Origin of the sequence: Pandoraea sp. CB10b_02 (genome assembly GCF_002216225.1) — a bacterium.
Classification (GTDB): domain Bacteria; phylum Pseudomonadota; class Gammaproteobacteria; order Burkholderiales; family Burkholderiaceae; genus Pandoraea; species Pandoraea nosoerga.
Map to the genome: position 1 here is coordinate 282630 of NZ_NJGW02000004.1, position 56243 is coordinate 338872.

Annotated in this window: 53 protein-coding genes, 1 tRNA gene and 3 pseudogenes (1 of these 57 only partly in view); 35 read left to right on the plus strand and 22 right to left on the minus strand. The window is 67.0% G+C overall.

Annotated features, from left to right (window positions below; genetic code table 11):
- The 4 genes from CDN36_RS06445 to CDN36_RS06460 form a co-directional block, all read right to left on the minus strand.
- A protein-coding gene (locus CDN36_RS06445) for a 3-hydroxybutyryl-CoA dehydrogenase (protein ID WP_150553989.1) crosses the window boundary here: on the minus strand, window positions 1-340 show its 5' portion. The gene continues 509 nt to the left of window position 1, outside the view; 340 of the gene's 849 nt are visible here — the first part of the coding sequence; it begins with the start codon at window positions 338-340; the stop codon falls past the left edge of the window.
- A gap of 259 nt (window positions 341-599) precedes the next feature.
- Window positions 600-1640: a porin gene (locus tag CDN36_RS06450; RefSeq protein WP_150553990.1), complete on the minus strand. Its 1041-nt coding sequence runs from the start codon at window positions 1638-1640 to the stop codon at window positions 600-602.
- Window positions 1641-2164: 524 nt separating this feature from the next.
- Window positions 2165-2431, minus strand: coding sequence for a hypothetical protein (locus CDN36_RS06455; RefSeq protein WP_287496275.1), 267 nt, complete (start codon window positions 2429-2431; stop codon window positions 2165-2167).
- Window positions 2432-2751: 320 nt separating this feature from the next.
- The gene (locus CDN36_RS06460; RefSeq protein ID WP_150553992.1) at window positions 2752-3267 is read right to left on the minus strand and encodes a hypothetical protein; all 516 of its coding nucleotides are present in this window, start codon (window positions 3265-3267) and stop codon (window positions 2752-2754) included.
- Between the two features lie 641 nt (window positions 3268-3908).
- Here CDN36_RS06460 and CDN36_RS06465 point away from each other — a divergent pair.
- From CDN36_RS06465 to CDN36_RS06495, 7 genes are all read left to right on the plus strand, one after another.
- Complete coding sequence (locus CDN36_RS06465; protein WP_287496276.1) at window positions 3909-4397, plus strand: hypothetical protein; 489 nt, start codon at window positions 3909-3911, stop codon at window positions 4395-4397.
- Window positions 4398-4565: 168 nt separating this feature from the next.
- On the plus strand, window positions 4566-4967 hold the full coding sequence (locus CDN36_RS06470; protein ID WP_287496277.1) for a hypothetical protein: 402 nt from the start codon (window positions 4566-4568) through the stop codon (window positions 4965-4967).
- Between the two features lie 97 nt (window positions 4968-5064).
- The gene (locus CDN36_RS06475) at window positions 5065-5532 is read left to right on the plus strand and encodes a hypothetical protein (RefSeq protein ID WP_287496278.1); all 468 of its coding nucleotides are present in this window, start codon (window positions 5065-5067) and stop codon (window positions 5530-5532) included.
- A gap of 228 nt (window positions 5533-5760) precedes the next feature.
- The gene (locus CDN36_RS06480; protein ID WP_287496279.1) at window positions 5761-6291 is read left to right on the plus strand and encodes a hypothetical protein; all 531 of its coding nucleotides are present in this window, start codon (window positions 5761-5763) and stop codon (window positions 6289-6291) included.
- Window positions 6288-7952 (plus strand): TolC family protein, encoded by a 1665-nt coding sequence (locus CDN36_RS06485; RefSeq protein ID WP_287496280.1) that lies wholly within the window; start codon window positions 6288-6290, stop codon window positions 7950-7952. Before CDN36_RS06480 ends, CDN36_RS06485 begins: the two co-directional genes overlap by 4 nt.
- Window positions 7949-9295, plus strand: coding sequence for a multicopper oxidase family protein (locus tag CDN36_RS06490; RefSeq protein WP_287496281.1), 1347 nt, complete (start codon window positions 7949-7951; stop codon window positions 9293-9295). The genes CDN36_RS06485 and CDN36_RS06490 overlap by 4 nt, the downstream gene beginning before the upstream one ends.
- Entirely contained in the window at window positions 9292-9831 is a 540-nt protein-coding gene (locus tag CDN36_RS06495) for a cupredoxin domain-containing protein (protein ID WP_241013707.1), read from the plus strand. The genes CDN36_RS06490 and CDN36_RS06495 overlap by 4 nt, the downstream gene beginning before the upstream one ends.
- A gap of 81 nt (window positions 9832-9912) precedes the next feature.
- On the opposite strand, the gene CDN36_RS06500 is transcribed toward CDN36_RS06495, so the two are convergent.
- A complete protein-coding gene (locus CDN36_RS06500; RefSeq protein ID WP_150553997.1) occupies window positions 9913-10494 on the minus strand; it encodes an IMPACT family protein in 582 nt (193 codons plus the stop codon).
- A 24-nt stretch (window positions 10495-10518) separates the two neighbouring features.
- Window positions 10519-11400 carry a PhzF family phenazine biosynthesis protein gene (locus CDN36_RS06505; RefSeq protein ID WP_150553998.1) on the minus strand — a complete coding sequence of 294 codons (882 nt, stop codon included), beginning with the start codon at window positions 11398-11400 and terminating at the stop codon, window positions 10519-10521.
- A gap of 351 nt (window positions 11401-11751) precedes the next feature.
- Between CDN36_RS06505 and CDN36_RS06510 the strand changes: the two genes are divergently transcribed.
- Window positions 11752-12471, plus strand: coding sequence for a pirin family protein (locus CDN36_RS06510; RefSeq protein ID WP_150553999.1), 720 nt, complete (start codon window positions 11752-11754; stop codon window positions 12469-12471).
- Between the two features lie 130 nt (window positions 12472-12601).
- On the opposite strand, the gene CDN36_RS06515 is transcribed toward CDN36_RS06510, so the two are convergent.
- The gene (locus CDN36_RS06515; protein WP_287496282.1) at window positions 12602-13852 is read right to left on the minus strand and encodes a GTP-binding protein; all 1251 of its coding nucleotides are present in this window, start codon (window positions 13850-13852) and stop codon (window positions 12602-12604) included.
- Between the two features lie 350 nt (window positions 13853-14202).
- On the opposite strand from CDN36_RS06515, the gene CDN36_RS06520 reads away from it, so the two are divergent.
- The 5 genes from CDN36_RS06520 (at window position 14203) to alkB (ending at window position 18304) form a co-directional block, all read left to right on the plus strand.
- On the plus strand, window positions 14203-14637 hold the full coding sequence (locus CDN36_RS06520; protein ID WP_287496283.1) for a copper resistance protein CopC: 435 nt from the start codon (window positions 14203-14205) through the stop codon (window positions 14635-14637).
- Window positions 14637-15626 carry a CopD family protein gene (locus tag CDN36_RS06525; RefSeq protein WP_150554002.1) on the plus strand — a complete coding sequence of 330 codons (990 nt, stop codon included), beginning with the start codon at window positions 14637-14639 and terminating at the stop codon, window positions 15624-15626. Before CDN36_RS06520 ends, CDN36_RS06525 begins: the two co-directional genes overlap by 1 nt.
- Before the next feature lie 88 nt (window positions 15627-15714).
- The gene (gene ada, locus CDN36_RS06530) at window positions 15715-16917 is read left to right on the plus strand and encodes a bifunctional DNA-binding transcriptional regulator/O6-methylguanine-DNA methyltransferase Ada (RefSeq protein WP_287496284.1); all 1203 of its coding nucleotides are present in this window, start codon (window positions 15715-15717) and stop codon (window positions 16915-16917) included.
- Window positions 16914-17648 (plus strand): 2OG-Fe(II) oxygenase, encoded by a 735-nt coding sequence (locus CDN36_RS06535; RefSeq protein ID WP_287496285.1) that lies wholly within the window; start codon window positions 16914-16916, stop codon window positions 17646-17648. Before ada ends, CDN36_RS06535 begins: the two co-directional genes overlap by 4 nt.
- Window positions 17645-18304: a DNA oxidative demethylase AlkB gene (gene alkB, locus CDN36_RS06540; protein WP_287496286.1), complete on the plus strand. Its 660-nt coding sequence runs from the start codon at window positions 17645-17647 to the stop codon at window positions 18302-18304. Before CDN36_RS06535 ends, alkB begins: the two co-directional genes overlap by 4 nt.
- A gap of 125 nt (window positions 18305-18429) precedes the next feature.
- On the opposite strand, the gene CDN36_RS06545 is transcribed toward alkB, so the two are convergent.
- Both CDN36_RS06545 and CDN36_RS06550 read right to left on the minus strand, forming a co-directional pair.
- The gene (locus CDN36_RS06545; protein ID WP_150554005.1) at window positions 18430-19050 is read right to left on the minus strand and encodes an NAD(P)-dependent oxidoreductase; all 621 of its coding nucleotides are present in this window, start codon (window positions 19048-19050) and stop codon (window positions 18430-18432) included.
- An 80-nt stretch (window positions 19051-19130) separates the two neighbouring features.
- Window positions 19131-19871: a DsbA family protein gene (locus CDN36_RS06550; protein ID WP_287496287.1), complete on the minus strand. Its 741-nt coding sequence runs from the start codon at window positions 19869-19871 to the stop codon at window positions 19131-19133.
- 124 nt (window positions 19872-19995) lie between these two features.
- On the opposite strand from CDN36_RS06550, the gene CDN36_RS06555 reads away from it, so the two are divergent.
- Window positions 19996-20925: a LysR family transcriptional regulator gene (locus tag CDN36_RS06555; protein WP_287496288.1), complete on the plus strand. Its 930-nt coding sequence runs from the start codon at window positions 19996-19998 to the stop codon at window positions 20923-20925.
- A gap of 275 nt (window positions 20926-21200) precedes the next feature.
- Window positions 21201-22913, plus strand: a complete 1713-nt coding sequence (locus CDN36_RS06560; RefSeq protein ID WP_287496289.1) for an acid phosphatase — start codon at window positions 21201-21203, stop codon at window positions 22911-22913.
- Window positions 22914-22986: 73 nt separating this feature from the next.
- Here CDN36_RS06560 and CDN36_RS06565 read toward each other — a convergent pair whose 3' ends face one another.
- Window positions 22987-23445 carry a MarR family winged helix-turn-helix transcriptional regulator gene (locus CDN36_RS06565; RefSeq protein WP_150554009.1) on the minus strand — a complete coding sequence of 153 codons (459 nt, stop codon included), beginning with the start codon at window positions 23443-23445 and terminating at the stop codon, window positions 22987-22989.
- A 191-nt stretch (window positions 23446-23636) separates the two neighbouring features.
- Between CDN36_RS06565 and CDN36_RS06570 the strand changes: the two genes are divergently transcribed.
- From CDN36_RS06570 to CDN36_RS06600, 7 genes and pseudogenes are all read left to right on the plus strand, one after another.
- Window positions 23637-25331, plus strand: a complete 1695-nt coding sequence (locus tag CDN36_RS06570) for an FAD-dependent monooxygenase (RefSeq protein WP_150554010.1) — start codon at window positions 23637-23639, stop codon at window positions 25329-25331.
- A gap of 29 nt (window positions 25332-25360) precedes the next feature.
- Window positions 25361-25555 (plus strand): DUF2783 domain-containing protein, encoded by a 195-nt coding sequence (locus CDN36_RS06575; protein ID WP_150554011.1) that lies wholly within the window; start codon window positions 25361-25363, stop codon window positions 25553-25555.
- 142 nt (window positions 25556-25697) lie between these two features.
- Window positions 25698-26162 (plus strand): annotated as a pseudogene (locus CDN36_RS06580) (MFS transporter); the annotation flags it as partial.
- 76 nt (window positions 26163-26238) lie between these two features.
- The gene (locus CDN36_RS06585) at window positions 26239-27129 is read left to right on the plus strand and encodes an MFS transporter (RefSeq protein WP_287496290.1); all 891 of its coding nucleotides are present in this window, start codon (window positions 26239-26241) and stop codon (window positions 27127-27129) included.
- A 68-nt stretch (window positions 27130-27197) separates the two neighbouring features.
- Window positions 27198-27983: pseudogene (locus CDN36_RS06590) on the plus strand (NYN domain-containing protein); the annotation flags it as partial.
- An 84-nt stretch (window positions 27984-28067) separates the two neighbouring features.
- A tRNA-Val gene (locus CDN36_RS06595) sits at window positions 28068-28144 on the plus strand.
- A 410-nt stretch (window positions 28145-28554) separates the two neighbouring features.
- Entirely contained in the window at window positions 28555-28851 is a 297-nt protein-coding gene (locus CDN36_RS06600) for a hypothetical protein (protein ID WP_150554014.1), read from the plus strand.
- Between the two features lie 187 nt (window positions 28852-29038).
- Here CDN36_RS06600 and CDN36_RS06605 read toward each other — a convergent pair whose 3' ends face one another.
- The gene (locus tag CDN36_RS06605; protein WP_287496291.1) at window positions 29039-29932 is read right to left on the minus strand and encodes a LysR family transcriptional regulator; all 894 of its coding nucleotides are present in this window, start codon (window positions 29930-29932) and stop codon (window positions 29039-29041) included.
- A 142-nt stretch (window positions 29933-30074) separates the two neighbouring features.
- On the opposite strand from CDN36_RS06605, the gene CDN36_RS06610 reads away from it, so the two are divergent.
- From CDN36_RS06610 to CDN36_RS06640, 7 genes are all read left to right on the plus strand, one after another.
- The gene (locus tag CDN36_RS06610) at window positions 30075-30767 is read left to right on the plus strand and encodes a glutathione S-transferase family protein (RefSeq protein ID WP_287496292.1); all 693 of its coding nucleotides are present in this window, start codon (window positions 30075-30077) and stop codon (window positions 30765-30767) included.
- A 7-nt stretch (window positions 30768-30774) separates the two neighbouring features.
- Entirely contained in the window at window positions 30775-31776 is a 1002-nt protein-coding gene (locus tag CDN36_RS06615) for a pyridoxamine 5'-phosphate oxidase family protein (protein WP_287496293.1), read from the plus strand.
- A 511-nt stretch (window positions 31777-32287) separates the two neighbouring features.
- Window positions 32288-33136 carry a DMT family transporter gene (locus tag CDN36_RS06620; RefSeq protein WP_287496294.1) on the plus strand — a complete coding sequence of 283 codons (849 nt, stop codon included), beginning with the start codon at window positions 32288-32290 and terminating at the stop codon, window positions 33134-33136.
- A gap of 129 nt (window positions 33137-33265) precedes the next feature.
- Window positions 33266-34162, plus strand: coding sequence for a LysR family transcriptional regulator (locus tag CDN36_RS06625; RefSeq protein WP_150554018.1), 897 nt, complete (start codon window positions 33266-33268; stop codon window positions 34160-34162).
- A 150-nt stretch (window positions 34163-34312) separates the two neighbouring features.
- Complete coding sequence (gene argG, locus CDN36_RS06630) at window positions 34313-35647, plus strand: argininosuccinate synthase (RefSeq protein WP_150554019.1); 1335 nt, start codon at window positions 34313-34315, stop codon at window positions 35645-35647.
- 216 nt (window positions 35648-35863) lie between these two features.
- Window positions 35864-37276 (plus strand): HdeD family acid-resistance protein, encoded by a 1413-nt coding sequence (locus tag CDN36_RS06635; protein WP_150554020.1) that lies wholly within the window; start codon window positions 35864-35866, stop codon window positions 37274-37276.
- 157 nt (window positions 37277-37433) lie between these two features.
- The gene (locus CDN36_RS06640) at window positions 37434-38606 is read left to right on the plus strand and encodes an alpha/beta fold hydrolase (RefSeq protein ID WP_150554021.1); all 1173 of its coding nucleotides are present in this window, start codon (window positions 37434-37436) and stop codon (window positions 38604-38606) included.
- Between the two features lie 424 nt (window positions 38607-39030).
- Here CDN36_RS06640 and CDN36_RS22580 read toward each other — a convergent pair whose 3' ends face one another.
- The 5 genes from CDN36_RS22580 to CDN36_RS06665 form a co-directional block, all read right to left on the minus strand.
- Window positions 39031-39225: a DUF6726 family protein gene (locus tag CDN36_RS22580; protein ID WP_306345272.1), complete on the minus strand. Its 195-nt coding sequence runs from the start codon at window positions 39223-39225 to the stop codon at window positions 39031-39033.
- Window positions 39226-39416: 191 nt separating this feature from the next.
- The gene (locus CDN36_RS06650) at window positions 39417-39698 is read right to left on the minus strand and encodes a DUF1653 domain-containing protein (protein ID WP_150554023.1); all 282 of its coding nucleotides are present in this window, start codon (window positions 39696-39698) and stop codon (window positions 39417-39419) included.
- 77 nt (window positions 39699-39775) lie between these two features.
- Entirely contained in the window at window positions 39776-40567 is a 792-nt protein-coding gene (locus CDN36_RS06655; protein WP_287496295.1) for a bestrophin-like domain, read from the minus strand.
- 277 nt (window positions 40568-40844) lie between these two features.
- Window positions 40845-41336 (minus strand): GNAT family N-acetyltransferase, encoded by a 492-nt coding sequence (locus CDN36_RS06660; protein WP_287496296.1) that lies wholly within the window; start codon window positions 41334-41336, stop codon window positions 40845-40847.
- Entirely contained in the window at window positions 41323-43407 is a 2085-nt protein-coding gene (locus tag CDN36_RS06665) for an ATP-dependent helicase (RefSeq protein WP_287496297.1), read from the minus strand. The genes CDN36_RS06660 and CDN36_RS06665 overlap by 14 nt, the downstream gene beginning before the upstream one ends.
- A gap of 250 nt (window positions 43408-43657) precedes the next feature.
- On the opposite strand from CDN36_RS06665, the gene CDN36_RS06670 reads away from it, so the two are divergent.
- Window positions 43658-44590 carry a DUF72 domain-containing protein gene (locus tag CDN36_RS06670; RefSeq protein WP_287496313.1) on the plus strand — a complete coding sequence of 311 codons (933 nt, stop codon included), beginning with the start codon at window positions 43658-43660 and terminating at the stop codon, window positions 44588-44590.
- 259 nt (window positions 44591-44849) lie between these two features.
- On the opposite strand, the gene CDN36_RS06675 is transcribed toward CDN36_RS06670, so the two are convergent.
- From CDN36_RS06675 to CDN36_RS06685, 3 genes and pseudogenes are all read right to left on the minus strand, one after another.
- Window positions 44850-46319 carry a catalase gene (locus tag CDN36_RS06675; protein ID WP_150554027.1) on the minus strand — a complete coding sequence of 490 codons (1470 nt, stop codon included), beginning with the start codon at window positions 46317-46319 and terminating at the stop codon, window positions 44850-44852.
- 236 nt (window positions 46320-46555) lie between these two features.
- A pseudogene (locus CDN36_RS06680) lies at window positions 46556-47713 on the minus strand (cysteine desulfurase family protein); the annotation flags it as partial.
- A 250-nt stretch (window positions 47714-47963) separates the two neighbouring features.
- On the minus strand, window positions 47964-49088 hold the full coding sequence (locus CDN36_RS06685) for a saccharopine dehydrogenase family protein (RefSeq protein WP_287496298.1): 1125 nt from the start codon (window positions 49086-49088) through the stop codon (window positions 47964-47966).
- A gap of 643 nt (window positions 49089-49731) precedes the next feature.
- Between CDN36_RS06685 and CDN36_RS06690 the strand changes: the two genes are divergently transcribed.
- A complete protein-coding gene (locus tag CDN36_RS06690; RefSeq protein WP_287496299.1) occupies window positions 49732-50889 on the plus strand; it encodes a porin in 1158 nt (385 codons plus the stop codon).
- Window positions 50890-50993: 104 nt separating this feature from the next.
- Here the strand turns inward: CDN36_RS06690 and CDN36_RS06695 are convergent, their stop codons facing one another.
- The 3 genes from CDN36_RS06695 to CDN36_RS06705 all read right to left on the minus strand — a co-directional run bounded on the left by CDN36_RS06695 (window position 50994) and on the right by CDN36_RS06705 (window position 52311).
- A complete protein-coding gene (locus tag CDN36_RS06695; protein WP_150554031.1) occupies window positions 50994-51359 on the minus strand; it encodes a hypothetical protein in 366 nt (121 codons plus the stop codon).
- Window positions 51360-51455: 96 nt separating this feature from the next.
- A complete protein-coding gene (locus CDN36_RS06700; RefSeq protein WP_287496300.1) occupies window positions 51456-51863 on the minus strand; it encodes an Hsp20/alpha crystallin family protein in 408 nt (135 codons plus the stop codon).
- A gap of 10 nt (window positions 51864-51873) precedes the next feature.
- Window positions 51874-52311 (minus strand): Hsp20/alpha crystallin family protein, encoded by a 438-nt coding sequence (locus tag CDN36_RS06705; protein ID WP_150554033.1) that lies wholly within the window; start codon window positions 52309-52311, stop codon window positions 51874-51876.
- Between the two features lie 204 nt (window positions 52312-52515).
- Here CDN36_RS06705 and CDN36_RS06710 point away from each other — a divergent pair, with 204 nt between their 5' ends.
- The 4 genes from CDN36_RS06710 (at window position 52516) to CDN36_RS06725 (ending at window position 56206) form a co-directional block, all read left to right on the plus strand.
- Complete coding sequence (locus CDN36_RS06710) at window positions 52516-52899, plus strand: hypothetical protein (RefSeq protein WP_150554034.1); 384 nt, start codon at window positions 52516-52518, stop codon at window positions 52897-52899.
- Between the two features lie 275 nt (window positions 52900-53174).
- The gene (locus CDN36_RS06715; RefSeq protein WP_287496301.1) at window positions 53175-54578 is read left to right on the plus strand and encodes a DUF1214 domain-containing protein; all 1404 of its coding nucleotides are present in this window, start codon (window positions 53175-53177) and stop codon (window positions 54576-54578) included.
- Between the two features lie 45 nt (window positions 54579-54623).
- The gene (locus CDN36_RS06720) at window positions 54624-54935 is read left to right on the plus strand and encodes a hypothetical protein (RefSeq protein WP_287496302.1); all 312 of its coding nucleotides are present in this window, start codon (window positions 54624-54626) and stop codon (window positions 54933-54935) included.
- 72 nt (window positions 54936-55007) lie between these two features.
- A protein-coding gene (locus CDN36_RS06725) for an IS3-like element ISButh1 family transposase (RefSeq protein WP_163013128.1) occupies window positions 55008-56206 on the plus strand; the annotation gives its coding sequence in 2 pieces (ribosomal slippage) (window positions 55008-55323 and window positions 55323-56206; 1200 coding nt in all).
- The last annotated feature ends 37 nt before the right edge of the window (window positions 56207-56243 follow it).

Consider the following 56243-nt stretch of genomic DNA (forward strand, 5'->3'; position numbering starts at 1 on the left):
CGATCGCACCTTCCTTGGCCACGCCCTCGAGCTGCTTGAGAATCCGGATCTTCAGGTCGGGATTCTCGGTGGCCGCTTCGATCACGATATCGGCCTTGCCGAGCGCGGCGTAGTCGGTCGACGTGGCAATGCGCGCGAGCGCCGCTTCCTTGTCGGCCGCCGTGAGCTTGTCCTTCTTGATGAGACGGTCGAGGCTGCCGGCAATCGTGGCCACGCCTTTTTGCACGGCGGCGTCGCTGATGTCCACCATCGTCACCGGCAGTCCGGCCACCGCACAGGCCTGTGCAATGCCGTTACCCATCGTGCCTGCGCCAATGATGCCTACGTGTTGAATCGTCATGTCGTCTCTGCTCCGTTTGTACTGAAGTGGCGGGAATACCGTCTTGCGCGGTGCACAAATCATAGCGCGGACACGTCTGAACGGTGACGCGCAAGACCGCTGTGCGAAACGCCTTCGAACGCGAAGCCCGCAACGGGATGCGACAGGACGCGACAGGAGGCGACGGGAGGCAAAAAAAGGGGGACAGACGCGCCGAGCGGCGTCTGCCCCCTTCTCGTTTGCCGCTGGCGCACGCCCGGCTGGCGCGCGCCGCGCAGCGTCAGAACTTCATGCGAATGCCGCCACCGAACGTGTCGCCGCCAGAGAGCGTGCTCACCTTGTCGTTCATGTAAGCGGCGTAGATGTCGGTGCGCTTCGACAGGTTGTAGTCGTAGCCGAGCGCCCACGTCTTGCGGTTCACGTTGCTCGCCCCCGAGCTCTTCGTGTACGCATACGAGGCGAGCACCTTGCCGTTGCCGAGCGGCACGGACACGCCGAGCTGGCCGCCGTTCTCCGATACGCCGCCGCCGGTAATGTTGTTGCGGATGTACTGGTACTGACCGAAGAGCTTCACGACCTGCAGGTCATACGTGGCGCCCAACTGCACGGCTTGCTGGCTGCGAAAGCCCGCCATGCCGGCCATGTCGTCCGGCTGCGAGTCGAACTTGACCTGCTGATACGCGACGGTCGCGGCAAACGGGCCGTTAAAGTACAGCGCGGACGCACTCCACTTGTTCTGGCCGGCTTCGCCCGCCTTGTTGCCGAACGCATACGAGACGCTGCCCGACAGGCCCTTGAAGTTCGGCGTGGTGTACATCACGGCGTTGCTCCAGCCGGAGTCGCCGACGATGCCCTGGCCCGCCTGGCCGATGAACGTGTGAAACACCATCGGGCTGAAGGTGTACGAATCCACGAACGGGTTGAACAGGATCGTCGAGACGAAGTACGACGTGGTCAGACGGCCCAGCGTGACGGTGCCGGCCGTGTCCGACTGCAGGCCGACGTAGGCATTGCGCGAGAACATCGAGTCACCCTGGAAGCGGCCGTACTGACCGTTCTGCGGACGGAAGAAGTCTTCGAGCACGAACACGGCCTTCAGGCCGCCGCCGAGATCTTCGTTGCCCTTCATGCCCCAGTACGACGTCGACATCCCGCCGCCGCCCTGCGTCCAGGCGCGATCGCTGCCGGGGTTCTTGACCGCACCGACCCAGGCGTCGACCTGACCGTACAGCGTGACGTTCGATTGCGCGAGTGCCGGTGCGCTCATGCACGCGCCCAGCACGAGGGCCCCGCCGATGCCCTTGGCCATACTCCGCTTCATTGACTTCTCCTTGGTTTATGTCTTTTGTGTGCCTGCTCCCGCGTTGCGCGGGGACCCGCCGGCGCCCTGTTCGAGAAGCGCCTCCCTGTTGAACGGCCGTGATTCTCGCACAGCCCCGCCGTGCTCAGAAAGGCTGTCGCACCGCGCAAAAATGCGCCACACGAGATGGCCGGGAAATGGTGGGGAGACAAAAATCGGCCGACCATCCGCGCCACAATTAATCCCGGTATAACGAGATCGATATATGGGTTACATCAGACGGTTAGCAACTACTCACATTCGCCACGATTGGCGCGGATCCGGCGGAGAGAACAGACCATCGGGACGCAGCAGACGTGGTGCGCTGCCGGCTCAAGCGAGGGCGCGCGATGTTGCGCATGTGCAACATTCGGTGCCGCGCGGCATGGAGAGGCACGGGGAGGGGAAAGCAGGCGGGCGGAGAGAGGCAAGGTGCGGCCGCCCGTCGGGAATCGACTGAGGGAATCGACTCAGGGAATCGATTAAGGGAGCCCGTGAAGGGGGCTTCAGCGGCCGCGACGGCCGCCGCCTTCGCCGCGCGGACCCCGCGGCATACCTTGCGGCGTGTACTGGCGCTCGCGCGGTTCTGCCGGCGCGGCCCAGTTCGGGTAAGCGGCCTGAGCGCGCCCGCGGTCGGCATTGAACCGGCTGATGTCTTCGCGCAGCGAAGCCTTGTTCACGTCGAGCATGTCGCGTCCGCGCCCGCCATCGGCCCAGGCAGGGTAGGCGCACACCAGCAGCAACAGGAGGGAACAGCGAATTCGGGCACTCATTTGGGTTCAGCCGTGGATCGGCACGTCGGGCCGACATCGTCCGGTCCTGGGGTGGGACCGGTTGGCACGGGGCGGGACATGGCGCCGCGGATCGCAGGCATGCCATACGCCTCAGGAATGACTGTACCGGGTCGGCCGAACGAGCGTCGACCGAAAAAGTGTTAATGCGTCAAGTGGACTGCAACCGTTTGTAACCGGTGCGCCGCCCTGAAACGACGCCGGCCCCTGAGCGGCGACGGCGCGGGCGCCGGGGCGCGGCAAGCGCGGTGGCAGGAAACCGCCCCGCTTCGCCCGTCGCCGGGCGGGCGTCCCGATGCGGCTTACTTCTCGACCTGCTTCTCGACCGACAGCGAGATCTCGCGAATCCGCTCGCCGCGCGGCGTCACGAGGTCCTGTGCCGTGACCGTGAAGTTCACGGGACGCGCGTACTTGCGACTCGCGCTCTGCCATTCGGCGGGCAGGCCTGCCGCGTTCGTGGTGGTGGTGCGCATGGTCGTCACACCGCGCGTGCAGCGCGAGACCTGCGTGGCGAACGACTGCGCCTGGTTGCGCAGGTCCATCGGCGTGATCTTCTGGTAATCCCAGACGCATTCGTAAGTCGGCGCGAGGCCCGTCGCGCGAAAGACCTTGCAGTCGCCGCCCGGCACCGAATAGGTGGCCTGATAACTCTCGCCGCGCTCGTTTTTCGCGGCCAGCGGGCCGGTGATGTCCTCGAAACCGCCCTGCGCGCTCTTGGCCAGCAGCAGGATACCTTCGCACTGATCGGCGGCAAGGGCGCTCTGCGCCGCACACAGGCAAGTCAGCAGGGCCCAACGTCGTAGAGAATTTGTTGCCATCGTTAGCATGTTTTTCAGGGTACGGCGATGTAGGGTGCGATGTATGGCGCGATGTATGGCGCGATGTGCTGCCGGGATGCGCGACGCGCGATGCCGCCACGAATGTTGCCATTAAATCGCAAAGTCGGCGCGGACGAAACCACGGTCACAGGGGGATTCTCGCGCCAATTCGAGTGTGCGCCCGCGTGTAAGTTCGCGCGCGACGGCCTCTCATCCAAAAAGCCGATTCACGCGCGCGTCGCGCGACCTATACTCGTACTGCAGTCGAACTGCATGGGCACGGCCGGGAACCGATGGCGGTTCAGCGCATGACGGTAATGCCCCCTGGCGCCAAGTCTTCTTGGCCCTTACCATGCCGCGCCGGTACACGCGGCTGGCGATGCCCCGACGGGGCCTCAACCGGCGGCTTGGTCCGCCGGTTTCCGTTTGCAGGGCCACACGCCGCCGCCTCATGACGACGGACTAAGCGAAAGTGCGGATTCCATCCGTGCTCGCCGTCTGCAACTATCGAATCACAAGATCAATACTTACCGGGCACTCACCTTCGGAAGTTTGCGGAGGTTTTTGTGAACACCTGTACCTCATCGCCGGCGTGCCGCCCACAGTGCGCCTTCGCCCGTGCCGGGCGTGCGGGGTGACGCATGGGACACCCTACCCAGGCTCGCGAACTGCGGCCCGATGAGGCCGGCATCGAGCGCCCGGACGTCGTCGTCGCTGCCGATGATTCGTCCGCTGCCGGGCTGCGCGGCGGCGCGCCTCCGATCGATCACCTGCGCGGGCACGGCGGTACGTTGGCGCACGTGCTCGGCGCGCTCGGGGCCTTTCGGTCGCGCCACGGACACTGGCCTCGTCACCTGTTTCTTTACCCCGAGACGCTCGCGGCGCTGGTGCAGGACCTCACGCCGCTGGGCTTCTATCTGCTCCAGCAACGGCTCGACGTCGTGGCCGATCTCGAGCGCGACCTGTTCTGCGTGGACGACCACGGCAACGTGTCGATCTACCGCGTGCAGGCGCCGTCGGGACCGGCAGGCACCGAAGCCGCCGCAGCGTGGCTGGGCCTCTCCCGCCCGACGGCATCATCGCGCGGCGCCCGGCCGCCGCACGCGGGCCTTGCGCAGCCGCCTCGCTGACGGCGACACTCGCGCGGCTCGAGTGCCCCTGGCGGAGCCATGCCACCTCCGCTCCATGGCCGGCGAGATGGGCAAATGGACGGGCGAATGGACGGGCGAATGGACGGGCGAATGGACGGGCGTATGGATGGCTGAAGAGACAGGCGAAGAGATGGCCGGAGAGATGTCATGACCCGACTCGCAATCGTTCTGGATGGTCTTATGCTGCTTTACCTGGCTGCCGCCACGGTCGTCGGCGTGCAATCGAGCGCGTCCGGCGGCGAGCGCCTGGCCAGCGTGCTCGGCATCGTGCTCGCGTTATGCGTGCTCGCCTTGATCGCTGCGCCGTTCTATGTCTCCCTCGTCGTGCTGGTTGCGCAATCGGAGCGCCATCTGCGTCTCGCGGCGTGGCTGCACCGGCTTCTGCTCGCGATCATGCTCGCGTTGACGCTCGTCTCGCTGCTCGCACGCGATACGCTTGAAGTCTCGGCGCCGCTGTTCGTGCTGGTGGCCGCCGTGTGCATCGTCAATCTCGTCGCGCTCTCGCGGCGACGCACCCACTTCGAGGCATTCCACCTGTTCGAGCAGTGAGCCCGCGTAGCACCGTGTTGCCGGCGCGCCGCGCTGACGCGGATACAGGAACAGGCCAATTTGCGAGCGGCGCACGGGCGGTGCTAGACTGCGCGGCATGAATCGTTGGCGCAAACTCCTCGTGCTGTGGCTGTTGTGCGTGACCATGCCGTTGCAGGCAATGGCCGCGCTGCGCACGCATTGCGCGCCAGGTGCACCGGGTGCCGCGACTGCCGAAACCCCGACGAGCCACGCCGCGCTCACGGGCATGCCTCACGCAATGGTGAGCGACGGCAACGCGGCCACGCTGCCGTCTTCTCATCACGACGACGCGCTTTCTGCGACAACGTCCGCCTCTGCCGGCGACCCCAGCGCGACACCCGGCATGCTGGCCGCGCACGATGCGGCGGGCCACACGAGTTGTTCCGCGTGTGCTGCATGCGTGGCATGCACGGCACTTCCGCCCAGCATGGCCATTCGTCTTCCCGACACCGGCCCCTCGGCTGCCATTCCCTTCCTGCGCACGACGGCCGCCAGCGCCATCGTCGCCGTTCCCGAACGTCCTCCCAAATCGCTCGCCGCGTGACGGTTGCGCACCGCGCCGATCTTCGCTTCCTGTCGTGTTGAAGCGGGCGGCCCTCTGAGCGCGCATGCCGTCTGTTCCCCGCTGGACGGATTTCGTTTGCCTGCGCGTCAGTGGCATTGCATGCCCGCCGCGCGCACGCCGCGTCCGTCCCTCAGATAAACGTGCGATGCCGCGCGGCCCGCGTCGACGACGCGCGGCCGCCGGTCTCGCTATCTGGACGAGTCTTCGATGACATTGCATCTCTTCCGGCGGCGCGCGTGGATCGTGCCCGTCGCGCTATCGCTGTGGAGCACGGGGCCAGCGCCCGCCTTCAGCGCGAACGGCGTCCGCGGGGCCGATGTGGCCAGCGGCGCGCCATCTCCCGAACCGACGCTCGCACAGGGCGCCGAGCCGTCGACTACCCGCGACGCCGCCTCGCCGGACGCCCCCGCCGGCCCTCCGGCGGCGACCGTGCTGCAGGACTTTGCAAGGCCGCCGTTGTCGGTTCCCGCCACCGATTGGCGAAAGATCAACGCCGACGTTTCCCCATCGACGGCAACGCATGGGTCGCGCGGCGCACACGCGGGCGCCCACAGCGCCCATAGCGCCCACAGCGCCCATAGCGCTCATAGCGCCAACAACGCCAGCGCCGGCGCTCTCGACCATGCCGCGATGGGTCACGCAACGCCAATGCCGCCGCCCGCGGAAGCCACCGCGAACGCTCATGCGGGGCACCGCGGCGCGCACGCCGGCCATGGCGCCGCAGGAGGTTCGCAATGAACGCCTCGCTGCCTTACCCTGACGTCGCGCGTCTCGCCCATGCGCGCGGCGCTCGCGCCACGGCGTCCGGTCCTGTGGGTACGTCGGCGCAAGCGCATCGCTGCGCGCCGACCGCCCCCGCAGCCCCCGCAGCCCCCGCTGCTCCCGTTGCCCCCGCTGCTTCCGCCACGCTGACTGCCACGCTTGCCGCAGCCCTTACCGCCGCGCTCGTCCTGTCCGGCTGCGCGACATTCAGCGACGACGGCGGCTTTGCCGCGGTCGCCGATGCCGCGCACCAACGCCTCGGCAAGTCCGCCGTCTGGGCCCGCGACGACGCGGCGGCCCAGGCGCTCGCGCAGGCACGCGACGCCTTGCTCGCCAAACCGCTCGACGTCGACGACGCCGTGCAACTCACGCTGCTCAACCACCGCGGCCTGCAGGCGACCTACGCGGAACTCGGCATCGCCGAAGCTTCACTTGTGCAAGCCGGACGCCTGCCCAATCCCCGCTTCTCGTTCCAGCGCGTGCAGGGCGGCGGCGACGTCGGCGTCGAGCGCACGTGGGGACTCGACGTCGTGCGCATGCTTACCCTGCCGCTCGCCTCGCGCGTCGAGGCGCGGCGCTTCGCGCAGGTGCAGGCGCAGGTAACGCAGGCCATCGTCGCGCAGGCCACGCTCACGCGGCGCGCGTGGATCGAAGCCGTCGCGGCGCACGAGCGCGTCCGCATCCTCGAGCAGACGCGCCTCGCCACGCAAGCTGCCAGCGAGCTGGCTGACGGCATGGCCCGCGCCGGCAACTTCAGCGCGATGCGACGCCTGCAGGCAAACCTCGTGTACGCCGATACCGCGGCGCGGCTCGCCCGAGCACGCGAGCAGGCCGGCAGCGCGCGCGAACACCTTGCGCGTCAAATGGGCCTGTGGGGCCGGCAACTGGACTTCACGCTGCCGGACCGGCTGCCCGCGCTCCCGACCACGCGGCCCGGCTGGCCCCACGCCGAGGCGCAAGCCATGCGCGAGCGAGCGGACATTCACGCCGCACGCGCCGCGCTGGCGGCCACGGCGAGCGACCTCGGCCTCACGCGCACCACGCGCTTCGTCAACGTACTGGACACGGCGTATCGCGACAACAGCGCCACCGGCTCGCCCAACGAACGCGGCTACGAGATTTCGCTGGAGGTGCCGCTCTTCGACTGGGGCGGCGCGCGCGTGGCCGGCGCCGAAGCCCGCTACCGGCAAAGCCTGGACCAGCTGGCCGATGCGGCCGTGGCCGCGCGGGCCGACGTGCGCACGCGGCGCGCCCAGGCGCTCGCCGCCTGGGAGATCGCCGAGCACTATCGCAGCACGGTGCTCCCGCTGCGCCGGCGGGTCTCGGACGAAATGCTGCTGCGCTACAACGGCATGCTCGCGAGCGTGTTCGATCTGCTCGACGACGCGCGCGAACAGCGCGACACGGTGCTCGCCTACGTCGACGCGAGCGCCGACTACTGGCTCGCAGAGGCCGCATTGCGCGAAAGCGTCGGCGGCGGCGACCCTGGCGCGGCGCACGCAGCCGGCGCTACGTCGGACACCGCGCGTGCCCCAGCATCGCAGCCCGCTCTCGCGCCGACGCCCGGCAACGCCGTGCCGACGTCGCCGCAACCGTTGCCCACGCATCAGAGTCATCGACATGGAGGTGGCGCATGACCTCGCGCCGACGATTCCTGCGCGATGCGAGCCTCGCCGTCATGGGCGCGGCCGCCGTCGAGCGCACCAGCCTCGCAGCCCTGCCCGACGCCCCTTCGCGCGCCGACGCCAGCACCGCCAAACCGCACGCGCCGCCGAACGGCCGCCCGTACCGCCCCGTCGTCACGCTCAACGGCTGGACGCTGCCGTGGCGCATGCGCGGCGGCGTCAAGGAGTTCCACCTCATCGCCGAGCCAGTGGTGCGGGAAATCGCGCCGGGCATGCAGGCCAATCTGTGGGGATACAACGGCCAGAGCCCCGGGCCGACCATCGAAGTCGTCGAAGGCGATCGCGTGCGGCTTTACGTGACCAATCGCCTGCCCGAAGCGACAAGCGTGCATTGGCACGGTCAGCGTCTGCCCAACGGCATGGACGGCGTGGCTGGGTTGAACCAGCGCGCCATCGCGCCGGGGCAGACCTACGTCTACGAGTTCGAAGCCAAGCGCGCCGGCACTTTCATGTATCACCCGCACGCCGACGAGATGATGCAAATGGCGATGGGCCTGATGGGTTTCTGGGTCACGCATCCGAAAGACCCGTCGTTCCAGCCGGTCGATCGCGACTACGTCTTCCTCATCAACGCATACGCCATCGACCCCGGCACACGTACACCACGCGTGAACGAGATGACCGACTTCAACCTCTGGACGTGGAACAGCCGCGCGTTTCCCGGCATCGACCCGCTGCTCGCACGTCAGGGCGACCGTGTCCGCATTCGCATGGGAAATCTCACGATGACCAATCACCCGATCCATCTGCACGGCCACGAGTTCAGGGTGACCGGCACCGATGGCGGCTGGGTGCCGCCATCGGCGCAATGGCCCGAGGTCACGACCGACGTGGCCGTCGGCCAGATGCGCGCCATCGAGTTCGACGCCACCGAGCCGGGCGACTGGGCGTTCCACTGCCACAAGTCTCATCACACGATGAATCCGATGGGCCACGAGGTTCCCACCATGCTCGGCGTGAACCAGCGCGAGATCGCCGCCAGGATCGCGCGCATCATTCCCGACTACATGGCAATGGGCGAGACCGGTGGATCGATGAACGGCATGGAGATGCCGTTGCCGGAAAACACCCTGCCGATGATGACCGGCACGGGCCCCTACGGCCCCATCGAAATGGGCGGCATGTTCACCACACTGAAGGTCCGGCCGGACCTGCCGCGCGAGAGCTACCGCGATCCCGGCTGGTATCGCGCGCCGCGCGGCTCGGTCGCCCGCCCGTGGCAAGGCAGCCACTCCGCGCTACCCTCTTCCCATCGTCCGCCTGCCGGCGCAGGCAAAACAGGAGGCAAGTCATGATTCGTTCTCACCTCGCGCGCGCCATCCCGGCGCAACTGGCCCTGTGCGCGGCCAGCCTGATGTTCGCCGCACCGGCGTTTGCGGACGATCCGCACGCCATGCACATGCAGCAGGCGCAACACGCCCAACAGGCCCGGCACGCGTCGCACGGCAGCGGCGGCGCAACCGCCATCGGTGAAGCCGGCGACGAGGCGCGGGCCACGCGCACCGTCGACGTCGACATGCGCGACACGATGCGCTTCTCGCCAGCCACCCTCACGGTGCGACGCGGCGATACGGTGCGCTTCGTCGTCACCAACAGCGGCAAGCTCCGGCACGAAATGATGCTCGGCACCTCGGCCTCGCTCGCCGAGCACGCGAAGATGATGCAGACGACGCCCGGCATGTCGCATGAGGAACCGAACGCGGTAACGCTCGAGCCCGGCGAGCGCAAGACGCTCGTGTGGCACTTCACGCAGCCGGGCACCGTGGACTTCGCGTGCCTCGAGCCCGGTCACTTCGAGGCCGGCATGCGCGGCGTCATCAACGTGCGATAGCGCCAGGCGCCGGCAGCAGACCGACGCCCGCCGTCAATCGCGCCCTCAATCGCGCCCTCAATCGCGCCCTCAATCGCGCCCTCAATCGCGCCGTTCGAGTCCGCCGCTCAGCGCCTGCGTGGCGTCGGTCTCGAACGCCTGCACGTCGCGCGCCTTCAGGCGCAGGCGCAGGATCACGGCGTCGTCATATACGGCGTCGAGCACTTCGGCGCCGAAGCGCTCGGCCAGGCGGCGCAGCGTCGCTTCGTGCGCGAACGCCACCCGATAGCGGATCTGCGTCACCGGTTCCACGGCCGTGAGCGTGGCAAGCTTGAGCGCCTCGCTCACGGCTTGTCCGTAGGCGCGCGTCAGTCCGCCCGCGCCCAGCTTGATGCCGCCGTAGTAGCGCACGACCACGGCGAACACGTTGGCGAGCCCCTTGTGCATGAGCACGTTGTACATCGGCTTGGCGGCCGTGCCGCCCGGCTCGCCATCGTCGTCGAAGCCCGACGCGCCCTCGCACAGCAGCACCCAGCAGTAATGCGTGGCGTTGGGATAGCGCACGCGCAGCGCGTCGAGTTCGCGCATGGCGGCCTCGCGCGACGCCACGGGCATGACGATGCCGATGAACCGGCTCTTCCTGATCTCCAGTTCGGTCTCGACGGGTGCGGCCAGAGCAAACATACGACTGTCGTCTCCCGGCACGGCTTACAGGCTCGCTTCGAGGTTCACCTCGCCGCGAGCGAGCTCGATCACGTTGCCGCCGACGCGAATCTGGCGATCCGCCGTCACTTCAAGCGTGAGACGGCACGGGCGCTCGATGGCATCGCCCTGCGACACGCGCGCGCGCACGGGCAACGGATAGCCCTGGCCGATCAGCCAGCCGCCGAGGTTGGCGCATGCCGAGCCCGTGCCCGGGTCCTCGCTGACGCCGCCGCCCTGCGTGGTGAAAAAATAGCGAGCCGTGACCTGCAACTCGCCGTCCTTCTCGCCGTCGAGCGAGAACACATAGCCGGTCTTGCGCTCGAGGCTCGAAAGCGGCCAGCGATCCATGCGCGCGCTGTCCGGCTGCGCGCGCGCCACCGCATCGGCGGTGCGCAGCGGAATGAGCAACTGATCCGCCCCGGTGTCGACCCACTGCGGCGACTGCGCGAGATCGTCGCGGCCGAGGCGCACGAGTGCTGCGATATCCGCATCCGCTTCCGACGCCTTCGCGATCTTCGGCTCGCCCGACGAGGGCGCCGTGAGCGTCCAGTGGTCGCCGCGCGCCTCGACCGGCACCAGCCCGGCGGCGAATTGCAGCGTTACCTGGTCGCCGAGCCCGCGCATGGCGCGCAGCACATGGGCGGTGCCGAGCGTGGGATGTCCCGCGAACCGCATTTCGTAACCCGGGGTGAAGATCCGCACATGCGCGTCGGCAATTTCCGAGGCGAAGATGAACGTCGTCTCGGAAAGATTGAACTGCCTGGCGAGCAGTCGCATCTCCTCGTCGCTCAGTCCCTCCCCGTCTTCGAAGACGCACAGCGGATTGCCCCCGAAGGTGCTCTCGGCGAAGACGTTGACGATACGAAAGGCATAGGTGCGGCTCATGACGACTCTCCTGTGGGGGCATTCGGACGGCTTTGCGGCGCGTGGTGCGATGCCGGCGGCCTCGTTGGGCGACCGGACCGGTCCACCCGGCGAAAGAAGGCTCGTAGTCTCGCACATCGCGCGCCACCACGCGCATTGCCCTCCCCGCTTTCGGAAATTCGAAGCCCGAGCCGCGGAATCGTCCGCCCCCCGCCTAGGAAGACGGGCTTTTGCCCCCGACGATTGTCACATTTCAGATGACAATAATTCGCATTTCAGACGGATTGTTGTTATCCGTCAGGACCCTACAATCCTATTCATCGAGGCCGCTCACGGCCTCCCGACAAATCGATGAAGACACAGGAGCCCATCATGCTGGACATCAGAAAAGCTGCGGACCGAGGCGTTGCCGACCATGGCTGGCTCAAGTCGCGCCACACGTTCTCGTTCGCGAACTACTACGATCCGACGCAGGTCGGCTTCTCCGATCTGCTCGTGATCAATGACGATCGCGTCGCGCCCGGGCAAGGCTTCGGCAAGCATCCGCACCGCGACATGGAGATCTTCTCCTACGTGCTCGAGGGCGCGCTCGAGCACAAGGACACCATGGGCACGGGGTCGGTGATCGAGCCGGGCGACGTGCAACTGATGAGCGCGGGACGAGGTGTGGCGCACAGCGAGTTCAATCACTCGCACACGTCGCCGGTGCATTTCCTGCAGATCTGGATCGTGCCCGATCGGACCGGCATCGCGCCCGAGTATCAGCAGCAGCGTTTTGCGCCGGAAGAAAAGCGCGGCCGCCTGCGCATGATCCTCTCGCCGGACGGCGCCGGGAATTCCCTGCGCATTCACCAGGACGTGCGCGTGTACGCGGGTCTGTTTGACGCGCACGAGTCGGCCACGCTCGCGCTGGCGCCGGACCGCTACGCCTATGTGCATGTGGCGCGCGGCAGCGTCAGCCTGAACGGGGTGGCGCTCGGTGAAGGCGATGGTGTGCGCGTTCGTGGAGAAACGGCACTCACGCTCGCCAACGGCCGTGATGCCGAAGTGCTCGTGTTCGACCTGCGTGCGGTGGAGACACCCGACTTCTGAGGCATCGGCACGGCGGCGCAATGTCCGCGGCAGGCGCCATGGCGGCCGGTACGGCTTCGTGCCGGCCGCCATGATCTCGCGGGCCGCGGCGCATGGGATGATGCCGTGCGTCAGCGCATGCGCCCACGGCTCATGCCGTGTCTTCCGTCATCGGCAGCGGCAACGCATGCTCGCTGCCGCGCCACGCGGCGTCCCCTTGCGACAGTTCGACGGCGCTCAGCCGGCAGGCCTCGAACGCCTTTTCAATGGCCGCGCGGTTCATGTCGCGGCCGATGAATACGATCTCGTTGATCCGGTCGCCCCACGGCGCTTCCCAGTTCGCTTCGATCGCGGCGCGTTGCGGGTCGCCCTCGGGCGGCCACTGCGCCGGGTCGGCCGCGGCCCACCATTGACCGACGGTCTCCAGCGTGGCCGTGTTGCCGGCGCGCGAATACGCGAGCGCCCACGCCGGGTGGCTCGCCGTCCAGACGTAGCCCTTTGCCCGGATCAGCCCGTCGAACGGCTTCGACATGAATGCCGCGAAGCGCGCCGGATGCAGCGGCTCGCGATGGCGCAGCACGAAGTTCGTCACCCCGTAAGTATCGGTCTCCGGGTCGTGCTCGCCCGCGAGCGCCAGCGCCCAGCCCGCCATCTGCGCGGCGCGCCCGGCATCGAAGCGCCCCGTGCCAAGCACTTCGCCAAGCGGCACCGCGCCGCGCTCGCCCAGCACGATGCGTGCCGAAGGATTGAGTCCCGCGATGAGCGCCTTGACGGCCTCGAGCCGCGCCGGGTCGACGCAATCGACTTTGCTCACGACCACCACGTCGGCGAATTCGATCTGCTCGGTGAGCAACTCGGCAAGACGCCGCTCGTCCTCGTCGCCGGCCACCTCGCCGCGCTGTGCGAGCGTGTCGAGACCATGGAAATCCTCGAGTACGTGCAGCGCGTCGACAACGGTCACCATCGTGTCGAGTCGGGCGACATCCGCGAGCGAGCGCCCCGCGTCGTCGCGAAACTCGAACGTCGCCGCCACCGGCATCGGCTCGGCAATGCCCGTCGACTCGATGAGCAAATAGTCGAACCGGCCATCCTGCGCGAGTTCGCGCACGGCGATAAGCAGATCCTCACGCAGCGTGCAGCAGATGCAGCCGTTGCTCATCTCGACGAGACGCTCTTGCGTGCGCGAGAGGGCGGCGCCCGCGGCGGCGGCCCCACGCTCCACGAACGAGGCGTCGATGTTCACCTCGCTCATGTCGTTGACCAGCACCGCCACGCGCAGACCCTCGCGATTTCGCAACACGTGATTGAGCAGCGTGGTCTTGCCCGCGCCGAGGAAGCCGGACAGCACGGTCACGGGCAGACGACCGTCCGTGCCGCCGGCGTAAGCGAAAGGGGATGTCATGGATGCGCGCCTCATTAATGCAACCAAGTTGCAATACGGCGCGATGATACGGCGCCTCCGCTATTTTTGCAACTTAGTTGCAAAACGACGGACGCATCGCCGCGTCAGGTGCGCTCAGGCGGAACCGTCGGGCGGCTGCATCGGTCTGCAAGGTCTGCGATACTGCGTAAGCGACGCAGATTGCGTACCCCTTCGGAACGGGGCGGGCCGCCATTACGACCTCTGGCACGCCTGGCCAATTCGGGGCGGGGGTTCGTGTCGTCATTTTGCGTCACCATTTTGCGTCACCATTTCGCGTCATCATCTCCGCGTCCCGCTGCCGCTTCCCTGACTCCTTAGCCAGACACGACATGCGTACTATCAAGATCGCCTCCCCGGCCTGCGCCGCCCGCAGCCCCCTGCCGCTGCCATCGCGCCACGCCCTGCGTCGCGCGGCGCAAGGCCTCGCGCTTGCCGCGGCCGTCAGTCTGGCCGCACTCTCGCAAGGCGCGTGGGCGCATGCGCATGCGGTGTCGAGCGAGCCGGCCGCGCAGGCCGTCGTCGAAGCACCGACGTCGGTGCGCGTAACATTCGACTCCGCGCTCGAAGGCGCCTTTTCGAAGCTCACGGTGATCGACGCAAAGGGCAGGTCCGTCACCGACGCCCAAGCCGGACTGGACGCCGCCCGCAAAACCCTCACGCTCTCGCTGCCTGCGCTCGGCGCGGGCAGCTACCAGGTGAGTTGGGTGGCCGTGGCGAGCGATGGCCACCGCACGCAGGGCAACTTCAAGTTCACCGTGAAGTGATGTCGGCAGAGCTTGCCGCCGGCACCTGGCAGCCCGCCACGGCGGGCCTGCTCAACCTCGCGTTGGCGCTCGCATTCGGCGTGCTGCTCCTGCGCAGCCCGCACGCGGTGCGCAGCGGCCTGACCCGGCGTGTGCTGCCCGGCTTCGCCGCCGGCCTCGCGGTGCTCGCCTGGATGGCCTACGTACTCGCGAGCACCGAGGCCATGACCGGCGGCGACTGGGAGAGCACGGACGCGATGCTCGGCGACGTGTGGCGGGTGCTCACGCGCTCGTACTTCGGCCGGATGCAGTGGGTCGCCGGGCTCGGTGCGCTGCTGCTCTGTGCGGGCGCCTGGGCCTGGTACGACGCCCGGCGCAGGCTTCTTGCCTCGCCGCCCATCGCCGACGATCCGCGCGACCGGCACCATCGCCGCGAGCACCGGCAGGAGCGTCACGCGCGCATGGTGTACGCGGCCGGCGCCGTGGTGCTCGCCCTCGCGCGCGCCGGCACGGGCCATGCGGCAGACGCTGCCATGCCGTGGCTGGCCATCGGCATTCACTCGCTGCACGTAGCGGCAGCGGCGTCGTGGACGGGCGCGTTGCTCGTCGCCGGATGCGTGATACCGGGCTGGCGGCATTGGCCGGTCGGCGCGCGGGCGGCCTATGGCGAGCGTCTGTCGTCGATCGCGACGCTCGCCATGTTCGTCGCCCTCGTGACCGGCGGCTTCAACGCATGGCGCACGCTCGGCGAAACGCCGTCACTGTGGTTCGCCACGCCGAACGCGCCGTATGTTTCATGGCTGGGGACAAAGCTGTTGCTGGTCGCGTGCGCCGCCATGCTGGGGGCGTGGAACCGCTGGCGCCTGCTGCCGCGCCTGGCGCTCGATGCCGGCGAGAAGCCCCTCGACACGTCGGCCTTCGCACGCGTGGTGGGCGTCGAGGCGTTGGTACTCGTGATGGTGATGAGCCTGGCCGCCAAGCTCGGCACGACCCTGCCGCCCGGCGTCTGACCGAATTCGACAGCAAGAAACGGAGCGCACCCGCGAGCGCGACTCCCTACACTGAAGGCAAGTGATCAGTCCACGGGAGACCCTCGCAATGCATGCCAATCCAATGACCGCCAAACGCCCGTCCCGCGCCGGCCGCAGCGCCGGCGCCCCGCCCGCGCGCCGCGCGCCGGCCGACGATCGCGCGGCGCACTCGCGCTACGCGAGCGATGACGCCCGCTGGGCGGCCATCGTCGCGCGCGACAAGCAGGCCGACGGCGAATTCTTCTATTCCGTGCGCACGACCGGCGTGTACTGCCGCCCGTCGTGCGGTGCGCGTCTGGCGCGGCGCGAAAACGTCGCGTTCCATGCCGATGCGGCCGCCGCCGAGCGCGCCGGCTTTCGCCCGTGCAAGCGTTGCAGGCCCGATCAGGACACGCTCGACGCGCGCCACGCCGCGCTCGTCACGGCGGCGTGCCGGCGCATCGAGACGGCCGACGAGCCGCCGCGTCTGGAAGCGCTAGCAGCCGAAGCCGGCCTGAGCCCGCACTATTTTCACCGGCTGTTTCGCGCAGTGACCGGCGTCACGCCGCGGGCCTATGCGAACGGGCGCCGCGCGCAACGCGTGCGCGAGACGTTGCCCGCCGCGCAGAGCGTGACGTCGGCGTTCTACGACGCCGGCTTCAATTCCAACGGCCGCTTCTACGCCAGCGCCGACGCCGTGCTCGGCATGAAGCCGGCGGCGTTCCGCGCGGGCGGCAGGGCCGAGTCGATCCGCTTTGCGGTCGCGCAGTGTTCGCTCGGCGCGCTGCTGGTGGCGGCGACCTCGCGCGGGTTGTGCGCCATCGCGCTGGGCGACGATCCCGACGCGCTCGTGCGCGACTTGCAGGATCGCTTTCCGAAGGCCGAGCTCGTCGGCGCGGACGCCGAATTCGAACGCTGGGTGGCGCAGGTGGTGGGCTTCGTCGAGTCGCCGCGCATCGGGTTGTCGCTGCCGCTCGACGTGCGCGGCACCGCGTTCCAGCAACGGGTCTGGGAAGCGCTGCGCGAAGTGCCCGCCGGACAGACGGCAAGCTACGCGCAGATCGCCGGCCGGATCGGCGCACCGCGAGCGGTGCGAGCCGTCGCGCAGGCGTGCGCATCGAACCCGCTGGCGGTGGTGATCCCGTGCCACCGCATCGTTCGCAACGACGGGGCGTTGTCCGGCTATCGCTGGGGCGTCGAGCGCAAGCGTGCGCTGCTCTCGCAGGAGCGCCTCGAGGCGCACGACGGACAACCGGCGCAGCCACGCGCGCACGGCGAGGAGAAGTTGTGAGCGATCGCGTGCACAAGCTCGACTGGGCTGCGCTCGAAGACGCGTTGAACGGCTTCGGCGCGGCGCGCATTCCCGCGTTGCTCGATGCGCACGAGTGCGCATCGCTGCGCGAGATGTACGGCGAGACGGTGCACGGGCGCACCGGCGCGGCGCCGGCCTCGCCGCGATTTCGCAGCCGCATCGTGATGGCGCGCCACGGCTTCGGGCAGGGCGAGTATCAGTATTTCGCGTATCCGCTGCCGCCGCTCGTGGCCGAACTGCGCGAAGCGTTCTATGCGCCGTTGCGCCAGATCGCCCATCGCTGGCACAAGGCGATGGGCATCGACGCGCGCTACCCGCCCACGCATCGCGCCTATCTCGCGCAATGCCACGCCGCGGGGCAACGCCGTCCCACGCCACTGCTGCTGCGCTACGGCCCCGGCGACTACAATTGTCTGCATCAGGACCTCTACGGGGATCACGTCTTCCCGTTGCAGGTGGCCGTCCTGCTCTCGCAGCCCGGCGAGGATTTCACCGGCGGCGAATTCGTTCTCACCGAGCAGCGTCCGCGCATGCAGTCGCGCGCCGAGGTGGTGCCGCTCGCGCGCGGCGACGCCGTGGTGTTCGCCGTGCATCATCGCCCGGTCAACGGCACGCGGGGCGTGTATCGCGTCAACATGCGGCACGGTGTGAGCCGCGTGCGCAGCGGCCATCGGCACACGCTCGGCGTGATCCTGCACGACGCCACATGACGCCGGACCTCTTCAGCCATGCACCCGACGACTCGGCCCGTGGCGGCCCGAACGCCGATACGCTCGGCCCGGGCGCATTCGTGCTGCGCGGCTTCGCGCTCGAACGGCTGGCCGTGTTGCAGGCCGACATCGACGCGGTGATTGCCCAGGCGCCGCTGCGCCACTGGCTGACGCCCGGCGGCAAGCGCATGTCGGTGGCGATGACCAATTGCGGCGACGTGGGCTGGATCAGCGACCGCATGGGCTATCGGTACGGCACGCACGATCCGCTGTCGAAGCAGCGGTGGCCGCGCATGCCGGCGTCTTTCGCGCGTCTGGCGCGCGACGCGGCGCAGGCGGCCGGCTATCCCGACTTTGCGCCGGATGCCTGCCTCATCAACCGCTACACGCTCGACGCCCGCCTCACGCTGCATCAGGATCGCGACGAACGCGAGCTCGGTGCGCCCATCGTGTCCGTCTCGCTGGGATTGCCGGCAATCTTCCTGTGGGGCGGATTGCAGCGTGGCGCACGCACGCGCAAAGTCCGGCTCGAGCCGGGCGACGTGGTGGTGTGGGGCGGCCAATCGCGGCTCGCTTATCACGGCATCGCGAGCGTCGAGGGCAGTTTCGACGCGAACGCCGTGCGCTTTAACCTGACGCTGCGCAAGGCGCGCTGACCGGACGCCGACGGCACCACATCGCACCCCATCGCACCCCATCGGCAACACACTGGCAACACACCGGCAACGCGCGCGCGCAATGCGAGCGCCGGGGGGCGGCTGGCGGAGCGTTGCGCCGTCGCTCAGTACCCGACCGTGAAGCGCGAGCGCGGATGCTGGTTCTTTTCGAGCTCGTCGACAAGCGCGATGGCGTAGTCCTCCATCGAGATCCAGCTCTTGCCGTTGGCGTCCACGAGCAGCCCATCGCCGCCAAGGCGGAACTTGCCCGTGCGCTCGCCCGGCTCGAACAGCGCGGACGGCGAGAGGAACGTCCAGTTCAGCGGCGAATCGGCCGGCTCGGCGCGCAACACCTGCAGGAACTCGCGGCCTGCGCCGGCCTCGGCCTTGTACGCCTGCGGGAATTCCGGCGTATCGATGAGCGCCTTGCCCGGCGCGACTTCGAGACTGCCGGCGCCGCCCACGACCAGCAGACGCGGCACGCCCGCGCGTTTGACCGCGTCGATGAGTCTGGCGGCATCGACCGACACGAAACGGCCGGCGCTGATCACGGCATCGTGGCCGGCGAGCAGCGGGGCGAGCGAGGCCGGCTCGGCGGCGTCGCCCTTGAGCACGGTCAAGCCCTTCTCGGCCTCGACGCGCTCCGGATTGCGCGCAATGCCCGTGACCGTGTGGCCGCGCGAGAGCAATTCTTCTGCGACACGCGTACCGACGCGGCCGGTGATACCAATCAAGGCAACTTTCATCAGGACTCTCCTGGGAGTGAGGGGGGGGAAATTCGATTCGCGATTCGGTGTCGGGACGAGACGCAATGCCGACGCCCCGCTCAGAGGGCGCAGCCTTGGGGGCCGCACTGCGGCAGCGGCGCGGCGTCGCCATCGCCGGATGCCGCCCGTGCCTCCTGTGCCTCCTGTGCCGCCTGTGCCTTGAGCACCCGCTCGCGCAATGCGTCGCGCCAGGCGTCGGGCCGACCGAGATAGCGGCCCGGCTCCAGCCGCTCGAGCCGGCCATCGACCTCCAGCGCGAACGTCGGAAAGCCGCTGCCGCCCGCGCGAGCAAGCCAGGCACGGCTGTCGCGAAAGTGCAGCATGAGGGCGTGGGCGTCCTGCGCATCGAACGCCTTCGCGAACGCGTCTCGCGCCAGGCCGAGCTGCGCCGCGAGCTCGACAAGCACGTCGCGATCGGCGATGCGCCGGCCCTCGACGTAATGGGCCTGCTGCTCGGCGGCGAGCATGTCGAGGCCGCGTCCGCCCAGGGCTTCGGCGGCGAGCACCGCAGCGGTGGGCGGCGCCGAATCGAAGACGGCCGTGGTGTCGCGCAGCAGCCCTTCGAAGTAGGCCTCGCCGAACGGCTGACCGGTCAGCGAAGCGATGCGATGATCGTGCGGCATCACGTAATTGCGCAGTTGCGGCGTGACGCGCTGCACGTTGGGCCCGGCCATCATGCCGCCGCCGTGAAAGACCATGTCCAGCCCCGCCACGTCTCGCGAGGCCTTGACCAGCGGCGCAGCGGCGTAGCACCACCCGCACAGCGGGTCGGCGATGTAATGCAATCGTGCTTGCGTCATTTGTGTGTCCCGTGCAATGCCGGCGTCGATACGCGGCGCGTTTCATACCTGCCATCGTAGTCGCGCCGATCGCTCCAAAAAAGCCCATAATGACGATCACTTTGTTGCATCGTTCGAGCAAATCATGGACCGTCTGACTGCCATGCGCGTCTTTACCGAAGTGGCCGATCGCGGCTCGCTGACGGCCGCGGCGCAGCGGCTCGACATGTCGCGCGCCATGGTGTCGCGCTATCTGGCGGAACTCGAAGCCTGGCTCGGCACGCGGCTGCTGCATCGCACGACGCGCGCGGTGAGCCTGACCGACGCCGGCAACGACGCCCTGCCCCGGTGCCGCGAGATGCTCGGCATCGCCGACGATCTGGCCTGCGCGTCGCACGCCGACAGCGCGCCGCGCGGCCTGTTGCGCGTGGCCTGCAGCACTTCGCTCGCGCAGGCGTTTCTGGCGGCCGCGGTCGCGCGTTTCATCGAAAGACATCCGGGCGTGGCGATCGATCTCGTGGTGGCCGATCGCACGGTGGACCTCGTCGACGAACGCATCGACCTCGCGATACGCGTGACGACCGAGCCGTCGCCGGGCCTCATTGCCCGCCGGCTCGCGACGTGCCGCTCGGTGGTATGCGCCGCGCCCTCGTATCTGCAGCGGCACGGCACGCCGCAACGCGCCGAGGACCTCGCGCTGCACAACTGTCTGACATACGCGTACTTCAGCAAGAGCCTCTGGCAGTTCACGCACGCCGGCGCGCCGCTCGGCGTGCCGGTGGACGGCAATTTCTCCGCGAACGAAGCCAACGTCGTGCTCGCGGCCACGCTCGCGGGCGCGGGCATCGCCATGCAGCCGGTGTACTCCGCGCTACCGCATCTGCGCGCCGGCACGCTGCGTGCGCTGTTGCCGGACTACGTGCCGCGCGACATGACCGCCTACGGCGTCTACATCTCGCGCAAGCAAATGCCGAGCGCATTGCGCGCGCTGCTCGACGATCTGGCCGAGCAGTTCCGCACCGAGCTGTTCGAGGACTCCGGCTACGCGGGCGCGCACGCCCCGCCATCCGCCTGACGCGGCGCCGCCGCCACCGCCTCTCCCCTGCCGGGTTTCGCACCGCGTGACGCCATCGCGGCGTCACCGAATTGTCACGATCCACGCGTAAAAACGTCGTCTGCCTCGCCCGCCCGGGCAGGGTGACGCCGTCGCTCGCGGGTTACCTGTTGCCGTCCGGTCGCGGGCACGCCAGCGCCTCGGTGCCCGATCCAGCCGATCCAGCCGATCCACTCGATCCGACCGCCCGACTGGCCTCACTCGATTGACTCGCCTGACTTGCCAACAAGGACATCATGACCCACGACGCCAAATCCCGACCGAACGATCCCGCGCAACACCCCAGCGCCCAGGACGACGATCCGACCGACCCGTCGCGCCGCCGCGTATTGCAGGGCCTGGCCGCCATCGGCGCGGCCGGCGCCGCCGGCGCCACGAGCGCGCTGTCCGGCTGCGCCGCGCAAGACCCCGGCGCACCGACGGCCGTCGCTGCCGGCGGCACGTTCGACGCCCAGCTCAAGGCCAACATCAAGACCGTGGTCGTGATCTATCTCGAGAACCGCAGCTTCAACAATCTGTTCGCCGATTTCCCCGGCGTGCAAGCGCCGCTCTCGAAGGTGCCCGCGTCCGTCTACACGCAGCTCGATCGCGACGGCAAGACGCCGATGTCGCTGCTGCCGCCCGTCTTCGACGGTCTGGTGCCGCGCGCGCAGACGATCGGCGGCAAGAAGTACCACATCACGGAAAAGGACCTCGCGCGTCAGCCGAACGCGCCGTACATGCTCAAGGACGCCGATGGCAAGCTACTGCCGGAGTCGGTCATCACGCGCGACCTGTGGCATCTGTTCTGGCAGAACCAGATGCAGATCAACGGCGGCGCCAACAACCAGTTCGCCGCGTGGGCGGACTCGGGCGGGCTCGTGATGGGCTACTACGGCGAAACCGCCAGAACGCTGGACCTGTACAAGATCGCGCAGCAGTACACCCTGTGCGACAACTTCTTCATGGCGGCTTTCGGCGGCTCGTTCCTGAATCACCAGTTTCTGGTCTCGGCGCGCCCGCCGGTGTACCCGAATGCCGAACAGAGCCCGGCGAAGGACAAGATCGCGGTGCTCGCCGACGGCCCGCAAGGCACCCGCCTGGCCGTGGCGCCGGACTCGCCCGCCTCGGCCGCGGACGGCAAGCCCAGGTTCGTGCGCGACGGCGCCATCACGCCGGACGGCTTCGCCGTCAACACGATGATGCCGCCCTACCAGCCGTCGCCGATCAAGCCGGCCGCGTCGGGAGACCGGCATCTGGCCGATCCGTCCAACCCGGCGACGCTGCCGCCGCAGAACTACGCCACCATCGGCGACCTGCTCTCGAACAAGGGCGTGTCGTGGGCCTGGTACGCCGGCGCGTGGCAATCGGCGCTCGATCACAAGGGCGGCGCGGACAGGCCGAACTTCCAGTACCACCACCAGCCGTTCAACTATTTCGCGCAGTTCGCGCCGGGCACGGCGGCGCGCGAGCGACACCTGCGCGACGGCGGTGAGGGCGACAGCCCGATTTCCAACAAATTCATCGCCGACGCGATCGCCGGCAAGCTGCCGGCCGTCACGTTCTACAAGCCGCAGGGCAACCTGAATCAGCACGCCGGCTATTCGGACGTGGCGTCGGGCGATCAGCACGTGGCCAACGTGCTCGCGCACCTGATGAAGTCGCCGCAGTGGCAGAACATGATGGTCGTGATCACGTATGACGAGAACGGCGGCTGGTGGGATCACGTGGCGCCGCCCAAGGGCGACCGCTGGGGACCGGGCTCGCGCGTTCCGGCGCTGGTCGTCTCGCCGTTCGCCAGGCGCGCCAACGTGGACCATACGTTCTACGACACCACGTCGATCCTGCGCTTCATCACGCGTCTGTACGATCTGCCCACGCTCGAGGGCATCGCGCACCGCAACGCCGCGTTTGCGGCGCGCGGCGCCATGCCGCCCGGCGATCTGACGAAGTCGCTCGCGTTCGCGTAACGCCCTGGGCTTGGGCGCCCGGACAACATCGGCCGCAGGCAAGCCGCGTGGGATCTCCGAGGCCGCGCCGCCCTCAGTCCGCCTGTTCGTCCAGTTCGTCCGAGCGCAGCAGCAGCTTGTCGAGCAGGCGCTCATAGACGCGCATTTCGTCGTCGGTGAGCGCCTCGAACAGGCGGTCGTAGTGCGTGCGCGCCGCCGCGATCACCACGCGCCACACGCGTTCGCCCTCGGGCGTGAGCGTGACCTTGACCGCGCGGCCGTCGTGCTCGTCGGGGCTGCGGCGCACGAGGCCGCGCGACACCAGCCCGTCGGCGCCGCGGCTCGCCTGGCTCTTGTCGAGATTCGCGCGGCGCGCGAGCTCCGAGTTGGACAAGGCCCCCGCCGTCCCCACGGCCGCCAATACGCGCGATTCCGCCAGACTCAGCTGCGCGCCCTGCGCATACGACTGCGCAATGCGCTTGTCGTGCTGCTTCATCAGGCGGTGCATCTTGTAAGTCAGGAACTGATCGAGGGTCTTGTGGGCTGGCCGCATTTCAGTGTTTTCCCCTAGGCGAAATGGGTCGTGATTTGGTTGCTAACGCAACATTAGCACACTAGAATTGTTGCGTTAGCAACCAAATGCTCGATGACGTTTTTCGTCGATCGCGTGCTGCGCATCCGCTGTTTCTGCGCTGACACGGGACCCGATGCGCGTGCGCCGAGCAGCCTCATGGGTGTCGCATCATGCATCGACCGGAGACCACGCCGCGCGCGTCGCTATATCACGCGTACCGCGTCCATCCTCATGCCTTCCCGCGCTGTGCGCCGGAGGACCTGGCCGAAGCGCCGGTAACCGTCGTCGGCGGCGGGCCCATCGGCATGGTCACGGCGCTCGCGCTCGCCCGCCACGGCGTGCGCTGCGTCGTGTTGCACGCCGAGCAGCAGGTGTCCGAAGGCAGCCGTGCCATCGTTTTCACGCGTCGCTCGCAGGAGATCCTGCAGGCCGTCGGCGTGGCCGACGCCGTCGTGGCCAAAGGCCTGCCGTGGACCAGCGGCAATTCGTACTACCGTGGCCAGCGCGTGTTTCGTATGGAGTCGCCGGTCGATGAAGACGACCGCTTCGCACCGCTCATCAACCTGCAGCAGAACGTGCTCGAGAGCTATCTGGCGGATGCCATCGAGCGCGAGCCGCTCGTGGAGATGCGCTGGGGCAACAAGCTCGTGGGCCTGACGCAGCACGACGATCACGTGGCGCTGCGGATCGACACGCCCGAGGGCGAATACGCGCAGCGCACGCGCTGGCTCGTGGCCGCCGACGGCGCACGCTCGACGGTGCGCGGCGCGCTCGGGCTGCGCCTCGAAGGCGCAAGCTACGAAGGCCGCTTCGTCATTGCGGACATCCGCATCGATCTCGACCTGCCGACGGAGCGGCTCGCCTACTTCGCGCCCGACTGGAACCCCGGCAATACGGTGCTGATGCATCGCGAGCCGGACGGCATCTGGCGCGTCGACTATCAGTTGCCCGCGAGCGAAACCTCCGAGCACGCATTGCGGCCGGAGACGATCCGCGAGCGCATCGACGCGCAACTCGAGATGATGGGGTTTGGCGGCAAGCCGTGGGAGCTCGACTGGTGTTCGGTGTACTCGGCCCGTGCGCTCACACTGCCCGACTACGTGCATGGTCGTGTGCTGTTCGCGGGCGACGCGGCGCATCTGCTGCCGATCTTCGGCGTGCGCGGAGCGAACACCGGCTTTCAGGACGCCATCGACCTGTCGTGGAAACTCGCGGCCGTGGCGAGCGGCGCGGCGCCGGCGCAACTGCTGCGCTCGTACACGCACGACCGCGTGGGCGCCGCGCGCGAGATCATCGCCGAAGCCGGCAAGAGCACCCGTTTCATGACGCCACCCACGCACGGCTTTCGCCTGCTGCGCGACGCGGTGCTCGACCTCTCGCTCGATCACGAATTCGTGCGGCCGCTGTTTCACTGGCGCACGTCGCGCGCGCACGACTATCGCGACTCGCCGCTCAACAGCCGGGACGACGACAATGCGCGCATGAGCGCCGGCCCGTGCGCAGGCGCCCCGGCGCCCAACGTGAAGCTCGGCCACGACGACTATCTGTACGACCATCTCGGCGCCGCCTTCCACCTGGTGACGTTCGGTGACGCACCGCTCGACGAGGCGCTGCGGCGCGAAATCGCCGACTGGCGCGAGCGCGGCATCCCGGTGACGGCGATCGCCTTCGCGCAGGCCCGCGAGGCGGTCGCGGGCGCGGACCTCACGCTGCCCGATCCGGGCGGGCGCGCCGCCCGCAAGTACGGTGCAACGGACGGCACTGCCTACCTGTTGCGCCCCGACCATCACATCTGCGCACGCTGGCAGCGGCTCGACGCCGCCCGCCTGGGCCGTGCGCTGACGCAGGCGACGGCCCGCGCCTGAATCGCCTGCACGCCGAAGGAAGCACCGCCATGACAAACGCACAAACCGCCATTGCCGGACTCGAGGAGATTTACGACGCCCTCGCGCTGGCCATCGACGACGCTCCCGCAGACGAACGCGAGTTGCGGCTCGCGAAGGTCGCACTGCTGCTCGCGCATGAGATCGACGATCCGCAACGCGTGATCGATCTCATCGGGCAGGCGTCGCGCCGGCAGCCCGCCTGAAGTCCCCACAGCCCACCGCACATCGCCCTGAACCGTTCCGTACCTTTCGTGCCTTGACTTCCGGCGCCCGCCCCCGATGGCGGGCCCACTTCATAACACCGCCATCCAGACAAGGCGGGGAGCGTTGGAGAAGACACCCATCATGAGCCATATCACGTCCGCCGCGTCCGCGCAGGCGATCGCCCCCACCCCTTGCGCTCTCGCGAACCCTGCCGAGCCCTCCGAGGCAACGCGCGCGCTGTCCGACCCGGCCAGCGAGATCGCGCAGCGCCAGGTCGTGCGCAAGATCTCGCGTCGCCTGCTCGGCTTTCTGTTCGTGCTGTTCCTGTTCTCGTTCCTCGATCGCATCAACGTCGGCTTTGCCGCGCTGACGATGAGCCGCGACCTGGGCCTCACGAGCACGATGTTCGGCATGGCCTCGAGCGTGTTCTATCTCACGTATGTGCTGTGCGGCGTGCCAAGCAACCTGATGCTGGTGAAGTTCGGCGCGCGCCGCTGGATCGGCGCCATCCTGGTCGCCTGGGGGCTGGCGTCGAGCGCCACGATGTTCGCGCACGACGCCACGAGCCTCTATCTCATTCGCGCCGTCGTCGGCATCACCGAAGCCGGCTTTCTCCCCGGCATGCTGCTCTACATGGGCGACTGGTTCCCGAGCACCGCGCGCGCGGGCCAATGCGTGGTTCATGATCGCGATGCCGGTAACGTCTGCGCTCGGCGCCGCGGCGTCGGGCTATCTGCTGCGGCTCGACGGCGTAGCCGGACTCGCCGGCTGGCAATGGCTGTTCGTGCTCGAAGGCCTGCCGACCGTGTTGCTCGGTCTGGTGACGTGGTGGTATCTCGACGACAAGCCCGCCGACGCGCGCTGGCTGAGCGCCGCCGAAAAGCAGACGCTGCTGGCAATGATCGCCCGCGACCGCACGGGCGCGGCCGCCCGGCTCGCACCGCGCGCGAACGCCGCCGATCAGCGCATGTGGCGCGCAATGCTCGCGCCGAGCGTGGCGAAATTCGCGCTCGGCTATTTCTGCCTCGTCAATACGCTTTCGCTCGCATCGTTGTGGATTCCGCAGATCGTGAAGAGCTTCGGCACGACGAGCAGCAACGTAACGATCGGCCTGCTCGCCGCCATCCCGTCCGTATGCACGATCGCCGGCATGATCTGGTGGGGCCGCCGCTCCGACCGTCTGCAGGAGCGCCGCTGGCACCTCGTGCTGCCAATGCTGTTCTCCGCCGCCGGCTGGGGGGTGACGTGCTTCGCGCCGGAGCCGTCGTGGCGCCTGGCCGGTGTGGCCATGGCCTCGACCGGCGCCTACACCGCGATGGCCATCTTCTGGACGGTGCCCGAGCGCACGCTCGCGCCGCACACGCGCGCCCTGGGCCTCGCGGTGATCAACGCGGTGGGCAATCTCGGCTCGGCGCTCAGCCCGATCGTGGTGGGCGCGCTGCGCGACTGGACGCATTCGTTTACCGCCGGGCTGATGTTTGCCGCCGCGAGTCTGCTCGCGGGCGTTGCGGTATTGTGGTTCGCGCCGCTGGGGCAACACCGCGACGATGGAACGCGCTCGCGGCACGCGTGAGGATCCGGGCCATAATGCGGTACCGTATCGCCTGATCTCGCAACGTTTCGCGTTCAAGGAGCCTCGCCATGCCTGTCACAACGCCGGTGGCCGCCCAGGGCCCCACGCTGGTCGTCCTGATCGACGCCGATAACGCCGCACCCGCCATCGTCGAAGGGCTGCTGACCGAAGTGGCGAAGTACGGCGTGGCGAGCGTGAAACGCATCTACGGCGACTGGACCAAGCCCAATCTCGACGGATGGAAGAAGTGCCTGCTCGAATACTCGATCCAGCCGATTCAGCAGTTCCGCTACACCGTCGGCAAGAACGCCACCGACAGCGCCATGATCATCGACGCGATGGATCTGCTCTACACCGGGCGCTTCGACGGCTTCTGTCTCGTGTCCAGCGACAGCGACTTCACGCGTCTGGCCTCGCGCATCCGCGAGCAGGGATTGATCGTGTACGGCTTCGGCGAGCGCAAGACGCCGCAGCCGTTCGTCACGGCCTGCGACAAGTTCATCTACACCGAACTGCTGCGCCAGGAGGACGAACCGGACGACGACGAAGCGCCGACGCCGCGCAAGCGCCGCAGTGCCTCCGAGCTCAAGCGCGATGCGCGGCTGGTGCGCCTGCTGCGCAATGCCGTGAACGGCGTGTCCGACGAGGACGGCTGGGCGAGTCTCGGCGCGATCGGCAGCCACATCGCGAAGCAGGCGCCGGATTTCGATGCGCGCAACTACGGCTTCGGCAAGCTAAGCGATCTGGTCGCCACCATCGGCCTGTTCGACGTGGAGCAACGCTCGGGGAGCGGGGGCAACAAGGGCATCTGGGTGCGGCTCAAGCCGCGTCGCGGCGCGGCCAAGCGCGGCGAGTGACGCCGCCGAAGACTTTTTTCCGGATTTTCCCGCGAAAGACTTGCCAGCTCCGAAAATTGACCCTATACTCGCGGTCTTTCTAGGCTCGTAGCTCAGCTGGTTAGAGCACCACCTTGACATGGTGGGGGTCGTTGGTTCGAGTCCAATCGAGCCTACCAACGAATCAAGACACAAGGCGTTGCGCGTTTTCGCGTGACGCCTTTTGTTTTTTCGGTGCCCGCTTTCGTGTGCATTGTCGTGCGCTTTGCGTGGGCTTCGGTCACGCACGCGTCGCCCGCCTGTCGATGAATGGCGACACCTCTGGCGACACCTCCGGCGACATCCGGCGGGACGGCGGCGCGGGGGCCCGTCCACCGGCGTTACAAAACGACACACACCCGACAAACTCGTAGCACCTGTCGCGCGTCGCAGCCCATACACTGGCAACAACGATTCGACGACACGCGCACCAGCACTGGCAAACACCGCCGTGTGCGCCCATCGCGCCGAATCACCGGCATCACTATTGCCTGCACGCGCGACGTTTTCGCCACCGAAGCCTCGAGCGTCGCGCGCAACGGAGGACATCATGAAACGCATTCTCGTCATCGCGGCACTCGGCGCCGCCGCCGCACTCGCCTCGGGCGCCGCTTCGGCGCATGTCGACGTGGGCCTCTATCTCGGCGTGCCGGCACCGGTCGTCTCGGCGCCGCCCGTGTACGTCGCACCGCAACCGGTATACGTGCAGCCTCGACCGGTCTACGTGGCGCCGCGCCCGGTCGTGTACTACGGTCGCGACCGGTGGGATGACTGGCGCGAGCGCCGCTGGGAAGACCGTCACGATCGCGGCTGGCATCGCGGCTGGCGTCGGGACCGCGACGACTGATCGCTCATGAAGGACGAAGCGGCCCGCCGGTGGCGTCGGCGGGCTTTTTAAGCGGGAAGCGGCCTTGTCGCTTTCCGCGTTCTTTTATCCGGCCCCCTTGCCGGTACGCGGCCATCTGCGCGCACTCTTGCGCCCTCTTGCGTCCCTTGCGCCCACTCTTCGCCCCCCTCTTGCGCCCCTCCAGCGCTCACACCACAGGCACGTCTCGCAGCTCCCGCTTCATCCACTCCACGAACGCGCGCGTGCGCGAAGGCAGCAGCCGCGCATGCGGATACACGATGTTCACGGGCCGGGCCGGGCCTTCGTAATCCTTGAGCACGCGCACGAGCCGCCCGTCGGCCACCGGCCCGGCCACCTGATACGACAGAAAGCAGCCGTAGCCCATGCCGGCAAGACACGCCTCTACGGCGGTCAGTCCGTGATTGATCTCCAGGTTGCCGTCGACCGGCACGACGAACTCGCGCCCCGCCTCCCAGAATCGCCACTGCCCGTAGCCGCCGCCATGCGAGCGAATGCAGTTCTTGCCGATCAGTTCGCGCGGATGCGCGACGACGCCCTGCTCGGCCAGACAGGCGGGGCTCGCGACCACAACGCGTCGAATGGCGCCGATGCCCTGCGCGACGAGCGTGGAATCGTCCAGCGGCGAGATGCGGATGCCGACGTCGATGCCCTCCTCCCACAGATTGACCACGCGATCGTTGAGCAGCAACCGGCATTTGACCGCCGGGTACGCGCGCAGGAACCGGTGCAGTGCGGGCGCCACATGCAACTGGCCGAAGAGCACCGGCGCGGTGACCACGAGCGTGCCGCTCGGCGCTTCGTGCCGTGCGGCGAGCCGCGCCTCGGCTTCGTGCAGTTCGCTCAGGATCTGCCGGCAGGTGTCCAGATAGGTGCGCCCTTCTTCGGTGAGCGCGATACGGCGCGTGGTCCGATTGAGCAACCGCACGTCGAGCGACGCCTCGAGCGCCGCGAGCGTGCGCACCACCGCGGGCAGCGAAGCACCCAGCACGCGCGCCGCCGCACTCAGGCTGCCCTGATCGACGATGGCGACGAATGTCTGCATTGCACGAAGTTTGTCCATGCCGCGCATCATTGCTCCGAATATTGGAGTAGTCAAATCAACTTCCCGGTATTTATCCGTAAAACGGCGAGATGGAGAATGGGTTCATCCGCCGCCGGCCCCGTCGTCCGGCCCGCGGCAAGTTCACTATCGGAGACGCGCCATGAACCAGTCCGCCCAAACCGCAACGCCCCACGCCACCGCCCGCCCAGCGCGGCCCATCCGCCTGTATCGCCACGCACTGTCGGGACACTGCCATCGCGTCGAGTGGATGCTGCATCTGCTCGATCTGCCGTATGAGACGGTGGACATCGATTTCGCCACGGGCGAGCACAAGCAGCCGGCGTATCTCGCCATCAATCCGTTCGGACAGGTGCCTGCGATCGATGACGACGGCGTGGTGCTCGCCGACTCGAACGCCATCCTCGTCTATCTCGCGAGCCGTTATGACGCGAGCGGCACGTGGTTGCCGCGCGATCCGCTTGGCGCCGCAAAGGTGCAGCGCTGGCTGTCGGTGGCCGCGGGCGATCTGGCGTTCGGCCCGGCGGCGGCACGCGTCGTCGTGCTGTTCAGGCGCGACGTGGACACCACGGCGATGCACGAACGCGCGACGTTGCTGCTCACGCGCATGCAGGCCCATCTGGCGTCGCCGGGCGCGCCGCGCTTTCTCGCGGGCGACACCCCGACGATCGCCGACGTGGCCTGCTACGCCTATCTCGCGCACGCACCGGAGGGCAACGTCTCGCTCGAGCCGTACCCGGCCGTGCGCGCATGGCTCGATCGCGTGGCGAGCCTGCCGCGCTTCCTGCCGATGGCGTCGTCGCCGTGCGGCCTGAACGCCGGCAAGGCCGCGTGAGGCCATCATGACCGTCCCCGCCTCTCGCCCTGGGGCCGTGGCCGACGCCTGCGCCGCCCCGCCGCTGTCGCCGTTCCATGCCGGCGAACTCGCCGTGCAGCAACGCGCGGGCTCGCTCGACGCCATGGCCGAACTCGGCACGCGCGTGATCCGCACCGCGATGCCCGATCAGCACCGCACGTTCTTCGCGCAACTGCCGTTTCTGATCGTCGGCGCGCTCGACGCGCACGGCCAGCCGTGGGCCACGCTCGTGAGCGGCGCGCCGGGTTTCGCCCACTCGCCCGATCCGACGGTGCTGCGCGTGAACGCACTGCCACCCGCGACCGATCCGCTGCACGGCGCCCTCACGGCCGGCGCCTGCGTTGGCATGCTGGGGCTCGAGCCTTCCACGCGGCGTCGCAATCGCGTCAACGGGCGAATCGTCGAGGCGGATGCCGAGGGCTTCGCCATTCGGGTGGCGCAGAGTTTCGGCAACTGTCCGCAATACATCCGCAAGCGCGATATCACCTCCGAGCAGCACGAGATGCCACCACGGGCCGAGCCGCCGCAGAGCGCGCTCGACGACGACGCGCAGTGGCAAATCGCAAGCAGCGATACGTTCTTCATCGCGACGCACTACGCCGGCGAAGGCGCGAGCGAGCGCAGCGCCGGCACGGACGTCTCGCATCGCGGCGGCAAGCCCGGCTTCGTGCGGGTGGACGACGCGAACACGCTCGTGTGGCCCGACTTTCGCGGCAACGCGTACTTCAACACGCTCGGCAATCTGCATGCGAATCCTCGCGCCGGCCTCGTCTTCGTCGACTTCGCCACGGGCGACTTCCTGCATGTGGCGGGCGACGCGCAAATTCTCTGGCAAGACGAATCGCAAAGCGGCTTCGCCGGTGCGCAGCGGCTCGTGAGGCTGCACGTGCGCGAAGCGCGACGCGTGCGCGGTGCGCTGCCCGCCGCGTGGCGCGACGGCGAAGCGTCGCCCACGCTCGAGCGCACCGGCATGTGGCCGGACGCCTGAGCCCATCTGGCTGCGCCCTCGCCGCCTGCTTGCCGCCCGCTTGCCGCGGGAACCGGCTCCGTGTACAGTGTGCGCACGCCCGTCGAGTGACGGGCAGTTTCGATGTCATTCTCCTTTCGACGTCATTCTCGATTTCGGCTTCCCTGATCGACCCATGACTGCACGCGCATCCGTCCGATTTGCCGTCGCGCCGCCGCAACGCGGTGCCGGCTCGCGGCTGCGCGCCCGCTTCTTCGCAGTCGCCCCTCCCTCGCCGGCCGGCGTGGCATCGCCCGCAGTGGCGAGCGCCGTCGCCATCGTCGCAGTGGCCTGAGGCCACGTCCGACGTCGCCGGGTGCCTGTCACCCGTCCCGACACGTTTTCATTCGAATGATTGTTCGGCCCGCGCGTTGCGCGCCTGCGTTGCAGGCCTGCGCTCCGCTCGCCTCGCCTTCGCGCGCAACGTGCGCGGCATGTGCGGCGTGCGGGCCATACGCCACCGGGCCGGACATCCTTTTGCAGGGGAAGATCGATGCAAGTCGATGCACTCGCGTGGCGCCGTCATGGCGCAACGCTGTTGTTCGTTCTGTTGTGGAGCGGCGGCGCGCTGGCCGCCAAGTGGGGACTCGCGCACGCGTCGGCGTTCGCGTTTCTGGTGATCCGGCTGGGCGTGGCGCTCGCCGCGCTCACGCTCGTCGCGCTCACCCGGCGTCAATGGTGGCCGGCGGCGGGCACGCGCTGGCAGGTAGCCGGCACCGGCGTGCTGCTCGTGGGCGGCTATCAGACGGCGTATCTGCTCTCGCTCGCCTATGGCATCACGCCAGGTGCGCTCGCCACCGTGATGGGCGTGCAACCCATCCTCACGCTCGTGGCGCTCGAACGCGCGCATGGCGGCCGGCGTCTGGCCGGGCTCGCGCTGGCCCTTGGCGGCCTGGCGCTCGTGGTCGCGCAAAGCCTGCTCTCGGCGCAGCTCTCCATCACGGGCTCGGCCTGGGCGCTCGCCGCGCTCGCGTGCATGACGCTCGGGACCCTCGCGCAGAAGGGCTCGCGCCAGACGCCGCTCGACGTGCTGCCGCTGCAATACGCGGTCGGGCTCGCGATGGCGCTCGTCGTCGTGCCGACGCAGCCCTGGCACGTCGATGCGTCCGCCGGCTTCTGGCTTGCGCTGCTGTACATGGGGCTCGTGATTTCGGTCGGCGCAACGCTGCTGCTCTACCGCATGATCGCGATGGGCAACCTCGTTACCGTCACCAGCCTGTTCTATCTGGTGCCGGTCGTCACCGCCCTGCTCGATTGGGGCATCTTCGGCCACCGGCCGACGGCGCTTGCGGTGGCGGGAACGGCAGCGATTCTGCTCGGGCTGCGGCTGGCCCTGCGATGAGCGCCGCGCGGCGCCCGGCGTCGGGTGCTTCCGGCTAAGATTGTCGTTTGCCGGGTGACAATGACGAGGCGCCGCCTCCCGTTGTCACCCGCCGCCTCTTGCCCATCTCTTACAACAGGACGCCGGACGATGGATCTGCTCGACGACATGCGCATCTTCGTCAACGCCGTGGAGGCGATGAGCTTTACCGGCGCCGCCACGAAACTCGGGCTTTCGAAGCAGTTCGTGAGCCGCCGCATCGCCTCGCTGGAGCAGTCGCTCGGCGCACGGCTGCTACTGCGCACGACGCGGCGGCTTGCCGTGACCGACCTGGGCCGCATCTACTACGAGCGCGCGCGGCGCATTCTGGAAGACGTGGAGGCCGCCAACCTCGCCGTGAGCAGTCAAGGCGAGCGCCCGCGCGGCAATCTGCGCGTCTCGGCGCCGATGTCGTTCGGCACGATGTTCCTGGGCTCGGTGATTCCGTCCTTTCTCTCGACCTATCCGGACGTGAGCATCGAGCTCGAGCTCAACGACCGCACGGTGGACATCATCGGTGAAGGGTATGACGCGGCGGTGCGCATCGGCGCGCTGGCCGATTCGTCGCTGATTGCCCGCAACATCGCGCCCATGCGCATGGTGACGTGCGCGAGTCCGCGGTATCTGGAGGCGCACGGCACGCCCGAGACCCCGGAGGCGCTGCGCGAGCACGCGCTGCTGCCCTACGGCCACAGCCAGCGCGTGACGTGGACGTACCAGCGCGACGGCCACGCCCTCGACATCCCGGTGTCGGGCCGTCTGCGCGTCAATAACGGCGAGCTGGCCCGGGACGCCGCCGTGGCCGGCCTTGGCATCACGTTACTGCCCGTGTTCATCGTCGCGCCCGCCCTGCTCAACGGCCGCCTCGTGACGGTGCTCGACGCGTTCGCCCCGCCCGAGGCCGCCATTCATGTCGTCTACCCCCAGCATCGTCAGGCATCGCTCGTCATTCGGGCCTTCGCGGACTTTCTGGCCGCGGCGTGCGGCGTGGCCGGCGCCCGGTGGTAAGGCCGGCGCAATCGCCGGCCTGCCGAAGATTCAGGCAGACGTGCGCGATCCGGCGCACTCCCGTTCGGGCGGGAATTGGCCGCCAGACTTGACCATCCATAGCTCGGACGGGGATACTTGACAGGTTAAAAACCCAGCTTTTGCACGCCGATGACCACGATTCTGCAACACATCCCCACGGGACAACGGGTCGGCATCGCCTTTTCGGGCGGTCTCGACACCAGCGCTGCGCTCCTCTGGATGCGCAAGAAAGGCGCGATTCCCTACGCCTATACGGCCAATCTGGGTCAACCGGACGAACCCGACTACAACGACATTCCGCGCCGCGCCATGGCCTACGGCGCCGAGAACGCCCGCCTGATCGACTGCCGCGCGCAACTCGTCGCCGAAGGCATCGCCGCCCTGCAATCGGGCGCGTTCCACATCTCGACGGCCGGCGTCACGTACTTCAATACCACGCCGATCGGCCGCGCCGTCACGGGCACGATGCTGGTCGCCGCCATGAAGGAAGATGGCGTCAATATCTGGGGCGATGGCAGCACGTTCAAGGGCAATGACATCGAGCGCTTCTATCGCTACGGTCTCTTGACCAACCCGAGCCTGCAAATCTACAAGCCGTGGCTCGATCAGACGTTCATCGACGAGCTGGGCGGCCGCAAGGAGATGTCCGAGTTCCTGATCGCCAACGGCTTCGATTACAAGATGTCGGTCGAGAAGGCCTATTCGACCGACTCGAACATGCTCGGCGCGACCCACGAGGCCAAGGACCTCGAACATCTGAACACGGGCATCAAGATCGTGCAGCCGATCATGGGCGTGCCCTTCTGGCGCGACGACTGCGCGATCAAGACCGAGGAAGTCACGGTGCGCTTCGAGGAAGGCCAACCGGTGGCGCTCAACGGCAAGACGTTCGCCAACGCCGTCGAACTGTTCGAAGAAGCGAACCGCATCGGCGGCCGCCACGGCCTGGGCATGAGCGACCAGATCGAAAACCGCATCATCGAAGCCAAGAGCCGCGGCATCTACGAGGCCCCGGGTCTCGCGCTGCTGTTCATCGCTTACGAACGTCTGGTGACCGGCATCCATAACGAAGACACCATCGAGCAATACCGCGAGAACGGCCGCCGCCTGGGCCGTCTGCTGTATCAGGGCCGCTGGTTCGACCCGCAGGCGATCATGCTGCGCGAGACGGCGCAACGCTGGGTGGCGCGTGCCGTGACCGGCGAAGTGACGATCGAGCTGCGCCGCGGCAATGACTACTCGCTGCTCAACACCACCTCGCCGAACCTCACGTACAAGCCCGAGCGCCTGACGATGGAAAAGGGCGAGTCGGTGTTTACGCCGCTCGACCGTATCGGCCAGTTGACCATGCGCACGCTCGACATCGTCGACACGCGCGAGAAGCTGATGACCTACGCCAAGACCGGCCTGCTCACCGCATCGAGCGACGACGCCCTGCCGCAGCTCGAAGGCAAGAAGGACTGAGCCGGCTGACGGCATTGCCCGCGAGGCGATGCCCCGTCGCCTGCCGCACCCGGCGGCGCGCCCCGAAAGGAGCGCGCCGCCTTTGTTTTTGGCCTGTCATCGATCCCGCGCTAACATAGCGACAAATAGATTTTTTCTCATAATTCCCCCGTCACGATAATGCACGCGGACGCCCGCCCTCGCGGGACCAGCGCGGCATGCGATGGAGACCTAACGTTGGTACGTCTGATATTGCTGTTGCTTGGCGTCGATTATTTGCGCCGGCGGGCCCGCGCGCTGATCTGGATCGGCGCGCTGTTTTTTGCCTTCGGGCTGGCACTGATCGTCGACGCGCTCGACGGCGTGGTGCACTTCCCGCTCAAGGTATTCGCCTGGCTGCTGCTGCTCGAGGGGCTCGCCACGCTGGCGATCGTCGGCATTGGCGTGGGCGGCCAGCGCGTGGTGCGCGGTGTCAAGGGCGGCACGTTCAGCGTCGCCGCGCTGCTCGTGCTGATGTTCCCCGAAAGTCACGGCAACTTCTGGCTCTCGATGCTCTTCGGCACGCTGTTCCTCGCCGACGGCCTGCTCCAGTGCGCGGCCGCCTACGTGGTGCGCTATCCGCGCTGGGCGTGGGCGATGGCCGGCGGCCTGCTGGAAATCGCAGTGGCCATCTTTTTCTATCAGCCGTACCCGACGCATTACAAGGGCACGCTGCCTTACGCCATCGGTCTGGGCCTCGCCTTCACCGGCTGGAACGTGTTGGTGCTGGCCATGCGCGCGCGGCGCATGCGGCGTGATTTCCGCGTGGAGCAGATCCTGGGCAGCCCGGAGGACAAACGCGGACTGTGGGCGCAGCGTGCCCGCGCGCCTCGCTGGGAAGGCCCGCCCTCCGAATCCGAACCGGCCCTCACGGTGCACGTGTGGACGCCGTCGGGCTCTTCGAAGGCGCCCGCGCGGCGCCACCCCGTCATCGACCGTTACATTGCCGCCGTCGATCGCAACGGCGTGATCTCCACCGGTCATGCGGCCCTGGAGAGCCCCGAGGGCGTGTATGTGAGCCTCTACCCCGCGCAGGAAATCGATCGCTCGCCCGACCAGTTCGGCCAATTGCTGCGCGCGACGCGGGAAAACGACGTGCCGGGCGTCTTCCAGCCGGACTATGCGACCGAATCGAAGGCCTGGTGCCCGTCGACGGTCAAGGTCCGGATACGCAACTACAGCCCGCAGCAGTTGGCTGCGTTTTGGGCGACGTACCGGCAGAACACCACCTACAACCTCACGCACCGTAACTGTTCGAGCAGTGTCGCGAAGGCGTTGGAAGCGGCGATCGAGGGGCGCATCGGTCGGTTGGCCGACGGCGCCGATGCTGGCTGGTGGACGTTCGTGCGGCTGTGGCTCACCCCCGAACTCTGGGTCGCGGCACAGTTGCGCAAGCGGGCCAAGACGATGGCATGGACGCCGGGGCTGGTGCTCGACTACGCACGCGCGGTAAGCATGCTGGTCGATCCGCGGCCGTTCGGCTGGATCACGATGTCGTCGCTCGCGCTGCGCCGCATGCGCCGGTCGCGGCGCGCGTGGCGCGAGGCCGCACAGCAGGCGGCGCAGCAGGCCGCGGCGCAGGCGCAGGGCGGTCAGGCCTCGCACGGCTGACCGGCCAAGCAGCATGGTGCAATTTCTACGGGCAGGCCCCGACATGAGGTGACGCGACACGTCCCTTATACTGACGAGACGGCACGACAGGCATCCGGGCGCGCTCTTCCGGCCGGCCCGGCTTCAGCAGCGCAACCCACGACGAGGACAGTCCAACATGTTCAACCGCCTGTGGCGCTATGCGAGCGCCGCCCTGTTCGCCAGCCTGGTCATCGGACGCGCCGCGCACGCGCTCACCCCCGAAGCCGCTCCCGCCGCCATCCCGCACGGCGCCATGGTCGAGCGTCTGCCGCTCGACGCCGATCACGGCCTGCCCGAAGCCGGCGAGCAATTTCGCATCCGCTACAGTTCCATCGACGGTGTGGGCGGCATCGAGGCGCGCGAGGACACCGGCGCCGTGTTCCTGCCCAAGGGACCGCCGCCGCCGGGTGGCTGGCCGGTTGTGCTGTGGGCGCATGGAACGGTGGGCGTCGCGAGCGCATGCGCGCCGTCGCTCAACGTGCGCAGCCAGCGCGACATCCAGTATCTCGGCACCTGGCTCTCGCTCGGATTTGCCGTCGTGGCCCCCGATTACGCCGGGCTGGGCTCGCAGGGACTGCATCACTATCTGGACGCGCGCGCCGAAGCCTACAGCGTGCTCGACAGTCTGCTCGCGGCGCGCAGCGCCTTCCCCTTGCGCAACCGCGTGGTGCTCGTGGGCCAGTCGCAGGGCGCGCACGCGGCGTTCGCGGCAGCGGGCTATCAGCCGACCTACGCACCGGACGTCAAGGTGATCGCCACGGTGCTGACCGGCACGCCGTACTTCAACGCGAAGACGTCGGCCGCAATGCTCTTCGCGGGCCAGCCCGACCCGGGCGCGCCCGATCCGAAGATCCCCTACGCCATGTACCTGTTCCTGTCGGCGGCCGACCGCAATCCGTCGCTGCAGGCCGCGCGGTACTTTTCCGCGCACGCGCTGCCCGTACTGGAAGCGGCCCGCACGCTGTGCATCGACGAACTCACCGCGCGCTCCACGTCAGCGGGGTTGAATGCGGGCAACAGCCTTCAGCCGAACATCCAGAAGTTGTTGCACGACCAGACGCCGTCGCTGCGCTACCCGACACTGCGCATCCGGCATCCCGTGTTCATCGGCATGGGCTCGGAGGACATCGACGTGCCGTTGATGATGCAACAGGCCTTCGCGCGCGATGTCGCCGAGGCGGGCACGGCCACGGTGGTCCGTCTGTACCCGGGCCTCGATCACGACGCGACGCTCAACCCGTCGCTGCGCGACTCGATTCCATTCGTGCTCAAGCGCCTGGCGGCGGACAAGCGTGCACGCGCACAATAAATAGAGGAAATCTTCGGAGATCTTCGCCCATGACAGCCGATCGGGAGGGCAGAACGTTCAGGCAACTCCTTGTTTTCATGGGAGTTTATCTGACGTTGTGAATACGCAACGGACGGACACTTACGCAAAACTACATATGGTGCGTCGCAACAAGTCGTCCTATACTGAACCTGTCTCCTCCATGTCTCCTCCTGATATGGATTAAGCCCGCAAACGCGCGGGCTTTCTTTTTTTCTGCGCCCGGTTTCCCCGCAAGGGGAGCGCTATCGGCGGATTCCGGCGACGTCGTGGCGACCTCGTGGCGACGTCGTAGTATCTTCCCCCGGCGTCTTTCCCGCCTGTCCCGAGCGCAGGACCACTGTCCGACCACTGTCCGACCGCAGCCCAATCGGTACCCGGTCGCGCCCCGTCGAACGCTGCCCCGTCAATCGATGGCGGCCGCGCACGCATCCGTCGGTGCGGCCAGCACGCCACCCACGCCCGGCACGATCTTCAGCCCGGCCGACGCCACGCGACACGGCGCGGCCACCAACCCGCATCCCGACACCGGCGTCACGAATGGCAGGATCGCAAACAGCGCCCACCACCGGCGCAAGCCGCGCGGCGCGCGCCTCGACATCGCCGGCCCCGCCCTGTTCGCGTCGGCGGGGGTAGCCGCAGCGTCCCCCTGGGAGTTCGCCGCCGCGGGCCCGGCGGGTGAGACGGTGGCGCCCTGGCGGCGCATGTTCGATAGCGGATTCATGGAATGTCCTGAAAAGGCGGGAGTGCCGCGGTGTGCGGAAACGATGAGTCGATGCCCCGGAGCACCGCTCAGGCAGCCGGCGTCGTGTGGCCGATATAGGTGAAGCGCGCGACCGGCCCTTCGTCCGTCATCACCGGTTCGTTCCAGATGCGCAACAACCGCGTACTCATCGGCAGCCCGTCACGTGGATAGAGCCGCGTGTAGACGACCACCGGCTCGTTCGTCTCGTCCGCACGCGCCACGCCCAGCGCGAGGTAGCAGTTGCCTTTGTAATGGCGATAGACGCCGGGGCGAAATGCCTCGATCTCCGGCGTCGATTCCGCCGACGGTGCGTTCACGTTGGAAACCATGGTTCTCTTCTCCGGCTTGTGCGCGGGACGATACGGCGTGCCGCCGCCGCGGAATGAATCTTCAGGGCGCCGCACGTTCAGCGCGGCAAAACGATGCCGACCGATTTGGCCAGCGGCGCCGACGAGATACCGGACGCGCCGCGAAACGGCTCGTCCAGGTTGACGATCAGCGCGATCACCATACCGATCGCTCCCATGTGCATGGCAACGATGAAATTGCTCTTCCACGTGGCCGGATACCGCCCGTTCATCGCCATCGCGGCCAGCATGAAGAGCGAAATGACCCACCAGAACACGCTTGGCACGGTCTTGGTCGCATTCTCGAAACGACCCTGCCGCGCTTCTTCGAGGCGATCGAGCAACGTGCGGATGGAACTGGCGCTGGCCTCATGCCCGGCAATGACGCGGCGCGTGGCCCCGACGAAAGCCGTCAGCGCGTCTTCGGTGCGCGGCGACAGGTCGGGATCGGCCGTGCTCAGCGTATACCACTCATCGGTGACGACAGAGCGCACGTAGTCGCGCAGCATGGCGCGCGCCGCCTGTGCGTCGGCGTCGCCTACGGCCTTGAGTTCACGATCGAGGCGCCGCACCACCGACGCCTCGCGCAGCGCCTGGTCTTCGGCGTGGCCGAGATTGGCGCGCACGTCGCCCAGCACGTGCGCGAGCACGAAGACGATGAAGGCGAGCAAGCTGCCGTGCACGACGTCGGCCACGGTGCCGCGCGCATCGGACGGGTGCGGGAGCCGGTCGAACAGAAAGACGCGCGCGAACCACGCCACACCGATCCCGAGCAATGCCGTGGCAAGCGCCAGACTGACGAGCAGCACGCCCGTCGGCATCAATGTCATCTGATCAACCAGCCAGTGCATTCCGGTTTTCCTGTTCTGTCGTTCTCGAATGTCAGCGGGGCAGCGCGACAGGCGACGGCAAGAGCACCAGGGTCGCGCCCCGGCATGCGCCGCCGATGCGGCGACTATACCCGATGCATGGAGGACGGCAACTTCCGAAAATTTCGCTGCCTGACGAACGGACCGAACCGGAAGGCCCGGCGGCCATGCCGAAGCAGCCGAAGGGGCCGAAGGAGCCGAAGGAGCCGAAGCGCCAAAGGAGCCGAAGGGGCCGAACATGCGGGCCATGCCTGACGTACTAGGCAACCAGAGGCTTCGTCAGCAGTACCGTCGTGAAGCCGCTGTCCCAGGCCTCGTCGGGATACATGGCGACTTCGGCGTAGCCGTGCCGGGCATAGAACGCGCGGCTCTGCGTATTGAACGTATCGGTCTCGAGCCGCGCCAGCGCGTGGCCGTTGGCCCGCATGCCGGCTTCCGCGTGGGCGAGCAGCCGCGCACCAATACCTTGCCGTTGCCGGTCGGGCGCGACATGGAGCGCATCGATGAAGTCGCCGATCACATGCACCATGCCGACGACGCGCGCTGCCTCGTCGCACGGCACCGCCACCGTGAACGCGGGCCACTGCGCCTGCACATAGGCACGCGTGCGCTCGCCGGACGCGAACGTCGCCGCGACCTCGGCACGCAGCATGGGCGCCCACGTCGTGTGATAGGTCCGCATGAGCAGCGACGTCAGCGCATCGGCGTCCGTCGCACGCGCGGCGCGCAAGACAATCTCAGGACCACGCATTGCGAAGCCTGCGCGCCACGTCGATGTGTACCGCCACGTCGCCGACCGGCGCCTGCGGCGCCTCGCCCTCGCGCGGCTTCGGCAGCCGCTCGTACAACGGCAGCATCGCGTCCGAGACGAAGCGGCTGCGCGTGCCGTACACGTGACGATCGCCGAGCCCTGTCTGTTGATGGACGTAGAACCGTTGCGGCACGATGAGCTGCAGCGACTCCTTCGCGCGCGTCATCGCCACGTAGAGCAGGCGCCGTTCTTCCTCGATGTCTTCGTCGTCGCCGGTGCTCATGTCCGACGGAATGCACCCGTCGACGACGTTGAGCACATAGACCGAGTGCCACTCCTGGCCCTTGGCGCTGTGGATCGTCGAGAGGATCAGGTAATCCTCGTCGAGCAACGGCGGGCCGGATTGCGCGCTGGTCGCGTCGGGCGGGTCGAGCGTCAGCTCGGTCAGGAACTGCTCGCGCGAACCGTAGGTGCCGGCGATGCGGGCGAGCTGCTCCAGGTCGGCCTGCCGCACCGCCGCGTCGTCGAAGCGCTGTGCGAGCAGCGGCGCGTACCAACGCAGCGCCAGATCGACGTCGGCCGGCCACGCAACGCGCGTGTCGTGCAACGCCAGGAAAACGTCCACGAAGCTGCGCCAGTCGTTCGCAGCCGCCGAGGGCGGCTTGAACCCGGCCAGCACCTGCGCGGGCGCGGCGGACTGCGCCATCGCGTCGAGCAGCCGCGTTGCGCTCACCGGCCCGATGCCGGGAACGAGCTGTGCGACGCGAAACCCCGACAACCGGCTTGCCGGGTTGTGGGCCCAGCGCAGTATCGAGAGCATGTCCTTCACATGCGCGGCCTCGAGAAACTTCAGGCCGCCGAACTTCACGAAAGGAATGTTGCGCCGCGTGAGCTCGAGCTCGAGCGCGGCGCTGTGGCTGCCGGTGCGAAACAGCACGGCCTGCTGCATGAGCCGTGTGCCCGTCTCGCGCTGCGCGAGCACCTGGTCGGCCACCCAGCGCGCCTGCCCCGCTTCGTCGCTCACGTTGACGAGCTGGGGGCGGCGCGCCGACTGGCGGTCCGTCCACAGCGCCTTCGCATAGCGCTCGCTCGATTCCGCGATGACCGCGTTCGACGCATCGAGAATCGGCTGCGTCGAACGATAGTTGCGCTCGAGCGTCACGACGTGCGCCGGCTCGGCGAATTGCCCGGGGAAGTCGAGGATGTTGCGGACCGTGGCGGCCCGGAAGGCGTAGATCGACTGGGCGTCGTCGCCGACCACGGTGAGCCCGCGCCCGTCCGGCTTCATCGCGAGCAGGATCTGCGCCTGCAGGCGGTTGGTGTCCTGATACTCGTCGACGAGGACATGGTCGAAACGCGCCCCAAGCGCTCGCGCGAGTTCCGGCGCCCTCATCATCTCGGCCCAGTACAGCAGCAGATCGTCGTAGTCGAGCACTTGCTGCGCCTGCTTCGCATCGACATAGGCGCCGAACAGCGTCTTGAGCTGCGCCTCCCACTGCGCGCACCACGGAAAGTGCTTGGCGAGCACTTCGGCGAGCGGCGCCTGACTGTTCACCACGCGCGAATAGATGGACAGGCAGGTGCCCTTGAGCGGAAACCGCGACTGCGTGTTCGAAAAGCCGAGCTCATGACGCGACAGGCCGAGCAAGTCCTCCGCATCGCTGCGATCGTGGATGGTGAAGGCTTCCGAGAGGCCGATGCGCGGCGCGAAATCGCGCAGCAGGCGCGCGCCGATGGCGTGGAAGGTGCCCGCCCACGGCAGCGCCGGCGGCTGCGAGGACGCCAGGCCGAGCACCTTCTGCAGCACCGCCCCGACGCGCCGCTCCATCTCGTTGGCGGCACGGCGCGAGAACGTGAGCAACAGGATTCGGTTCGGGTCCGCACCCCGCACGATGAGATTGGCCACGCGGTGCGCGAGCGTGCTCGTCTTGCCGGACCCGGCGCCCGCGATGACGAGCAGCGGCCCGCCGGGCGAGCCGTCGTCGCCCACGCCATGGTGGACCGCCTCGCGCTGGCGATCATTGAGTTCGGCCCACGGGTCGCGGGCGGTCGGGGTCGGCTGTTCTGACATGCGAAGCGTCGGGAAAACGGGGGGTGCGGACGAATGTCGGCAGCGCAGGCCCATGTGAGCCCCATATGAGCCCCATGTGATCCACATGCGAGCACGCACCCCGAGTACTGTATATTTGTACATTATAACGATGGGTTCAACCCCCATCGAGTCCCGCCTCGCTTCCGACGCGGGCGCTCTTTTCGAGCCACGGGCCATGCGCCGCCGCATCGCGGCGCCGGCGCTGCGTCCGCGGCCGTGCGGCAAGCTCATGACCATTCGCACCGGTACCTCGTCCTGGACCGACCCGACGCTCATCGCGTGCGGGCGTTTCTATCCGCCGGGCGTCGACACGCCCGAGGCCCGATTGCGCCATTACGCGTCGCAGTTCGATCTGGTCGAAGTCGACAGCAGCTATTACCGCTTGCCCGATGCCGCCGTGGCGTGGCGGTGGACGCAACGCACACCGCCCTCGTTCCGATTTCACGTCAAGGCGTTTCGCGCGTTCACCGGCCACATGACGCCGCTGAGCGCGCTGCCGCCGGACATCGCCGGCGCGCTGGCGGCGCCTCGGGGAAAGTCGGCGCGCGGCGGCATGGAGATCGCCCCGGCCGACATGCCTGCGGAGTTGACCGACGAGCTCTGGCGGCGATATTTCGAAGCCGTCGAGCCGTTGCGGCAGAGCGGGCAACTGGCGGCGATCCACTTCCAGTTCTCGCCGCGCGTGCGCAACGACCGCGCCGGGCGGGCACTGGTGTTCGAGACGGCGCGTCGCCTCGAGGGCGAACGGCACGCTGTGGAGTTTCGGCATCGGAGCTGGTTCGATACGCCATCGCGCGAGGCCGCCACGCTGGCGATGCTGCGCGAGACCGGCGCCGCGCACACTATCGTCGACAGCCCCGCGGGCTTCGACAACACCGTGCCCGCGGTATGGGCGACGACGCGCGACGACCTGTGCGTGGTACGCCTGCACGGCCGCAATGCGGCGGCCTGGAACCGGCGCGACGTCACGGCCTCGTCGGGACGCTTCGTCTACGAATACAGCGCCAGCGAGTTGATCGACATTTCGGCGCGCGTGCAGCGCATCGCTGCGCTCGCGGACGACACTCACGTGCTTTTCAACACGAACCACGAGGACCAGGGCATGAAGAACGCCGCTGCCTTCGAGCGGGCGCTTGCCAATCTCGCACGCGCGACAGGGTGACGCGCCGCTCGCACCATCATCGTTCCGTATTCCCTCGTAGCGCCTCGGGCCTGCCGCGATTCACCGGACTTCGACGCCGATTTGCCGGCCTCCTGTGCCAGGCCGGCAAATCGGCGAGCCGGGTCCCTTCGGAAACCGCGCCACGGCACGACATCGGAACCGGGGACACGCAACACATCCGCCGTGACGGCCGGTTTCCTGGCGCAGAGGGTGGACGCCGCCCCCCCCCCTGCCGCAGTTGATGCGTTGGTGACGCCCCCTACCCCTTCGCGTTCATTACCGCCTGCTCGATGCGGGCGCCAATGTCGGCGTCGATCTTCTTCCAGTAGTCGAACGCGCGCTCGAGCACCGGGCTGCGCACGCCCGCGAGCAGGGCGCCGGACACGGTCTCCACCAGGCGTGCGCGCGCCGCGTCGTCGAACACGCGGCGCACGAGGTCGCCCGGCTGCGAGAAGTCGTCATCGTCCTTGTGCAGCGTATAGGCACTGCGCACCATGTCACCGTCCGACTCCCACCCGTCCTCGGCCGGGCCCGTCTGATCCGCGTATGGACGTCCGCCGCTGTTCGGCGCATACGTCGGCGCGTTGCCGCTGTGCTCGAAAGCCATCTGACCGTCGAACATGTACGACTGCACCGGCACCTTCGGACGGTTCACAGGCAACTGGTGAAAGTTCGCGCCGATGCGGTGGCGCTGCGCGTCGTTGTATGCGAACGCCCGGCCAAGCAGCATCTTGTCGGGCGACAGCCCAATCCCCGGCACGGTGTTGCCCGGCGAGAACGCCGCCTGCTCGATTTGTGCGAAGAAGTTCTCCGGATTGCGGTTGAGCGTCATCTTGCCCACCTTGATCAACGGATAGTCCTTGTGCGACCACGTCTTGGTGAGATCGAACGGATTGAAGCGATACTGCTTCGCGTCGGCATACGGCATGACCTGCACCGACAGGATCCAGCTCGGATGCTCGCCCCGCGCGATGGCGTCGAACAGGTCGCGGCGGTGAAAGTCGGCGTCCTGACCGGACATCGCAGCGGCCTGCGCATTGGTGAAGAACTCCATACCCTGCAGGGTATGGAAGTGATACTTGACCCAGAATTTCTCGCCGCTGGCGTTGATCCACATATAGGTGTGCGAACCATAGCCGTTCATATGACGCCAGGTGCGCGGCAAGCCGCGATCGCCCATCAGATAGGTCACCTGATGCGCCGACTCCGGATTGTTCGTCCAGAAGTCCCACTGCATGTGGTTGTCTCGCAGGCCCGAGTCCGGCAAACGCTTCTGGCTGCGGATGAAGTGCGGGAACTTCATCGGATCGCGCACGAAGAAGACGGGCGTGTTGTTGCCGACGAGATCATAGTTGCCCTCGTCGGTGTAGAACTTGAGGGAGAACCCGCGCACGTCACGCCAGGTATCGGGACTGCCGGCCTCGCCGGCGACGGTGGAAAAGCGCGCCAGCAGCTCGACCTTGGCGCCCTTGCGGAACAGCGATGCCTTGGTGTACCGACTCACGTCCTCGGTCGTCTCGAACACGCCGAAGGCCCCGGCGCCCTTCGCGTGCGGCTGGCGCTCAGGCACCTTCTCACGGTTGAAATGCGCCATCTGCTCGATGAAGTGGACATCATGCAGCAGCAGCGGACCGTCGGCGCCGACCGACAACGTATTCCGGTCGCTCGCGGCAGGCGCGCCCGCGCCTGTGGTCGAACCGGTGCCCAGACGTTCTTTCTCTTGGCTCATACAGACCTCCAACATCAAGGTGGGGTGGGGGAGAGGAGAGAATCGATGCCAGCGGATCCGCAAGTCGTTCAAAGCATAGTACAGGACGGTGACTTTCGTCTCATGTCACCCAATGCGTTGAAGAAACGTCAACTTGCGCGCGATCCGTCTGCCACCCCTTCTTCCCCCGCCGACCCGATAGCCGCCAACCGATGGCGCCGGTGAGGCCTGCTGGCGAGAGTGACCCACGCCGATCAGGCGGCGAGCGCGCGGCACTGGCCAACCACGCGCTCGAAGCAGGCGATGGCGAAATCCACCGATGCCGGCGTGGTGAAGCGCCCGAGGCTCACGCGCACCGTCCGGCTGGCCGCCTCGCGGTCCATGCCGATACCCGTCAGCACGTGCGACGGCTGTCCCGACGCCGAATTGCAGGCCGACGTGGACGAGACCGCCAGGTTCGGGTCGAGCATGAACGTGAAGAAGCCGGGATGCCCGATCGTCAGGCTGAGCGTATGCGCAATGCGCTGCGCACTCGCCGCGTTGTGCGTCACGCCCTCGAGCGCCAGCACGCCGTCGAGCAGCCGACGGCTCAATTCCGCAATGCGCGCATTGTCCGCCGCCATGTTGCGCATTGCCAGTTCGCACGCCGTGCCCATGCCGACGATCTGGTGGGTTGCCAGCGTCCCCGAACGCAGGCCGCGCTCGTGTCCGCCACCATGCATCTGCGGGGCGATTCGCGACATGACGTCCTTGTCCACGTAGAGCGCGCCGATGCCCTTCGGACCGTACACCTTGTGTGCGGACATCGAAAGCATGTCGATGCCCATCGCCTTGACGTCGATGGGCGTCTTGCCGAGCGCCTGCGCGGCGTCCACGTGCAGCAGGGCGCCAGCGGCATGCACGACTTTCGAGATCGCGGCCACGTCCGTCAACGTGCCGAGTTCGTTGTTCACGAGCATGAGCGACACCAGACCGGTATCGGGACGCATGGCCGCCGCCACGGCGTCGGCCGTGATCTCGCCCGTGGCCGATGGCGTGACATAGGTCACGGGCACGCCGCGCGCCTCCAGACTCGCCATCGTATCGAGAATCGCCTTGTGCTCGAGCACGCTCGTGACCAGATGCGCGCGGGCCTGGCCGCGCTCCGAGTAACCCTTGATCGCCAGGTTGTTCGATTCGGTGGCCCCCGAGGTCCAGACGATCTCGGCTGGCTGCGCGCCGATGAGTGCCGCGACCTGCGCGCGCGAGCGCTCCACGAGGCGCCGCGCGCTCACGCCCGCCGCGTGCGAACTCGACGCCGGATTGCCGAAGACCCCGTCGACGCCCAGGCAGTCGGACATCGCGGCAATGACGGCGGCATCCACCGGCGTAGTCGCGGCGTAATCGAAATAGTGGAGGGTTTCCTTATCGCGCATGATCGGTCTCGGGCAAAAAAAACGTGCATCGATCCTACGCGCCGCATGAGAGAAAAGGCTTGCGGAATCACTCGCCAAAGCGCCACATCACGAAAATTGCCTCCCAAAATCCCACTTTTTTTGAAAAATCCTTCCAACTCCAGTCCAGCACGTTCACGGCCCGGGAGTCCCGCGATGACGTCGGGCCCCATCGTCGGGCCACGGCAGGCGAGGCGTTGCATGCATGCCGGACCCTCGTGCTTTCCTGGCGTTACGAGAGCGATTCGATATGCGTCGACCGGGCGTAGACGTGGCCGAAGCGGTTGGCGAGAAAGTCCGGCAGCGCGATCTGCTCCTGCCGCACGAAGCCGCGTTGCGGCAGTTGTCCCGCGAAAAACATGTCGACGGCCGCGCAGATCGCCGACGCCGTGGTGATCTGGATGGCACTCGCACTATGGCCATTGTTGCGCTCGGCGAAGATTTTCCGTGCAAACACCTCCTGCGTGAGCACGCCCGCCCGCAGCCCGCTCACCACGACGAAGATGAGCACCACGTCCTGCAGCGTGCTCGGAATCGAGCGCCGGAGGATCGCCTTGACCGTTTCCTGATCTTCCTTGAGCCGCAGTTCGTTGAGCAGCACCTTCATCAGCGCGCCATGCCCCGGGTAGCGCACCGATTTGTAGTCGAGATTGCGCACGCGCCCGCCCAGCGTTTCGCACAGGGTCCCCAGGCCGCCCGAAGTGTTGAACGCCTCGTACTCCACGCCGTCGAGCGAAAAGTGCTCCAGATCTTCGAGCGGCTGCACGGTCAATGACGCACCGTCGCGAATCGCTTCGCACGGCTGGCAATATTCGTTGATCAGTCCATCGACGCTCCACGTCAAGTTGTATTTGAGTGAGTTCGTCGGGAATGCGGGCAATGCGCCGACGCGCATCTTCACCGAATCCACCTGATCGAAGGCGGCCGCCAGATGGTGCGCCGCAATGGAGATAAAGCCCGGTGCAAGCCCGCATTGCGGCATGAGCGCCGTCGACGCGCCCTCGGCGAGCTGCGCGATCGCGTGCGTGGCCGCCACGTCCTCGGTCAGATCGAAGTAGTGGCAACCGGCGGCCACCGCGGCCGTTGCGGCGCTCGTGGCCATCGTATAGGGCAGCGCATTGATCACGGCGTCGTGTCCGGCGACCGCGCGCTGCAACGCGCCCGTATCACCTGTATGCGCCGCATCTCCCGTACCCGCGCCGGCGAGTTCGACAAGCGCGTGCGCGTGTTCGCGCACGAAGGCCAGCGATTGCGGATTCCGGTCCAGCACGGTCACGCGGTAGTTACCGCTGTCGTGCAACAGGCGGGCGATGGTCTGGCCGATGTGGCCTGCGCCAAGCAAGGCGATTTTTTTCATGTTGTTTCCCTCGAAAAAGCAACGGTCGGTGCGGCAGGCCGCCTTGTGAGCACTTCTGACTGCGTGTGCCCTGCCTCAATTCTATGGAGGGGATCAGATGAAATGTAGCGTCAAATCGTCAATAAACATTTATTTGACGTCGAACTGACGATCTTTATGACGAACTGTACAGAAGCGGCATGTGTCGCTGCCAAAGCCGGATGGACGCAGTGTCGATGTCGACACGCGTGCCGCGGAACAGGACAAGCGGGATAGGCCGTGGGACAAACAGCGAGAGGAAGTGGCGAAACGGGAAGAACGGGGGATTGATAAAGGCGGGAGAAGCTCAAGAGAGCGCAAGAGAGCGGGGGGCGGCGCGATGACCGGATGACCGGACACCACGCCACGCCGCACCGCGCCCCGTGTCTGCAGGGCTCGCGCACAGCGTTTTATAGCGCTCGCATATGTCATCCACATGAAATTCCGGAACTGCGCGGCGATAAATCGCGCTGCGTTGTAGTGGCAATACATTGCACGCGGAATTTCGTTAATACACCTATGGAATGGCCGGGTCCTTCGATATAGTTCGGCCCGAACCCACGGGGCGCTCGTCAAAAAGCGACGGGTTCGCATCAATCCAAAGTTATCGAAAAGGAATAGACCGATGAAAAAGACGCAATTGGCCGCCGCGCTGGGCGGTGTTCTCGCCGTGTGCGCCGCGGGTGCGGCACAGGCACAGAGCAACGTCACGCTGTACGGCGTTCTGGATGGCGGCCTGTCTTACGTGAGCAATGTCGGCGGCAGCAAGAACTTCGGCACCGCCGACGGCCTGCAATCCGGCAACCGGTGGGGCCTGAAGGGTTCGGAGGATCTGGGCGGCGGCCTGTCGGCCATCTTCACCCTGGAGAACGGCTTCAACCTCACGAACGGCGGCCTGGGCCAGGGCAGCCGTGAATTCGGCCGCCAGGCGTTCGTCGGCCTGTCGAGCAAGTCGTTCGGCAGCCTGACCATCGGCCGTCAGTACGACTCCGTGGTCGATTTCGTGAGCGGCCTCACCTCGGCGAAGCTCTTCGCCACGAAGCTCGGCGCCCACGTCGGCGACGTGGACAACCTGTACAACTCGTTTCGCATCAACAACTCGATCAAGTACACGAGCGCGAACTATGCCGGCTTCACGTTCGGCGGCCTGTATGGCTTCTCGAACCAGGCCAGCAGCGGCACGGGCGGCACAGGCTTCGCTAACAACCGCGCCTACAGCGTAGGTGCGAGCTACGCCAACGGCCCGGTCAAGTTCGGCATTGGTTACCTCGAAGTGAGCTCGCCGAACGGCACGAACACGGGCGGCGCCGTGGCTGGCGACTACAGTGGCGACTTCTATACGGCGCGCATCGGCACCGCGACCGTCGGCGTGGACAAGCAACGCGTGTTCGCCACGGGCGGCAGCTACAGCTTCGGCCCGGCCGCCGTCGGCTTCGTGTACAGCAACACGCAACTCAAGTACGTGAGCGGCACCGGCGCGCGCGTGTCGAACTATGAACTGAACGGCACGTACAACCTCACGCCGTCGCTGCTGCTCGGCCTGTCGTACACCTACACGGACGCCAGCACGCGCAGCGCCACGCTCGCCGACCTGAGCCCGAAGTACCATCAGGTCAACGCCGCCGTCGACTATTCGCTCTCGAAGCGCACGGACGTGTACCTCGTGGGCATCTACCAGAAGGCCGCGGGCGACGCCACGGCGGCGTCGATCAACGGCGCGGGCGGTGCGTCGAGCACCAAGACCCAGGCTGCCGTGATCTCGGGCCTGCGCCACAAGTTCTGAGCCCACGTCTTCGCGAGACGTTCCACTGTTGGTTTGAGTGCTCCAGCTTGAAGGGGAGCCCTGCAAGGGGCTCCCCTTTTTTTGCGGGCAGAGTCGGCGCGCCGCTAATTCGATATCGGAATATAGGTGCGCGGCGCGTAGCGTGCGTCCGGCATCACGACAAGGCGGGCCTCGATGGCGCGCACGCCTTCAATTTTCGCGAACATCGGCATGACGTACACGCTGCCGAATACGCGTTGCACGGTAGGCTCCGTCCACGGTTCGGCCGCATCGAGCTTCATGCTTCGCAGGCGATCGAGGATGAAGCCCCGGATGTCCTGGTCGGACGGGGTTTCGGTACCGATGGCGCGCGCGAATTCGTCATGCGCGAACCTTCGGATCAGTGCCACGGTTTCGTCGAGATTTGCCTGCACCGCGAATACCTTGGTCTTTACGTGCGGCTCGTCGCTCTTCGGCCAGAGCATTCTCATGTTGTTCTCGCATGTCGAAAAATGCGCCCGCGGGCATACGCCCGCAGGCGCGAACCGTAGGAATCAACCCGCATCGAAATTCACAGGCCGCCTGCATCAAGCTGCCTGCACTTCGATCTTGCGCGGGCGCGCTTCCTCGCGACGCGGCACCGTCAGTCTGAGCACGCCATCCCTGAGCTGCGCCTCGATCTTCGACGTGTCGAAATCGGCGCTCAGCATGAAGGCGCGGGAAAAGCGCGGCTCCTTCAGTTCGGCGTGCTGCAGCCGGAGGTTCTGCGGTGCGGGGACCATCGCTTCGCCTTCGATGGACAGCGTACCGTCCTGCACGCGGATGTCGAGCTTGTCCTTCGACACGCCGGGCAGATCAGCCCACAGTGTCACGCCATGCTCGTCTTCCACGATGTCGACGGCCGGGCAGACGGTGAGGTGTCGCGGCTCCTGCGTCGTCGGGCGCGATGACGCCTGGCCTTGGGAAGTCGTCGTGAGTTGCGAGTTCGCGTTCATGATGTCCTCCTCATTGCACGGAAATGGCGCGCGGCCTGGACGACTCGCGCTTGCCGATGCTGATGCTCAGACAGCCGTTGGCGTAGCGCGCCTTGACGTCGTTCGGGTCGACGTGGGTCGGCAATTCGATCGCCCGGCGAAAGGTGCCGGTGAATCGCTCCTGTGCGTACGATCGCGTATCGCGCGCTTCCTCGCTGGCGCGCCGGCGCTCGCCGGAGATGGTCAGCAGGCCCTTGTCGATGGTCACGTCGAAGGCCTTGGCATCCATGCCGGGCGCGAAGGCGACGATTTCCACCGAGTCGTCGGTGGTGCCGATATTGATGGGAGGAAAAGCTCCCGGGCGTGAGGACCGAATGCTGGTCGGGAAGCCGGAAAAGAGGTTCGTCATCTCCCGGTGGAGGCGGTCCAGCTCTCCAAATATCCCGTTGCTCAGGTCAAATTCGCTCATGGTCGCATTCTCCTAATAATTCCGCCCAATCGATGCGACGGAGTTAATAACGAAAACACGATGACACGCGGTCATCAAACCTTGCGCCAGCAGGCACTGACGGAACACTAAGATAGATTGCTTCAGCCGGATTTCAAGGGGTCTTGAAATCAAAAATGTGCCCCTCAATTTGACGGCACAGTTGACCACATCCGGAGGTGCACAATGGATTTCGAATGGGATTGGCTGACAATCGGCGTCCACCGTCTGCGCTTGCGCGCCGAGCGTGGATTTCCCACGGAGGGAATGCGGAAAATGGCCAACGTCATCGCGCTGGCCATCGAGAACAACATGAGCGCTCGCGCGCGCATCGTCGAAATCGTGTTCTCGCGCGACGGCAGCTTGCGCGTCGACGCCGGGACGACCGTCGACGCCGACGTCAACGTGGTGCCGCAGATCTGCGTTGCGCTCGCAACCGTGTTTGCACTGCCGCCCGAAGCCATCCAGATGAACGTCACCGTCGTCACGCAAAGCGAAGTCGATCTCCACTTCGGCGTCTACGAGCGCATGCTCGCCGAGAAGGTGGGCGCCGTCCCGCCCTTGCACTGACGCCGCACGGCGACACGCCTGCCGTCACCGGCCGCAACGCGTTGCTCGCCGTAGGCAGCCGCCCGGGGCCATCGTCATGACATCGGGCGAGTGGCGAGAAGCACGTCTCGCCGATCTCGTCTGCGGAAAACCATCAATGAGTCGGCCTGCGAACCTCTCGCCTCCAGCTTGTCGGCCAGCGTGACCCCGCGCATGGCAATTGAAACGAACTTTAGGTATTCTGGACACGCCTCGGTGTTGCGTCGACGTTGAAATCTATTTCTGATGGAGTTCAAATGTCCGTTGCCTTCCTTTTTCGTTCCTGTTCTTTTAGGAACACCTTTTGGGGCTGCAGGCGATCGGGCACCCTGGCACGCGTCTGGCCAATGCGCCTCGCGTTCGCGGTTGGTGTATTGGTCCTCTCGGCGCCCCGCGCCTTTGCACAGCCCTCTGTGAACGAGGCGTCCCTGACCACTGCGTACACTTATTTGCTGGGGCGTGCGCTCGTTGTCCGCCAGGAACAGCACGATTTGGCAGCGGCAACCGGTGTGAAATACAACACCATCAAGTACAACCCAAGGGGTTCAGCCGATTTCGTAAATCCCAATCTCGACGTCGCTTACCTGGAAGCGTGGATAGCCGTCGACGACAATTCGGCAGCAGTGCTTGATATCCCCAAGATCACGGGAAGGTATTACACCGCGCAAATCATTGACGAATGGGGCGAAGTCATCACAAACATTAATGAGCGCACTTTCCCGTCGAAGCCATACGGAAAATTTGCATTCGTGTCACCGGGAAGCAAGGTAAAGCTGCCTGCAGATGCCTCACCGGTAGTGCTCCACTCGTCCAAGGCGAAGATGCTCGCGCGGGTGGAACTGAAAGACGACCCTGACGGCGCGATGGCTCTTCAGCGTCAGTTCCGCCTGAGCGTCATCGGCAAGCCGCGCATCTCCCCGCCGCCAGCCCTCAAGGATTTCTCCAACGCGGACCTCGCGGGTGTGGACATTTTTGACAACGTGAATGCCCTTATCGCCAGTGCTGCGGACGTCTCGCCGAAAGCCGCGGAGCAACAACAAGCGGCAAGGGACGTGGCTACCCGCGTTCAAACCGATGCCTCGACGCGTGCGGCAGTCGCAAGCCAACTACAGCAGATAGTGGTTCCGGAATTTAAAGCGTATGCGGTCAACGACTCGGCCCCGAGCCGGAACCATTGGACCGGGGGCGGCACCGTCGGTCATTATGGGACCGATTATCGACTGCGTGCCGCCGCCAACTATCTCGGAATCTGGGCAAACGTTCCCGATGAAGTGTTGTACTTTATTGGCACGCAGGACGCGAGTGGCCACACGTTCGATGGCGGGAAGAACTATGTGATGTCCTTCCCGCCAGACCAGCTTCCATCCTCGGTGGTGGACGGCTATTGGTCCATCATTCTGGTGGGTGTGCCGGACTACCGCGTTGTACCGAACGCGCTCAAGCGTTACAACCTGAACAGCTACTCGCCGCTCAAGCATGAAGCGGACGGCTCACTCAAAATTTTCATCGGACCGGACGAGCCATCACCGGAGTATCTGTCCAACTGGCTGCCGTCCGCTCGGGGAAAACCGTTTTCCCTGACGTTCCGTGCCTACGTACCAAAGACCGTGGTCAGAGAAGGTAAATGGACGCCCGCTCCGGTTACCGAGGTTGGTCTGTAACGGCCCGGCCACTCTTTTATGCACGACGCCCCTTGAGTGACTCAAATGAAAGCGTTGACCGGCCTGTTCGCCACATGTCTTATCGTCTGTAGCGTCGGTGTCGCGGCCGCGCCAATTTCGCTAACGCCGACGCTGGCCGCATCCATGCCCGAGGGACCAGCCACCGGAACCCGAATGACGGAGGCCTATGCGAGACAAGTGGCCAGAAACACGTTCTTCTGGGCATGGCCTTTGGTCAACATGGAGAGTCGCAGACTTGCGTACTCGCAGATCAAATCGCGCATGTACGTCGGCGCGGCTCCGATGGCGCCGCTCAATGAGCTGACCATGCTGACTGGAGCGGCCCCACGTATCTGAGGACACGAGGACTCTCTTAAAATAAGGGATAGTCTTGTGCCTATCAGTAAGCCTAGTCATTACGTGGAAAGCATCGAAATTCTGACCGAGCCGGAGCGCCGTCGGCGGCGCACGGCGCAAGAAAAAATCGCCATCGTGCAGGAAACATTGGAGCCGGGAGCGTCGGTGTCGGCCGTTGCACGTCGGCACGGCGTCAACGCCAACCAAGTGTTTGGCTGGCGCAAGCAATACCAGGAAGGCAGTCTGGCGGCGGTGAAGGCAGGCGAAACCGTTGTGCCGGCATCTGAGCTGGCCGCCGCCATCAAGGAAATCAAGGAACTGCAACGGCTACTCGGGAAGAAGACGCTGGAGGTCGAAATCCTGAAAGAAGCCGTGGAATGGGGCCGTTCAAAAAACCTGATTGCGCGCTCGCCCTTGCTGCCGGGGGACGACCGATGAAGACGGTCTGCGAAGTTCTCGGCGTGGCGCGCTCTGCCGTGGCGGTGAAGCGAGCTCGCTCGTCCGACTGGCGCGATGGTCGCCGTGCCCGCGTGACCAACGATGCCGGGCTGGTCGAGGAGATTCAGGCCCATGTGGCGCACCTTCCCACCTACGGCTACCGCCGTGTCTGGGCGCTGCTGCGCCGCAGTCGGGAGCAGAGCGGTGCGCCGTGCATCAACGTCAAGCGCGTGTATCGGGTCATGCGGGAGCATCAGTTGCTGCTGCGCCGCCCTGGCGTGCGGCGAGATAAGCGGCGACATGACGGTCGCGTTGCGGTGGACCGCAGCAACACCCGCTGGTGCTCCGATGGCTTCGAGTTCCGGTGCGACGATGGTACGCCGCTGCGCGTGACGTTTGCGCTGGACTGCTGCGACCGCGAGGCGATTAGCTGGGCAGCAACGACCGGCGGGCATAGCGGTGATGTGGTGCGCGACGTGATGCTGGCCGCCGTCGAACAGCGCTTCGGCACCACGCAGGCCGCGCAGCCCATTGAATGGCTGACGGACAACGGCTCGGCCTACATCGACCACCGCACGCGCAGCTTCGCTCGCGAACTGGGTCTTGAGCCGCTGACCACACCGGTCCGTTCGCCGCAGAGCAATGGCATGGCGGAATCGTTCGTGAAGACCATGAAGCACAATTACGTCGCCTATATGGACAAGTCTGACGCACCAACAGCGCTCTCGCGTCTGGCAATCGCGTTTGAACACTACAATGAGCGCCACCCGCACAAAGCCCTGAAATACCGCTCGCCTCGCGAGTTCAGGCGTAATGCGGTGTCATCAACCTAACGGTGTCCGCGTGTCCTGAGTTACAGGGGCAACTCCA

Bases quoted from the DNA above. Each gene is read 5' to 3' on its own strand.
- ada (WP_287496284.1), top strand. From the start codon at position 15,715: ATGCATGCCAATCCAATGACCGCCAAACGCCCGTCCCGCGCCGGCCGC.
- CDN36_RS06575 (WP_150554011.1), top strand. From the start codon at position 25,361: ATGACAAACGCACAAACCGCCATTGCCGGACTCGAGGAGATTTACGAC.
- CDN36_RS06550 (WP_287496287.1), bottom strand. From the start codon at position 19,871: ATGACGCAAGCACGATTGCATTACATCGCCGACCCGCTGTGCGGGTGG.
- CDN36_RS06570 (WP_150554010.1), top strand. From the start codon at position 23,637: ATGCATCGACCGGAGACCACGCCGCGCGCGTCGCTATATCACGCGTAC.
- CDN36_RS06710 (WP_150554034.1), top strand. From the start codon at position 52,516: ATGGATTTCGAATGGGATTGGCTGACAATCGGCGTCCACCGTCTGCGC.
- CDN36_RS06555 (WP_287496288.1), top strand. From the start codon at position 19,996: ATGGACCGTCTGACTGCCATGCGCGTCTTTACCGAAGTGGCCGATCGC.
- CDN36_RS06485 (WP_287496280.1), top strand. From the start codon at position 6,288: ATGAACGCCTCGCTGCCTTACCCTGACGTCGCGCGTCTCGCCCATGCG.
- CDN36_RS06620 (WP_287496294.1), top strand. From the start codon at position 32,288: ATGCAAGTCGATGCACTCGCGTGGCGCCGTCATGGCGCAACGCTGTTG.
- CDN36_RS06465 (WP_287496276.1), top strand. From the start codon at position 3,909: ATGGGACACCCTACCCAGGCTCGCGAACTGCGGCCCGATGAGGCCGGC.
- CDN36_RS06490 (WP_287496281.1), top strand. From the start codon at position 7,949: ATGACCTCGCGCCGACGATTCCTGCGCGATGCGAGCCTCGCCGTCATG.
- CDN36_RS06715 (WP_287496301.1), top strand. From the start codon at position 53,175: ATGTCCGTTGCCTTCCTTTTTCGTTCCTGTTCTTTTAGGAACACCTTT.
- CDN36_RS06640 (WP_150554021.1), top strand. From the start codon at position 37,434: ATGTTCAACCGCCTGTGGCGCTATGCGAGCGCCGCCCTGTTCGCCAGC.
- CDN36_RS06655 (WP_287496295.1), bottom strand. From the start codon at position 40,567: ATGCACTGGCTGGTTGATCAGATGACATTGATGCCGACGGGCGTGCTG.
- CDN36_RS06495 (WP_241013707.1), top strand. From the start codon at position 9,292: ATGATTCGTTCTCACCTCGCGCGCGCCATCCCGGCGCAACTGGCCCTG.
- CDN36_RS06670 (WP_287496313.1), top strand. From the start codon at position 43,658: ATGACCATTCGCACCGGTACCTCGTCCTGGACCGACCCGACGCTCATC.
- CDN36_RS06605 (WP_287496291.1), bottom strand. From the start codon at position 29,932: ATGGACAAACTTCGTGCAATGCAGACATTCGTCGCCATCGTCGATCAG.
- CDN36_RS06565 (WP_150554009.1), bottom strand. From the start codon at position 23,445: ATGCGGCCAGCCCACAAGACCCTCGATCAGTTCCTGACTTACAAGATG.
- CDN36_RS06475 (WP_287496278.1), top strand. From the start codon at position 5,065: ATGAATCGTTGGCGCAAACTCCTCGTGCTGTGGCTGTTGTGCGTGACC.
- alkB (WP_287496286.1), top strand. From the start codon at position 17,645: ATGACGCCGGACCTCTTCAGCCATGCACCCGACGACTCGGCCCGTGGC.
- CDN36_RS06705 (WP_150554033.1), bottom strand. From the start codon at position 52,311: ATGAGCGAATTTGACCTGAGCAACGGGATATTTGGAGAGCTGGACCGC.
- CDN36_RS06720 (WP_287496302.1), top strand. From the start codon at position 54,624: ATGAAAGCGTTGACCGGCCTGTTCGCCACATGTCTTATCGTCTGTAGC.
- CDN36_RS06560 (WP_287496289.1), top strand. From the start codon at position 21,201: ATGACCCACGACGCCAAATCCCGACCGAACGATCCCGCGCAACACCCC.
- CDN36_RS06455 (WP_287496275.1), bottom strand. From the start codon at position 2,431: ATGAGTGCCCGAATTCGCTGTTCCCTCCTGTTGCTGCTGGTGTGCGCC.
- CDN36_RS06505 (WP_150553998.1), bottom strand. From the start codon at position 11,400: ATGAGCCGCACCTATGCCTTTCGTATCGTCAACGTCTTCGCCGAGAGC.
- CDN36_RS06520 (WP_287496283.1), top strand. From the start codon at position 14,203: ATGCGTACTATCAAGATCGCCTCCCCGGCCTGCGCCGCCCGCAGCCCC.
- argG (WP_150554019.1), top strand. From the start codon at position 34,313: ATGACCACGATTCTGCAACACATCCCCACGGGACAACGGGTCGGCATC.
- CDN36_RS06545 (WP_150554005.1), bottom strand. From the start codon at position 19,050: ATGAAAGTTGCCTTGATTGGTATCACCGGCCGCGTCGGTACGCGTGTC.
- CDN36_RS06625 (WP_150554018.1), top strand. From the start codon at position 33,266: ATGGATCTGCTCGACGACATGCGCATCTTCGTCAACGCCGTGGAGGCG.
- CDN36_RS06525 (WP_150554002.1), top strand. From the start codon at position 14,637: ATGTCGGCAGAGCTTGCCGCCGGCACCTGGCAGCCCGCCACGGCGGGC.
- CDN36_RS22580 (WP_306345272.1), bottom strand. From the start codon at position 39,225: ATGTCGAGGCGCGCGCCGCGCGGCTTGCGCCGGTGGTGGGCGCTGTTT.
- CDN36_RS06480 (WP_287496279.1), top strand. From the start codon at position 5,761: ATGACATTGCATCTCTTCCGGCGGCGCGCGTGGATCGTGCCCGTCGCG.
- CDN36_RS06675 (WP_150554027.1), bottom strand. From the start codon at position 46,319: ATGAGCCAAGAGAAAGAACGTCTGGGCACCGGTTCGACCACAGGCGCG.
- CDN36_RS06695 (WP_150554031.1), bottom strand. From the start codon at position 51,359: ATGAGAATGCTCTGGCCGAAGAGCGACGAGCCGCACGTAAAGACCAAG.
- CDN36_RS06585 (WP_287496290.1), top strand. From the start codon at position 26,239: ATGATCGCGATGCCGGTAACGTCTGCGCTCGGCGCCGCGGCGTCGGGC.
- CDN36_RS06650 (WP_150554023.1), bottom strand. From the start codon at position 39,698: ATGGTTTCCAACGTGAACGCACCGTCGGCGGAATCGACGCCGGAGATC.
- CDN36_RS06700 (WP_287496300.1), bottom strand. From the start codon at position 51,863: ATGAACGCGAACTCGCAACTCACGACGACTTCCCAAGGCCAGGCGTCA.
- CDN36_RS06510 (WP_150553999.1), top strand. From the start codon at position 11,752: ATGCTGGACATCAGAAAAGCTGCGGACCGAGGCGTTGCCGACCATGGC.
- CDN36_RS06690 (WP_287496299.1), top strand. From the start codon at position 49,732: ATGAAAAAGACGCAATTGGCCGCCGCGCTGGGCGGTGTTCTCGCCGTG.
- CDN36_RS06660 (WP_287496296.1), bottom strand. From the start codon at position 41,336: ATGCGTGGTCCTGAGATTGTCTTGCGCGCCGCGCGTGCGACGGACGCC.
- CDN36_RS06665 (WP_287496297.1), bottom strand. From the start codon at position 43,407: ATGTCAGAACAGCCGACCCCGACCGCCCGCGACCCGTGGGCCGAACTC.
- CDN36_RS06460 (WP_150553992.1), bottom strand. From the start codon at position 3,267: ATGGCAACAAATTCTCTACGACGTTGGGCCCTGCTGACTTGCCTGTGT.
- CDN36_RS06515 (WP_287496282.1), bottom strand. From the start codon at position 13,852: ATGACATCCCCTTTCGCTTACGCCGGCGGCACGGACGGTCGTCTGCCC.
- CDN36_RS06610 (WP_287496292.1), top strand. From the start codon at position 30,075: ATGAACCAGTCCGCCCAAACCGCAACGCCCCACGCCACCGCCCGCCCA.
- CDN36_RS06615 (WP_287496293.1), top strand. From the start codon at position 30,775: ATGACCGTCCCCGCCTCTCGCCCTGGGGCCGTGGCCGACGCCTGCGCC.
- CDN36_RS06600 (WP_150554014.1), top strand. From the start codon at position 28,555: ATGAAACGCATTCTCGTCATCGCGGCACTCGGCGCCGCCGCCGCACTC.
- CDN36_RS06470 (WP_287496277.1), top strand. From the start codon at position 4,566: ATGACCCGACTCGCAATCGTTCTGGATGGTCTTATGCTGCTTTACCTG.
- CDN36_RS06685 (WP_287496298.1), bottom strand. From the start codon at position 49,088: ATGAAAAAAATCGCCTTGCTTGGCGCAGGCCACATCGGCCAGACCATC.
- CDN36_RS06500 (WP_150553997.1), bottom strand. From the start codon at position 10,494: ATGTTTGCTCTGGCCGCACCCGTCGAGACCGAACTGGAGATCAGGAAG.
- CDN36_RS06450 (WP_150553990.1), bottom strand. From the start codon at position 1,640: ATGAAGCGGAGTATGGCCAAGGGCATCGGCGGGGCCCTCGTGCTGGGC.